Genomic DNA, 57671 nt, shown 5'->3' with positions numbered 1-57671 from the left:
CAAACTAAAAAAGTAATTAATGAAGACGCTGCTTTATTTTTAAACGTTGATGATAAAGGGATTAAATCGTATGGTTCTTCGGGGAGGTTTGGTGGTTTCCTAAATAAAGATCTCGGTATTCAACATGCTGATAGCAAAATGAAAGCCAATTCAAGTGGCATACTAATATCAAATGAGTATTTAGAAAAAGTGAATCCTGATAAATTATTTGTAATTAATCGCACAACAGATTCTAACAAGCAACAAAATCACATACCACAGGCTTTGAATAATCCTGTGATTAAAAATGTTAATGCTATAAAAAACAAGGATGTCACGCCTTTTGAAGCTAATGCATGGTTCTTCGGTGAAGGTGGTATTGATTTAACGATTAAGCAATTGGATCAAATTCAACACGCATATACTTCGGATAAATAAACACTAAAAAGAACTGCTGATTTTGTATCAGCAGTTCTTTTTAGTGTTTATAATGTTCTATTTCTTCTTTTGGGATCCCCCCACGTTTACGAATTTCTTTATTTAGCTTCTTCTCTCTTCTTTTGCGTCTCCAATTACGTGTGAAATACCAAATTAAGAAACTTATAATTAAGCTTAAAACGGCCATAAATGCTGCAAAACCTAATAAAGGTTCATAAGTTATATCTTCAAAGTTAGGTATTAAGAACGCAGCTATAGCAAGTACAATAAAAGTAATTATTGCTGGAGTAAACCATTTAGTTAAAATAAGATTATAAAACATAGTTAACAAAATTACAGCAACTATAGTAATCCATAAAAAATTAGGCATATCAAATATTGTCATTTATAGTGCTCCTTATTTTATATTATCGAAACTTTAATTGTATTACTTTCATATTACTATAAAAATATATTAAAAGCTTCCGTCTTCAGTAGTATGATTTCACATTAGAACAATAGCGAGTACACGTCAATATGATTTAACGCCTTCCCCCACTTACACTTATAAAACGTTCGATTGTATTTTATAAGTGATCTTCCTGTATAATCAGAGATGTATACACTACAAATGTACAGGAGTGAAGATATGACGAAATCATTACCGCTAAGAAATGACGTTCCTATAGACGTTCCTATAAATGAAACGTGGGATATTACCGCGTTATTTGATTCAGATGAATCCTTTTATAAGCATTTAGACGAAGTTTTAACTAAGGCAAAAGCATTTAATTTACAATATAATCATAAATTGAATGATATTACTATAATTGAAGAAATGTTAAGTACGTATTCCGAAATATTAATTCAATTAGATCGCATGGCCAATTATGCAGAATTACGCTTAAGCGTTGATACAGCAAATACCGATGCTCAAACTTTAAGTGCGAAATTATCTACGACTTATGGCAAAATCGCAAGTGAGTTATCATTTGTTGAATCAGGCATATTAGCACTTTCTGACGAGTTATTCGAGGCATTAATTGAACAGTCTAACTACCCTCATTATCTAACTAAGCTAAAGGAAAAAAAGAAATATCAACTATCACCAGAAGTTGAAAAAGTTTTAGCTAGTTTATCCCCTACCTTTGAAAGCCCATATGAGTTGTATGGTACTACAAAAATGTTAGATATTGACTTTGAGTCTTTCGAATACCATGGCCAAATGTTCCCGCTAGATTATGCTACATTTGAAAATGAATATGAAGATAATGCAAATGTAGCATTCCGAAGAAAAAGTTTTCGATATTTTAGTGATGCGTTAAGTAAATATCAGCATACCACTGCAGCTACCTATAATATGCAAGTACAACAAGAAAAAATTGAAGCAAATTTAAGAGGCTATGACTCTGTAATAGATTATCTCTTGCAGGAACAAGAAGTCACACGAGACATGTTTGATCGTCAAATTGATGTAATCATGAGTGATTTAGCCCCTATTATGCAAAAATACGCAAAGCTCATTCAACGTGTACACGGACTTGATGTCATGAATTTCGAAGATTTAAAAGTCTCAATTGATCCAGGTTATGAACCTGAAATTTCTATTGATGAATCCAAAGAATATATCTATGGTGCATTGAATGTATTAGGTAAAGATTATATCCAAATGGTTGAAAAAGCTTATACAGATAGATGGATTGATTTTGCTCAAAATAAAGGTAAAGAAACAGGTGCATACTGTGCTAGTCCTTATGCAACTCACTCTTATATATTTATTTCATGGACTGGAAAAATGGCTGAAACATTTGTCTTAGCACATGAATTAGGTCATGCAGGACATTTTACTTTAGCTCAAACGCATCAAAATTATTTAGAATCTGAGGCTTCCATGTATTTTGTAGAAGCACCTTCAACGATGAATGAAATGTTAATGGCGAATTACTTATTTGAACATAGTAAAGATACTCATTTTAAACGTTGGGTAATAGGATCGATTGTTTCTAGGACTTATTATCATAATATGGTAACCCACTTATTAGAAGCAGCATACCAGCGTGAAGTATATACAAAAGTAGATAATGGTGAGTCCCTTACAGCACCAGTACTTAATCAGATTATGCGTGATGTGTATGGTCAATTCTTTGGAGATAGCGTTAAACTTACAGATGGTGCTGAATTAACATGGATGCGCCAACCACACTACTATATGGGGCTGTATTCGTACACGTATTCAGCCGGATTAACGATAGGTACTGTTATGTCACAACGCATCAAAGATGAAGGCCAGCCAGCCGTAGACGCTTGGTTAGATGTCTTGAAAGCAGGTGGTAGTCAATCTCCGGTTGAACTAGCAGCTATTGCAGGCATAGATATTCGTACGGATCAGCCACTCAAAGCAACAATTGGTTATATTGGTAAGCTTGTGGAGGAATTAGAACAACTAACTGATGAAATTGAAGCTAAACATAATAAAGCACCCTGACTTATCGTTCTCTAAGTCAGGGTGCTTTATTATGTTTAGGCTTTGTTTTATTTATCATAGGATTCGTAACGATTACCCGTAATAAAGTAATAAATATTTTCAGCCACGTTAGTGATATGATCACCTATACGTTCCAATTGTCTAGCAGCCAAATGTGCTTGTCCTGCCACAAAAGGATCGTTATCAATGAGATAAGTAGTATTGACAATGTTTTTATATAAATCATCAATATCTCTATCTCGTGCAATGATTTCTTTTATTAATGTTATATCGTTATCATTTATGGCATCATTTAAATCTTTAAGCATTAAAAGTGCAAGTTTCCCCATTGTATTAAGTCTTGTAAGTACGTATTGATCGATGATTTTAGCGCGCAATCTAATCTCAGCTAGATTCGCTGCATTATCACCAATACGTTCTAGATCTGAAGCTATTTTCAATGCAGCCATCATTAAACGTAAGTCAGTAGCGATAGGCTGCTGTTTAGTAATAAGCATAATCACTTTTTCGTTGATTTGAGTTTCCATTTCATTGATTTCTTTATCTTTAGCAATTGTTTCACGTGCATAATTTCGATCTTCTTCACTTAACGAGGTTAAAGCATATTCAATATGATAATATACTTGAAGACCAAGTCGACGTAAATCTTTAATCAGTCCGTCTAGTTGGCCTTCGTATTTTTGTCTAATGATTGTCATTAGAAATTATCCAAATCTACCTGAAATATAATCTTCGGTTTGTTTGTCAGATGGATTAGAGAAAATTTTATCTGTATCATCATATTCATTTACATACCCGTTAAGGAAGAAAGCTGTTTTGTCAGAAACACGTGCAGCTTGTTGCATATTATGTGTAACGATTATAATTGAATATTTCTCTTTTAAGTCTTGGACAAGTTCTTCAACTTTTAAAGTAGAAATAGGATCTAAAGCAGATGTTGGTTCATCCATTAAAATAACGTCAGGTTCAATCGCTAAAGTACGCGCAATACATACACGCTGTTGTTGTCCGCCAGATAGACTGTAAGCATTTGTGTCTAGGCGATCTTTTAATTCATCCCAAATTGCTGCGCCACGAAGTGATTTCTCAACAATTTCATCTAAAACTTTTTTGTTTTTAATACCATGAATTTTGGGACCATACGTAATATTTTCATAAATTGATTTTGGAAATGGATTAGGTTGCTGGAACACCATGCCTACGTTTGTTCTTAACTTTTCGACTGAATTTTTATCATCAAAAATATTTTCATCACGGTATAAAATTTTCCCTGCAGTTTTAACAGAGGGTACAAGTTCTACCATACGGTTGAGTGCTTTGATATATGTGGACTTTCCGCAACCTGATGGTCCAATGATGGCCGTCACATTATTCTCTAAAATGTCTAAGTTGATATTCTTTAAAGCATGGTTATCACCATACCATAAGTCTAAGTTTTTTGTTGAATAAACAATTTTCTTATCGCTATCTTTATTTGTATTATGTTCTAAGTTCTCAGTATCAATTGTTGCAATGGGTGATGTTTCACGATCCGTATGTGTGTCTAATTCTGATTTATCGTCTACGTTTATTTTATCAGTCATAATTAAAACTCCTTTTTTTAAATGCTAGTTACAAAGTGTGAAGTAACTTTGTAATTTCCCAATAACTAGCTTTGATTTAATATAGATATATTTAGAATTTTTTGCTGTATTTATTTCTTAAGAAAATTGCTATGGCATTCATTAATAATAAAATGATCAATAATACAATGATTCCTGCTGAAGCAACGTTTTGGAACTCTTCTTGTGGTAATTTAGCCCAGTTATAAATTGCCATCGGTAAAGCTTGGAATTGATCAAATACACTTGATGGTAATTGTAATAAAACAGTCGGTATACCGATTAAAATTAATGGCGCTGTCTCACCTAATGCACGTGATAATGCTAATATAAATCCTGTTAAAATACCTGGAATAGCAGCAGGTAATACAACTCTACGTATTGTTTGCCATTTATTACCTCCTAAACCATAAGAAGCTTCTCTAACAGAATTAGGAACTGCTCTAATCGCTTCTTGGCTGGCTACGATGATAACCGGTAAAATAAGTAATGACATCGTTAAAGCAGCAGCTAGAACAGAATTACTGAGTGCCAACGATTCGATACCCATACCGCGTACAAATATTGTTAAACCAAGTAGCCCAAATACTACTGAAGGGACACCAGCTAAATTAGAAATACTGACTTTGATAAAGTGTGTTAAAGCATTGTCTCTAGCATATTCTTCTAAGTAGATTGCTGTTCCTACACCTAAAATAATAGATATTGGAATAATAGTAATCATCAACCAAATTGTACCTATTAAAGCCCCTTTGACTCCGGCCATAGATGGTGTTGATGAAGAAAAGCTCGTGAAAAATGCTGGTGTTAAATGCCCTGCGCCTTTGATGAGTGTATCTATGATGAGTGCCGCTAATACGAGCAAGCCAATCATTGTACAAGCAAAAAAGGCCCATTTATTTATCTTGTTCGTCGTTAACCTGCCCGAGAGTTTCTTTTCTACAGTTTTTTGGTCAACAAGTGCTTTATTATTTGCTTCAGCCATAATTAATACTCCTCTCTAAAGCGTTTCGTAATCCATTGAGAGATTAAATTCATCACTAATGTAAATAAGAATAATGTGAAACCTACGGCATAAATACTGTAGTAAATGTCTGATCCAAATGTCGCATCCCCTGTTGCAACTTGTACAATATAACCAGTCATTGTTTGTATAGAGCCTGTTAAGTCTAATGATGCAGTTGGCGTACTACCAGCAGCAAGTGAAACAATCATCGTTTCACCAATTGCACGAGAAATCGCTAATACAATTGAAGCCATAATTCCTGAAGTAGCAGCAGGTAATATCACTTTTGTAGCAACTTCAAACTTTGTTGCGCCCAAACCTAGTGCACCTTCACGCATTTTGTTTGGAACCGAAGACATGGCATCTTCACTCATACTTGAAATTAATGGAATGATCATTATGCCAACTACGATACCAGGACTAATAGAATTAAAACTACCTAAGTCAGGAAATATAGAACGTAAGATTGGCGTTACAAAAGTTAGTGCAAAGAAACCAAATACAATTGTTGGTATACCAGATAATATTTCTAAGATTGGTTTTATAATACTTTTTGCACGTTTAGATGCGTATTCACTTAAATATAATGCTGCGCCAAGACCCAATGGCACTGCAACGATAGTTGCAATAAACGTTATTTTTAAAGTTCCTAGTATCAATGCCCAAATGCCATATTTAGGTGTTGATGAAAATGGATTCCATTCTGTAGTAAATAGAAAATCTGCAATTGAAACACGTGTGAAGAACGTGATAGTTTCTGTTAGTAAAGTGACTATAATCCCAACTGTCGTTAATATAGAAAAGATTGCAATGATCCCTAAAATGATAGGAACAATTTTATCGCTCATCCCATTTTTCTTAGCGTTATTTTTTGCAATCATTTCGCTTACAGAGAGTTTCTTACTCGACATATAATTACCTTCTTTCTCATAGACTCCCAATTATTTAAAAAAAGGTTGGGAATGTTCGACATCTATGTTGTAGTCAAGTTTCGATAAAATACTTGAGTCTAATTAATTAGATGAATTGAACATGGAACAGAAAAGCAAAGTGATAGATAAACTGTCATTTTGTCTTTCCTATTCCAGAATCCCAACCTTTAAGATATAATGTTATGTTTATTTGTCTTCTTTTTTGTCGCTATCTTTATTGTCACTTTCTTTACCGATGATATCTTTTAACTTATCTTGTTGTTCAGAATAATCTTTCTTAGGTAATGCAACAAATCCTGCATCTTCTGCTGCTTTACCTTTATCATCTAGGATAAATTTCATGAATTCTTGGAATCCTTTATTCTCTTTTAATTTCTTCTCATTAGTATAAATGTATAATGGTCTGCTTAATGCGTATGAACCATCTTGGATTGTTTTCTTAGTTGGTTCTGTCAGTTTACCTTTATCATCTTTGATTTTAACTTCTTTTAATTTATCTTTGTTTTGTTCATAGAAGTTATAGCCGAAGTAACCAATACCTTGTTCATTTTTTTGTACTGATTGCACAATTACGTTTGTGTCAGCATTTTTCTCTGCTTTAATATCACCTTTATCCATAATTTCTTCAGTGAAGAAGTCATATGTTCCGTGTGATTGGTCTGGAGAATATGCTTTAATTTCCTTGTCAGGCCATTTTGAATTTACATCTTTCCATGATTTTGCTTCTCCAGAGTAAATGTCTTTCAATTGTTCTTTAGTTAATTCTTTAACAAAGTCATTTTCTTTATTAACGGTAATTGTTACACCATCTTGTGCAACTTTAAATTCATCATATTTAATACCTTTATCATCTAATTTTTTCTTTTCTTCATCTTTTATTGGTCGAGATGCATTTGAAAAATCAGTGCTCCCAGAAAGGAATTTTTCAAAACCGCCACCAGTACCAGAAGTACCATTTGAGACAGTTACATCTTGATTATCTTTTGCAAATTTTTCATTTAGTTTTTCAATGATTGGACCTACTGTTGATGAACCATCGCCTTTGACTTCCCCTTTTGCATCGTCTCCAGAACCTGATCCAGCGTTACCGCCACCACAAGCGCCTAGTAAAAGTGAAGCACCAACTACTGTAGTACCAAATAATTGCCATTTTTTCATTGAAACATCCTCCTAATAGATAAATAACCCATAAGTTATATGTATTTCTTACAGTTCCTATCTTACATTCCTTTTATTAATTGATAATGTAATTAATGTAAATGTTTTGTTAATTTACTATTGACAACGCTTGCACAGGAGAATTAATAATATTTTTATTGTAAATAAAAATATTAAAGAACTTAAAAAGAACTATTTTGCATAAATCAATATATAAATAAAAAACCTGAAAAATTGCTACTATATATAAGTAGAATTTTTCAGGTTTTTATGTTCAATTACCGTATTAAATTAATGAGCTTTCGTTTATTACTAAATCTAATATATTGCATTTATAATAGAAGGAATTAGCTGTTTAATCTGTCCCAACCTTTTTTAGTTAAGGAGATTTTACCAGTTTCTATATTAATAATTTTATTTTTATAAAGGTGTCCAATAGCTCTCTTGAATGAACCTTTACTCATGTTAAAGACCTCTTTAATCGCATCTGGACTAGATTTATCCCAAAACGGAAGTTCACCTTCATATTCTACGAGTAGATCAAAGATATGTTGTCCGTCTTCATCCAGTCTTTCATGAGCGAGTGGTAAAAATGAACCATTTAATTCACCTTTTTCATTATGACCAATGATACGTACTTTTACATTTTCGCCGAGGCGTGGTTCTTCTTTACGCTCAGATTCATGAACAAAAATTTTATATCCATCTTTAGATAGTAAAAATGTACCGATTCTTAATAATCGATATGGTCGTGCTTCGATAATTTTATTTTGTTTTTCTTCATCGTGTACCGGTGAGAACATCTGCTCAACGATGGTTTCTGTTGCTAGTCTTGCAAACATATTCTTATCTCTATCAATACGTAACGTTACGAATAACTCATCGCCTTGTATTGGCCATACATCTTTTACTTTTGGTAAATCTTCCCAAGGTATTAATACTTCTCTTGGTAAGCCTACATCGACGTGTGCACCGTCGCGATCAGTTTTTAAAACTTTTACAAAGGCGTATTTATCAGTAGTTATATCAGGCATATTTTGTGTTGCAAATAAATCGCCTGATCTATTTGGGTAAATAAAGAAACTATATTCTTCCCCTATTTCTAATTCATCTTCATCTTTTATTTCGGATTGATTGAGTTTAACGTCTTCTCCGTTAGGTCCTTTTAACTTGTATGTGGATCCTTCTAATCCAACAACTTCAAGAAATTCTATAGAACCTACAATATCTTTTTCTTCTTGGGCCATACTTTTCTCCTTCGTACATGTATTTATTCTTACTTATTATAACACGCATAGAAGAAACAAGCATCACTCCATCGAGAATGGTCGAAACTCATGCATATATGTGTTATAATTTGTCCGGTAGATTAACGAAAAGGAGTAAATTCATGTTACAAGTTACTGATGTAAGTTTACGATTTGGCGATCGTAAGCTATTTGAAGATGTAAATATTAAATTTACAGATGGCAACTGTTATGGCTTAATTGGAGCTAATGGCGCTGGGAAATCAACATTTTTGAAGATTTTGTCTGGTGAGTTAGATGCTCAAACTGGTCATGTTTCCATGGGTAAAAATGAAAGATTAGCGGTTTTAAAACAAGATCACTTTGCTTATGAAGATGAGAAAGTAATAGATGTTGTTATTAAAGGGCATGAGCGTTTATATGAAGTAATGAAAGAAAAAGATGAAATCTATATGAAAGCTGATTTCAGTGATGAAGATGGTATCAGAGCTGCAGAGTTAGAAGGCGAATTTGCTGAAATGGATGGTTGGAATGCTGAAGCAGATGCGGGTTCCCTACTATCAGGTTTAGGCATAAGTGCAGATTTACAAGATAAAAGTATGTCCGAATTAGAAAACAACCAAAAAATCAAAGTGTTATTAGCGCAAAGTCTATTTGGTGAACCAGACGTTTTACTACTAGATGAGCCTACCAATGGGTTGGATATTCCAGCAATGAGCTGGTTAGAAGATTTCTTAATTAACTTTGAAAATACAGTAATTGTTGTATCACATGATAGACACTTTTTAAATAATGTATGTACGCATATCGCTGACTTAGATTATGGAAAAATTAAAGTTTATGTTGGTAACTATGATTTCTGGTACCAATCTAGTGAATTAGCAATGAAAATGGCCCAAGACCAAAACAAGAAAAAAGAAGAAAAAATTAAAGAATTAGAAGAATTCGTTGCGCGTTTCTCAGCAAATGCATCGAAATCTAAACAAGCAACAAGTCGTAAAAAACAATTAGAAAAAATAGAACTTGATGATATTCAACCTTCTTCTCGCCGTTATCCATTTGTTAAATTTACACCTGAACGTGAAATTGGTAATGACCTATTATATGTTGAGAATGTATCAAAAACAATCGATGGTGTAAAAGTATTGGATAATATTTCATTTACTATGGATCCTAATGATAAAGCTGTGTTAATTGGAGATAGTGAATTCTCGAAATCAACACTATTAAAAATCTTAGCTGGTGAAATGGAGCCAGATGAAGGTTCTGTTAGATGGGGTGTTACGACGTCACGTAGTTATTTACCAAAAGATAATTCAGACTACTTTGAAGGTATGGATACAAATCTTGTAGATTGGTTACGTCAATATGCACCCGAAGATGAACAAACAGAAACTTTCTTACGTGGATTCTTAGGACGTATGTTGTTTAGTGGTGAAGAAGTTAAGAAAAAAGCTAGCGTATTATCCGGTGGAGAGAAAGTGCGTTGTATGTTAAGTAAAATGATGTTATCAAGTGCTAACGTATTATTATTAGACGAACCGACAAACCATTTAGATTTAGAAAGTATTACAGCTGTTAATGATGGCTTAAAATCATTTAAAGGTTCTATTATATTCACATCGTATGACTTTGAGTTTATAAACACAATTGCTAACCGTGTAATTGATTTAAATCCCGAAGGCAGTGTATCAAAAGAAATTTCATATGAAGCTTATTTAGAAGAATCTGGTCTTTTAAGTAAAAAATAATATGTAAGTCATATATTAATATAGGTCTAATACCTTTTAAAAAAGGTATTAGACCTTTTTTAGTTAGAAAAATGAGTTACCCCTGCCCTCCTTTACAAACTGTATCAATCATATACCTGTTCATATGAAACTATATTAATAAAATAGAGCTTGTAATATACTATATATGATTACCTAGGCTAATTATTTTGATATTATATTTTAGAATTATATAATTATTATTAATAAAGTAATAGGAGGAATGATGTAATGGAAAATTTAAATATGTTAGATGGTCAAGTTATACCTCAAATTGGGTTCGGTACATATAAACTCAATGGTACACATGGAGTTCATGCTATTATAAATGCATTGAAACAAGGTTACCATTTATTAGACACTGCTTATAACTATGAGAATGAAGGCACAGTTGGACGTGCAATAGCTAATAGTCATATTTCGAGAGATCAAATCATGGTTACCTCTAAACTACCAGGTCGTTATCAAGATTATGACGCAGCATTAACTGCAATTCAGGAATCTATTTATCGTCTGAATGTGGAATATATTGATTTATATTTAATCCATTGGCCAAATCCTAAACAAGAGAAGTACATTGAAGCATGGAAAGCATTAATTGCTGCTCAAAAAGCGGGATTAATAAAATCTATAGGTGTTTGTAATTTCTTAACAGAACACATTGAAAGGTTAGAAAAAGAAACAGGTATATTACCAGCAGTGAATCAAATTGAATTACATCCTTACTTCAACCAAAAAGCAATGATACAATATCATAATGACAAAGGTATCATTACGCAAGCGTGGAGTCCTTTAGGTCGTGCTTCAGAAGTAATCAATGATAAAGACATTGCAACAATTGCTGAAAAATACAATAAAACAATACCGCAAATTATTTTGAAATGGCATGTGCAAAATGGCGTAGTACCTATTCCCAAATCCACTTCTGTTTCAAGACAGATTCAAAATAAAGATATTTTTGATTTTTACTTAGAAAGTGAAGATTTAGAGAAAATAGACGCTTTAACACAACAAGACGGTCGCCTAAAAGGACAAGATCCTGCAACATACGAAGAGTATTAATGATTGAACAATGATGAAAGCCTTTTTCGTGTGAGATTATAGTGGTAATTTGCACTTTAATGGTGAAAAAGGTGGTTAACTTGTTATATTTTCAGTAAATTTAAAAAACTTTGTAAAAAGCAGTTTACAGTATATAACTACGTATGTATAATATGTAGCATAAACAAAAAATTAAATAAGTTTTTGATGAGGCGCATCAATCATTAGTAAATATTAGAAGAACCTGCCTGCTAGCAGCTAATTTTGAAAGGGTGAGATGCCGAAACAGTTATAATAGCAGCTTATAACAAGTTGGACTTTATGGTTAAGAGCTAAGAGTCTGTCATTATTTTAAAATAATGGAGTGCATCACTTGTATATATATTATAGAACAGGTTCGCATTCCGGACTTGTTCTTTTTTATATTACTGTGATTCTCCCCTATTCAATGAGGAGGATATAGAATTGGAAAGAAGTGTTTTGAAATTTGGAGGTTCTTCTGTAAGTGATTTTACTAAAATTAAAAATATAGCTGAAATGTTAAGTCGTAGAGTTGAGCAAGGTGAACAACTTATAGTTGTCGTAAGTGCGATGGGTAAAACAACTGACCAACTTATGGCTAACGTGTCGTCATTGACTTCAAAACCTAAAGATCAAGAACTAGCATTACTATTGACCACGGGTGAACAACAGACAGTATCATATTTGTCTATGGTACTTAATGATATTGGTGTTAATGCAAAAGCCATGACTGGTTACCAAGCAGGAATAAAAACAGTTGGACATCATTTGAAAAGTCGTATAGCAGAAATAAATCCTGAAACATTTGATCATGCTTTTATAGATAATGACATCTTAGTTATTGCAGGATTTCAAGGTATAAATGATGATTTTGAACTTACTACGTTAGGTCGTGGAGGTTCAGATACTACAGCGGTTGCATTAGCGGCTAGTAATGGTACTGCCTGCGAAATATACACAGATGTAGATGGTGTTTATGCTACGGATCCGAGGTTATATAAAGATGCCAAACGACTCGAATATGTTTCATATGAAGAAATGATGGAAATGAGTGCGTTAGGCGCAGGTGTATTAGAGACTAGAAGCGTCGAATTGGCTAATAATTACAATATTTCGCTTTATTTAGGAAGAACGCTATCAAATGTGAGAGGAACATGGATTATGTCACAAACAGAATTACTAGAAAAAAAAGCAGTCACTGGTGTCGCATTAGACACACATATGATGCATGTTACAATCAGTTATCCCCTGCCTGATAACAAATTACTAACTGCATTATTCAACAAATTGGACGAAGGTTCCGTGAATGTTGATATGATTTCTCAGATAATTAACTTGGAAGGATTGCAATTATCCTTTACTATTAAAGATACCGATGCTGTACAAATTACAACTATCTTAGAATCATTAACAGAAGACTTTAGCGCTTTAGATTTTAAAATTAATGAAGCATACGTTAAAATTTCATTAATTGGCTCAGGAATGCGCGATATGTCAGGTGTAGCATCAAAAGCATTTATTACATTAATTGAAAATGATATTTCGTTTTATCAGACAACCACCTCTGAAATTAGCATTTCATGTGTGATCGATGCAGAGAATGGTGAACGTGCAGTTCGTAGCCTTTATCAAGCTTTCGATATCTGAATTTTCGAAATATAATCAAATTTAATAAAAATAATAATTGGAGTGTAGTGGATATGACAAAATTAGCAGTAGCAGGCGCAACAGGATTAGTAGGAAGAAAAATGTTAGAAACTTTAGATCGTAAAGAAGTTCAATTTGACGAATTGGTATTATTTTCTTCAGCACGTTCAGCTGGTCAAGAAGTCGAATTTCAAGGTAAGACATACACAGTAAGAGAATTAACAGAAGATGCAGCAAACGAGGCTTTTGATTTTGTATTAATGAGTGCTGGTGGAAGTACAAGTGAGCACTTCTCCCCTATTTTTGAACAAGCTGGTGCAATAGTAATCGATAATTCTAGTCAATGGAGAATGACAGAAGGCGTTGATTTAATTGTTCCAGAGGTTAATGAACCTATATTAAATCGAAAAATTATTGCTAACCCAAACTGTTCTACAATTCAATCAGTAGTGCCGCTTAAATTATTACAAGAACAATATGGTTTGAAACGTGTGGCTTACACTACTTATCAAGCTGTTTCTGGTTCTGGTGTTAAAGGTAAACAAGACTTAGCAGATGGTCCAAGTGGTAAGGCGCCTGAAGCATATCCACACCCTATTTATAATAATGTATTACCTCATATTGATGTGTTTCTCGAAGATGGTTATACAAAAGAGGAACAAAAAATGATTGATGAAACACGAAAAATTTTAAAAGATGATGATTTAAAAGTAACAGCAACTTGCGTTCGTGTACCAGTACAAGATAGTCATAGTGTGCACATGAGTGTTACTTTAGAAAAAGATGCCACTGTCGAATCAATTCAAGAATTATTTAGTAAAGATGCGCGTGTGGTATTAATAGATGATCCTCAAAACAATGCATATCCTTTAGCTATTCATTCTACTGGTAAAGATGAAATATTTGTAGGACGTATTCGTCGTGATGAAACTTTAGATAATACTTTCCATGTATGGTGTACTTCAGACAACTTATTGAAAGGTGCAGCATTAAATGCAGTACAAATACTTGAACAAGTTATGAGTCTGAAAGGAGTAAAATAATATGAGTCACATTTTTGAAGGTGTAGGTGTCGCCTTAACAACACCATTTACCCACAATGAAGTAGATTATGATGCACTAAGAAGACATTTAAAATATTTAGTGGAAAATAATGCAAAATCTATTGTAGTTAATGGTACAACTGCAGAAAATCCAACTTTAACAGAAGATGAAAAAGAGCATATTTTAGAAGTAGTTGTGAATTATATTGATGGACGCATTCCAGTCATTGCAGGGACTGGTACAAATAATACCCAGAAATCTATTCAAGCTTCTGTTCGCGCACGAGAACTTGGAGCAGATGCAATCATGCTGATTACCCCATATTATAATAAAACCAATCAACGTGGATTAATTGAACATTTTACTACAATTGCCAATGCAGTTAAATTACCTGTAGTGTTATATAATGTGCCTTCGCGTACAAATATGACCATTGAAGCTGAAACAGTTGAGACTTTAAGTCACAATGAATATATTATCGCTATTAAAGATGCAACAAATGATTTCGACTATTTAAAAGAGTTGAAACAACGTCTTGATTTAGATAATTTTGCACTTTACAGTGGTAACGATGATAATGTGATTGACTATTTTGATAAAGGTGGACATGGTGTCATTTCAGTCGTTGCGAACGTTATGCCAAAGGCTTTTCAAGCCCTTTATGATCATAAACAAAGTGGAAAAGATGTCGAATCACAATTCAAATCGATTCAAACAGTGTTAGATGCTTTATCTGTAGACGTAAACCCTATTCCTATTAAAGCTTTAACGGCTGTTGAAGGTTTTGGTGGTTATGAAGTGCGTTTACCATTAGTACCGTTAGAAGACGATGATCGTAAAGTATTAGAAAGTGTATATGAGCAATTTAAAGCAGGTGACAAAGCATGAAGATAGTACTTATTGGTTATGGCGCGATGAACCAACGTGTGGCAAGATTAGCAGAAGCAAAGGGACATGACATTGTTGGCGTCATTGTAAGAGATGTAAATAAATCTTATCCCTACCCTACATTTGAACGTATCTCAGATATCCAATCAGCAGATGTAGCTATAGATTTTTCAAACCCAGAATTATTATTACCGTTATTAGATGACGATTTCAAATTGCCTTTAGTTATTGCTACTACAGGAGAAAAGGAAGAAATCATTCATAAACTTAAAGCATTAAGTACACAAATGCCAGTATTTTTCAGTGCGAATATGAGTTATGGAGTGCATGCGCTTACTAAAATATTAGAAGCAGCTGTTCCCCTATTACAAGATTTTGATATTGAACTTACGGAAGCGCATCATAATAAGAAAGTAGATGCTCCAAGTGGTACACTCGTCAAACTATATGATGTTATTCAATCATTACGTGAACAATCTGTACCAGTATATGATAGACATGAAAATAATGAGAAAAGAACACAAGAAGAAATTGGTATTCATTCAGTTAGAGGTGGTACAATCGTTGGACAACACGATGTACTATTTGCAGGAACGGATGAAACAATTGAAATTACACATCGTGCTCAGTCAAAAGATATCTTTGCTAGCGGTGCGATTGGTGCAGCAGAAAAGTTAATTCAAAAGACAAACAATTATTATACATTTGATAACCTATAAAATCTAAGGAGCGTATTTAATTATGGAACAACATTTAACGGCAGAAGAGATTATTCAATTTATAAGTGATGCAAAAAAATCAACACCACTTAAGGTATATGCAAACGGGAATTTTGAAAATGTAACCTTCCCTGAAACTTTCAAAGTATTTGGTTCAACAGATTCAAAAGTAATCTTTTGTGAAGCGGATGCGTGGAAGACATTTTATGAAGCAAATCAAACAAGTATTGAAGAATTAGAGATTGAGATGGATCGTCGTAATTCTGCGATTCCATTAAAAGATTTAACAAATACCAATGCACGCATTGAGCCAGGTGCTTTCATTCGTGAAGAAGCAGTTATCGAAGACGGCGCTGTTGTAATGATGGGTGCAACGATTAATATCGGCGCTGTTGTAGGCGAAGGAACTATGGTAGATATGAATGCTACACTTGGTGGACGTGCAACAACTGGTAAAAATGTACATGTTGGTGCTGGATCTGTGTTAGCAGGTGTTATTGAACCCCCAAGTGCATCTCCAGTGGTTATTGAAGATAATGTCTTGATTGGTGCTAATGCAGTCATCCTTGAAGGCGTTCGTGTTGGCGAAGGTGCAGTTGTTGCTGCAGGAGCTATTGTAACTCAAGATGTGCCTGCTGGTGCAGTTGTTGCAGGCACACCTGCCAAAGTAATCAAACAAACGAGTGAAGTAGAAGATTCAAAACGTGAAATCGTTTCTGCTTTAAGAAAATTAAACGACTAGACATCATTTGCAATGTTTTACATGCGCGGCATGATAGTATTGTAAATCAATTAATGATTAACACATATAAACATTAATTTGGGAGGTTAAAGACGCGACAAAGCCTTGTTATCAGGCAGTAATTGATAAATTAAGAGTTATTTATGATTATCAATTACTTATGTCTCTACTTAAGCAGGTATATGAAATTCATTTCATATACCTGCATAAGTTGTCTTTGCCTCCCAAATTTATAATAGTATAAATTATAGTTATATACATATGACTTTTATATCATAGACTAACAAAGATAAATGAATAAAATTAGAAGGATTTGATTTTAATGAATGAACTAGAATTCGTAACGAAACATAGACGTCATTTACACCAACATCCAGAATTAAGTTTACACGAATATGAAACAACAACATATATCGCTGCATTTTTAGATGAAATAGGAGTGAGTTATGAACGCCCTCTTGATACTGGTTTAATTGCTTACCTCCCTGGTAATAGTGAGCATACAATTGCGTATAGAGCAGATATTGATGCCCTACCTATCAATGAAGAAAATGAAGTTGAATATAAAAGTTTAATAGATAATGTGATGCATGCCTGTGGCCACGATGGTCATACAACGGCGCTCATGTTATTTGTACAACGTTGTAAAAATCTGGCGGATGCAGGCACATTACCACAAAATATTGTATTTATTTTCCAACCTGCTGAAGAAACAGGTGGAGGTGCAAATCGTTTAATTCGTGCTGGAGCATTTGAAGAATACCCTATCGAGGCTATATTTGGTATTCACGTCATGCCTTTTGAAAATGAAGGTCAAGTTGTCATAAGAGATGAAGAGATTACTGCGAGTGCTACAGAATATAGGTTCTTTTTGAATGGTCTTTCTAGTCATGTGGCGGATAAAGAACAAGGACATTCTTGCGGAGAAGCCTTACAACATGTATTGAGTCAAGTAGGACAAATTCAACAGTACCATTTAAATGGTTTGAAACGAAATATCGTACATATGGGACATTTTAAAGCGGGAGAAGCGATTAATACAGTGCCTAGTAACGGTTATTTAGAAGGAACCATCAGAACCTATGACATCAAAGATTTAGAAATTGTAAAAGCGCAAATGCTGAAAATCGCAGAAAGTGTAAAATTATTGTTCAATGTAGACTGTGAAGTGAAATTTGAAGAAGGATATCCTCCTACTTATAACGATGTAAAACTAAGAAAACATGTAGAACATGGTTTGAAAGATGCTGGGTTTGAAATTATTGATAAACCTACCCCTTACCTATTCGGAGAAGATTTTAGTTTTTATAGTCAGCTTGCACCTAGTTATTTTGTGTTTGTCGGTATACGAGATGAATCGAAAGGCTATGTTACAGGATTACATACATCTCATTTAAATTTTAACGAACATATGTTAATTAAAATTGCAGATTATTATGAACAGATTTTAACATCGTATAGTGAGGTGCGTGAACAATGACGGCCATTTGGTCTGTAGACACAGAAGAATTTTATAAAAATGCAGTAAATGTTGCGCAAGACAACTCAATTATGGCAGTGGTAAAAAATAATGCTTATCACTATGGATTAGAGTTTGCAGTCACTCAATTTCTACGTGCTGGTATACAAACGTTTAGCACAACTTCATTAAAAGAAGCTGTAAGAGTTCGAAAAATTGCTCCAAAAGCAACGATATTTTTGATGAATGCCGTATATGATTTCGATATAGTTAGGGACAATTACATTCATATGACTTTACCCTCGCTCGATTTTTATTATGAACATTATGAAGCATTATATGATATTCATATACATTTAGAATTCGAGAATTTATTACATCGTTCTGGATTGAAATCCGTTGATGAAATGAGACAAGTACTTTTACATCATAGACGTAATGAAAATCCTAATAAAATGATTATTGCAGGATTATGGACGCACTTTGGTTATGCTGATGAATTTGACGTACCTGATTATCAAATTGAACGCACAGCATGGTTAGAAATTGTAAATACATTACTAGATGAAGGCTATCAATTTCCAATGATACATGCACAAAACAGTGCAAGTTATTATCGTGAAGAGGGTGTGTTACCGAATCATACACACGCACGTATTGGTATAGCGTTATATGGGTCAAGACCTTATAGTACTATAGATCATTCTATGATTAAGCAAGCTTTAACAGTCAAAGGTAATATCATTCAAATACGAGAAGTAAATGAAGGAGATTATTGTGGTTACAGCTTTGCATTTGAAGCAAAACATAATCATACAAAATTAGCAGTAGTTGATGTCGGCTATGGTGATGGTATACTTAAATCAAGGGCACAATTTGAGGCGTTAATTCATGGTAAACGTTATCCTATTCGTGCATTAATGATGAGCCATATGTTTGTTGAAGTAGATGAACAAGTACATGCACAAGATGAAGTAATACTATATAATGATGATATACGCGTTGATGAGTTTACATTTAAAGGCGTGGGTGCAAATTCAGAACAATTAAGTGCGATGAACCACGACTCACTAATAAAGGAGTATAGATAAATTATGGTAATTGAATATAATAATAATGGCGAACTCACTATGGGAGGTACAAGCCTAAAAACTGTGGCACAAAGTTTTGGCACCCCTACTATTGTTTACGATGAAACTCAAATTCGTACGCAAATGAGACGTTTTCATGAGGCTTTTAAGAAGAGTGGTTTGAACTATAATATTTCGTATGCTTCTAAAGCATTTACTTGTTTGCAAATGGTCAAATTGGTCCAAGAAGAAGGCTTAGAATTAGATGTGGTCTCAGAGGGTGAGTTGTATACAGCGCTAGAAGCTGGATTTGACCCTCAACATATACATTTTCATGGTAATAATAAGACGAAACACGAAATTCAATATGCTTTGGAAAGCAAAGTGGGCTATATCGTCATTGATTCTCTTGAAGAAATAGACCTTATTGATCGTTATGCTAGTGACGTTGTGAATGTTGTTATTAGGTTAAACCCTGGGGTTGAAGCACATACACATGAATTCATACAAACTGGCCAAGAAGATAGCAAATTTGGATTATCAATTAAACATGGTTTAGCAATTGAAGGTGTTCGTAAAGTTAAACACTCTAAACGTTTAAACTTAAAAGGTGTTCATTTCCATGTAGGTTCTCAAATTGAAGGTACAGAAGCTATGATTGAAACGGCGAGATTAGTTATTCAATGGCTTAAAGAAAATGATATTGAAGTAGAGCTTATTAATTTAGGTGGTGGCTTTAGTATAAAATATGTTGAAGGTGATGTTAGCTTCCCTATCGAAGATGGTATTGCTGAAATTACAGAAGCTATAATAGCGATTGCTAAAGAAACAGGTTTCCCTATTCCTGAAATAGGTATTGAACCGGGACGTTCAATAGTTGGTGAAGCTGGTATTACTTTGTATGAGGTTGGAACGATTAAAACTATACCGAATGTGAACAAATATGTTTCAATTGATGGTGGTATGAGTGATCATATTCGTACTTCGCTTTATGGTGCGCAGTATGAAGCGCTACTCGTTAATAGAGATGATCAAGCGGATGAAACAGTCACAATTGCTGGTAAATTGTGTGAATCTGGAGATATTATTATTAAAGATGCGAAGTTACCAAGTACTGTTAAACGTGGAGATTATTTAGCGATATTATCTACCGGCGCTTATCATTATTCTATGGCTTCAAATTACAATCAAATGCAGAAACCTTCTGTATTTTTCTTGAAAGATGGTAAAGCACGTGAAGTTATTAAACGTCAATCTTTGCGACAGCTCATTATTAATGATACTAAATAAGTGAATATAAGTTAAAAACCCGATTAACTTTTTATAGTTAATCGGGTTTTATTATGTGTATGTATTTTAATTGGATTACTTTGTATAGTGCCTCTATGGCTATTATTAGAGCTTCTGCTACAGTATTGAAAGAATGATCCATAAGTAAAGCGACTTACTTAAAAAGTAAATCGCTTTACAAAAAAGAACCTTTAACAAGGTTCTTTAAATAGTCAATATTTCAATTTATAATTATAGTTTAGCAACGTTTGCAGCTTGAGGACCGCGGTCGCCTTCAACTACTTCAAATTCAACTGATTGACCTTCTTCTAATGATTTGTAACCTTCTTGGTTAATTGCTGAGAAGTGTACGAATACATCGTTTTCTCCTTCAACTTCGATAAAACCAAAACCTTTTTCAGCGTTAAACCATTTTACTGTACCTTGTTTCATAAGTGTGAAACCTCCAAGACTAAAATTCATTCAATATGCGTTATTCGCATATTACAAAAAATACAATTATTCATACGAATCTTGAATTACAATATTCTTTGCAATATGGAATAAAACAATTGCTTAATTAGAAGTATACTACATTTTAATGGGAATTGCAATATAAATCTGAAAAAACAATTTATTTAACATTTGGTAAATCATAATATACTTCATTATTATTTAAAACAATAAAACTATAGAATATTTGCAAATCTTCATCGCAGTCTTCACAAAAACCTAGTTCACAATTGTTATAAAAAGCATGAATATTGTGTTTACCTATTAAGAAATTATCATAGTGATGCTTGCTTTTTGAAATTAGTGATTGATATTGATTTAACATTTCATCATAAGTTTCAAAATCATACCGTTCGATAATATGGTCTGTCCAATCACTAAATAACCACCAGCCCTCGTAGTCAGCTCGAATTTTTGCAACTGTCCACATGTTTGTTTCACCCTTTCATAGTTAACTCAAAATGAATTTTAAGACATAGCGGTAGTGCCTTATATTTTAAGTAAATAGAACAAGTCGATCATACCTATGTATGGAATACATACAAAATCATCTAATTAATTCCCCCATGATTTAATTAGAGATAAATAAAAATGATTTATAGATTTCCTATAATTTTATTAGTGTCGCACAATTTGCCTATGTGTAATATTTTAACTAGATAATATACAAAATCAAGTTATCCGTCTCATACTTTTGGCCTATAGACAATTTATCTTCAAACTCAAATATTAGTTTTGTAGCGTGAAATTTCGTATAATGTTAATTAAGAGGTGATTATATGCAATGTAAACACATTAAAATATTTGGTATGGTACAGGGAGTTGGATTTAGATATTATACGGAAAAAATTGCTCGAAAGTATAATATAGTAGGTACTGTTGAAAATATTGATAATTATGTTGACATTTACGCTCAAGGTGATGAAGCGTCACTAGCACAATTTATTACAGCAGTTACTGATGGCGCATCTCCTGCATCACACGTTGAAGATTATGCAATAGAAGAAATTAGCGTTGATCATTCATGGAAAAAATTCAAAACAATATAAAGGAAGATGAAATTGAGATATAATATTTCTCGTATATTTGGGACAATCACTGCTTTTCCAGCAGCTGTTATTGCTTGGTTTGTAAGTGTATATGCTTTAGATATATATATGCTTTTTGACCTAGCTATTTCGGCAGGAACATTTTTAGTGTTTTACTTCCCTACCCAACGTCTAACTTCTAGAAAATACTTGAATGAAATTGGTTTATCACGCCGAGATTATCACTTTGTAAATAGTCAATTGAATAGTGCTCAAGATAAGAACAGAAGAATTATGAAGTCATTTGTTAATGTGAGATCGATTAAAGATTTTAGACAAGTAAATGATATATACCGTATTTCACGTGCAATATACTTTGCAGTAAAACAGCAACCTTCTTCATTTTTTAAAGTTGAAAGTTTCTTCTATTCCCATATTGATAATGCACTGAATTTAATTGAATCATATACGAGGTTATCTAAATCGCCTAAAAAGTCTAAAGAAGAGAAGCAAAAGCTTGAGCAAACACGCATTACTTTAGATGAGGTTAAGAGAACTTTAGTTGCTGATTTGAAAAGGATAAACGCTGAAGATTATAGCAAGTTAGACATTGAGATGGAATTAAATAAAATGGAGCAAAAAAGACGTAAGTAATTAAGTATTATGAATGGAGTGGAATTGAATGAGTAGAGAACAAGACATTATAAATTCTCACCCATTGGACAAATATATTGATGAAGCATCAGCAAACAAAACTGATATCATCAACAAGACAAAACAATTTTCACAAGAAGATCAAAAGAAAATTGATCAGATTAGTGGAGAGATAAAGCCAATGGATAATGATAGTTTATTGAATTATGGTACTCAAGCACAATCGAGTATGTCTCAATTCTCACATCGTATTTTAAACGAAGTGAAAACGACAGATGTGGGACCTGTCGGGGAATCACTTAATGGTTTAATGAGTAAATTAAAATCAGTAAACCCAGAAGAACTTAATCCGGAAAATCAATCAAAATTAAAACTCATATTTAGACGAACAAAGGCTTCTGTCAATGAGGTGTTCTCTAAAATGCAATCTGTAGGTTCACAAATCGATCGTATTTCGATTGAATTAGATAAGCACAAAAACAACTTAACAAAAGACGTTGAAATGCTTGATGAACTTTATGATAAGAATAAAGACTACTTTGATGAACTATCAATATATATTGAAGCGGCTAAAAAGAAACAATTTGAGTTACAACAAGAGGAAATTCCAAAGCTAAGAGAAAAAGCTAAAGCTTCTGGAAATCAAATGGATGTCCAAGCTGCTTCAGATATGGAACAATTCATAGATCGTTTAGATAAGCGGATATATGATTTACAACTTTCAAGACAAATTGCAATTCAAACAGCGCCTCAAATTCGTATGATACAAAATGTTAATCAAGCCTTAGCCGAAAAAATTCAAAGTTCTATACTAACGAGTATTCCTTTGTGGAAAAATCAAATGTCTATCGCATTAACATTAATGAGACAAAGAAGTGCTGTTTCAGCTCAAAAAGCAGTGACAGATACTACAAATGATTTATTGTTAAAAAACTCAGAGCTATTAAAACAAAATGCATTGGAAACAGCAACAGAAAACGAGCGTGGCGTCGTGGATATTGAGACATTAAAAACAACGCAAAATGATATTATTGAAACAATTGAGCAAACACTTAGAATACAAGAGCAAGGTAGAAATAAACGTAAACAAGCTGAATCAGAACTTAATAATTTAGAAACTGAATTACAACAACAATTACTAGAAATGAAAGAAAAATAACGAACACTGTTTTAGCAGTAAGATAAAAGGATGCGTCTACTTTTATTAGTAGACGCATCCTTTTATGTGTATTGATTGAACTGTTTTATAAAGTACTCATGGGTCAAGCTAGCTTATAATTAATAAACTACAAGTTTTCCTTCAAATCTACCATCAGACATGCACAAATTCATAATAATTCACATAAAAAAGTACATCCCCATTTTAAATGAAGATGTACTTAACCGAAGTAAATAACATAATAACCTACTTCTTTTTAATCTTTTTCATACACAATTGGAGATTGATGTTTCACAAATGTAGCAACTATATAACCTACTATAGTGAATACAACTGCAATTGGGAACCATTCAAGTGAATATTGTTTTAAAGGCAAGCTATCAATTAAGCTCATTTTAAGCCAACCTTGGGTATGAATGACACTTAAGATGGATACGATAGTTACTACGGCTACCGGTATTTGCTGTGCGATTGGTTTTGTAGGTACAAAACGTGCAATTAATATCAATAATACCGAAGTAATCGCTATAGGATAAACAATGCTTAGTACGGGTACTGACATCGTAATTACTGAATTTAATCCTTGGTTAGCTAGTATAAAGCTGATTAAAGTGAAAATGACTACATATACTTTATAAGAAATTTTCGGGAAAATTCTATGGAAGTATTCTGCGACAGAAACGACTAAGCCACATGCAGTTGTTAAACATGCAAGCGCAACAATAATACCTAGTAGATACTTACCAAAGGTACCAAAGCCTACACTTGCTACAGTCGTTAATAAGTAAGTGCCGATATTTTGATCATTTGCTGTTAAACTATCTATCTTGTCTTGAGATACTGCCATATGATTTCCAATATAGCCTAGTGAAACATATATAAATAGTAATGCAACAGCTGCAATAATACCTGCAATAAACGTTTGCTTAAAAATTTGATTCGCATGTGTAATTCCAGTAGCTTTTACTGCATTTACAACAATCATTGAGAATGCAATGGCTGCAATTGCATCCATTGTTAAGTAACCATTTGTAAAGCCTTGTGAAAAGCCTGTAAACCCAGAAGTAAATGCATCAGTAGCTTGGCTATGATCATTACCACCAAAATCAACAAACCCTTTAACAATCATCGCTAATATTGTTATAAGTAATAACGGTGTTAAAAGCGAACCAATGCGATCCACCATTTTATTAGGATTGATACATAAATATAATACAATCAAAAAGTAAATAACTGTAAATATAAATAATGCTAAATTACTATTAGTGTGTGCAATTGGTGTGACTGTCATTTCAAAAGATGTTGAAGCAGTACGTGGAATTGCAAACAATGGGCCAATTGTAAGATATATAATTACTAAAAATATTACTGAGAATTTCGGTGATATTTTATTTAATGACCCAATATAACCTTGTTTATCTAATGCGCCGACAACTACACCTAATAATGGTAGTCCTATACCAGTAAGTGCAAAAGCTAAGATAGATGGCCAGAAATATTGACCACTCTCTAAACCTAAATTTGGTGGGAATATAAGGTTTCCAGCGCCAAAGAACATCGCGAATAATGTAAAACCTATAATCCATGTATTTTTATTCATTTGTCTTTCTCCTTCTAACCTATAAAATAGTATCATCTATTCTATCACGCTTTATTAGATTTAGTCTATATAAATTTCAGAATATTTAAATATATGGTGATTTATTTATAAAAACAGCCTATTTAAAATGATTTTAATAAAAGTTTTTTTAATAAAGGAGATAACAGATTGGGGAGATTTTCTACACCTTCTACAAAAATAGAATATTGTCCATAAATATTATGAATAGTTTGCTCAATATCTTCAGTAATCGCTTCTTGGCTTAGAAATACATTAAATACTTCTATACCCATTTTTCTAGCTGTTTCTACAGCTTCATAAGTGTCTAATATACCATCTTGACTATAGTTGTAAGCAGAAGGTTCTCCATCTGAAAAGACGATTAAAAAGCGTTGATTATGTGAACGACGCATTAAACGATCGCTGCCAATTCTAATTGCTACACCATCCCTATTGTCATCTTGCGGCTCTAATGCCATAATACGCGGCCCATCTTTATCGAACGTTGAATGATCATAAGCAATGATTTCATCAATAACATTAGGTTGCTTGGTATCATCAGCATCAAAGGCATCTTCATTGAAAGCTAATATTTCATGTTTCACATTTAATGATTTTAAAGTTTCATGGAAAAGTACAACGCCTTTGATTGTTTCTTCCATCTTATCTTGCATACTTGCTGAAGCATCTACTAATAACGTAAATGTAGCGTCAAAGGTCTGACTCAAGTCTTGTTTCTTATAAAACAATTTATATTGATCATCAATAAACCAATTGAGTAAGTTTTTCTGTAATCTACCTTTAGTAAGATTACGACGTTCATCTTGGTATTCTCTATCTATTGTTTTTTTTATGATTTGTATTAAATCTTTAATTTCAAATTGTACTTCAGATTCTACCTTATGGTAGTCAATGATATAGTGTGGTTGAATATTTGGTATATTCCATTTAATTTCAACATTTTGATTAATCCCTTTAAGTGCGAAAGCTTGATTGAGACCGACAGACCCACCTTCATCATCCTCTACATTATCAGTAGACCCTTTACCCTTTTTAGTTTGCATATCAGTCATGTCATCACTCGCATCACCATCACGTGCCGTGTCATTATCACTCGTGACATCACTATTTTCACCTTCATGCAATTCCATTTCTAGGTAAGCGCCGCCTTCAGATGCGCTATCTTGATTATTAGACTCTATTTCTTCGCTTACCACTGCTTCATCTTTTTGTTCTTCAGATTGTCCATCTGAATTACTTGCATCTGTTCTCGTGATATCTTCAAAACTAAGTTCCTGCATTGCTTCATAAACTTTCTTCGGTAAATGATAATATTCATTCAACATATCTTCTTTTAAAATGTCATCAATTTGGAACATTATACGTTCAGCTAAATACATATTATCTTCAGAAGATTCATTGTAGAAAAAGTTTGGAAGATATTGATACATATGAATAAGCATATCATCTATTTGTGGATGTATTTGAGGAACATCATAGAAATCTTCTTTTAGAAAAGATTTTTCAAGATATAAAAATAATAAGTCTGTAAATGTGGCTTTTGTTTTATACACATTAATCTGAGTTTGAGTAAAGTTAAGCCTAGTTTTATTCCTCAATTTTAGAGCATTTGCTGTAGAAGGTCGAGATGTCATAATAGCATTCAAAACACGTTTGTCTTCTAGTAATTTAAATAATTGTTGGAAAAATTTAGGATGCTCAAATTCCCTATTATGGATGACCTTATTTACGATTTTTTCATCCATCATATGGTAGCCATAAGCAGCGAGCATCACATCGGATTTCAAACCTATAGTTTCTAATGCTTTGTTTCTATGAGACCAAAATGCACTTGTCACCAACGTATTATTGATAGGATCGTAATAAGGGAATTTTTGTATTTTCACCTGTGTTTGTTCATTTTTTAGTAATAGACGAGCAAGATCTTGTAGCATCATTACTTGTTTAGCGTCTAGCTGCTCATCATTAAATTTTATAAAACGATCACTCATAATTATCCCTCACTAAAAATTTAATTCAACCGCATTTAAAATGGCTTGTTGTTCGCGTTCATCTTCTAATTTATCAATAATTGTACGCTTAATCGCACGTTCAATTGGCATAATCGTTGCTAGATCACTTAAATCTATTAATGCACGAATACTGGCTGCTTCTTCTGAAATTTGTCCTTGCTTAGTCATCGTACGTAAATCTTCATTGAATTTTATAATCGCTTTGATGAGTGATTCATCTTGTAATTGACTTTGATTTTTGATAACTTCACTTAAAACATCACCATCGATATAATCAACTTGAATAACTACGAAACGGTTTTTTAAGGCTTCGTTCATAGGTAATGTACCAATGTAGCCTTCGTTAATTGCTGCGATAACATTAAATCCTGGTGCTGCATTTACAACTTCTCCAGTAAAAGGATTGGTTAATTTTCTACGGTAATCTAACACGCCGTTTAAAATGGGCAATGTTTCAGGTTTAGCCATATTAATTTCATCAATATATAAAATATGCCCTTCTTTCATTGCTTGTATAACAGGACCATCAATAAATACGATTTCTTGCGAACCGTTCGCATTTGTTTGTATTGTTTTAAAACCAAGTAAGCTTTCTGCATCTAAATCAACTGAACAATTGACTTGATGCATTGGACGTTTTAATGTTTCGCTTAATGTTTCAGCTAATTTTGTTTTTCCAGATCCAGTTGGCCCTTTGAGTAAAATGTTCTTATTTAACTGCATTAGTGATCGAGCATCATTAAAAACAGTTTCATCTTTATTAATATATTGTGCATGCGTCATTATAATTCGCTCCTTAGTCAATTTGAATAGTGTATATTATGTTTGATGTCATTAAAAATAGACTGGGACAACGATACAATATCATATTATGTCCTAGTCTTATTTATATAGAGATGTATTTAAATTATACTTCTTTAAAATATTCTTTGTAATAGCCACCAACAAGGCCAGAATTATCGATAATCTGATAATATTCTTCTGTCTCATTGATTACATCGTATTGTTTTCCAACCGTTAGCATATCAGATACCTTGAATTTTTTAGCATCTGTGTGTACTACTTCTACTTTCTTTACAGGTGTATTTGTCTTCCATGTTTCATGTAACATATATGAAAATCCTCTCTTTACTCATTGTTTTCTAAGGTTAATATAAATGTAAGGCCACTATGTTCAGTGATACGTAACGATTTTTCACCATCTTGATCTAAAGTTTGATAAGCAATCCCGATAACTTCAAGTTGTTGTATTGCGTTTTGGAATTGCGCTTTAGATTCAGTAGCAAACTCAATTTGTTCAACAATACCGTGTTCTGGCATTTTTATGGCTTCCTCAGTGGCATATATATGCAGTTCTCCACCAAGTCCACCCTCTCCTATACGGAATACTTGAACTTTATAGTTTGCATCTGCATTTGGTGAATACTCTGCAAAAAGTGTAAGGCCAAAAACTTTACTTAATATGGATTGAGTTAATAAAAGTTCATTTACTTTAAGTAAAACTGGACCTAATCCTTGAATTTGGTGCAGTGGGTTAACAGTACTTTCTAACGAAGGCATACCTAACGGCGCTCCAATATTATGCTCATTAGAATAAATGTTAAAATATTGGTCATTTTGATCGGTAAAATCAAAATATTTATGCCCATTTAAATCTGTTATAGACCCATGCTCAATTTGATGTTGATCTAAAATAGACTTGTACTCATTCAACCCCTCATCACTTGGTACGCGTAAGCCAATATTTTCAATGTGGTTATTAGTATTTGTATAGTTAGGAACTTCTACAAAATGTAAACGTGTACCAGAGCTTAGGTCAGCATCTCCAAAACGTAGCGCTTGTCCTTTGTTTGCTACATTGAGTCCTAATACATCTTTAAATAAAGTTTTAGTTTTTTCTAAATCATTTGTCCCTGTGGTAACACTTCTAAGACCATTCATTATATTAACCCCTCTATCTATGTCTTTTCAACCTATTATAACGTATTTGTCCTGTTATTTGTATGATGAAGTTTAGCATAGATAATAGTTTCACAAAATTATGCCTAATATACATTGGATATAGCAAACAAATGTATTAAAATAAAGATATATGAGAAGTTATTATTTTTAATACACATATAAAAATAGATTTATTTATATTTTTTGAAGGAGGTTTTGATGATGTCTAGTACGTGGGTCTTATTTGGAATAACTGTATTAATAACGGTATATTCAGGCATTACATTTTTTTCAAATCTGAATAGCAAAACTAAACAGAATGAAGCGAGTTCAGCGAGTAAAAAGAAAAATAATATATATGGTATTATTTTTCTCGTATTTTTAATCATCGCTATTATTGAGCTTTTTGTATTTATTGCTTAGTATGAAGGTTCATCAGTTTTAAATATATTAATTAAACAAGCGCTGTCTACGACCAATACCACTGTAGATAACGCTTGTTTTTATTATAAATAATATATCAAAGTCATTGCCAAACTTAAATTATTAACTACTTTTTTTAAATAAGTAGTTAATAATTATAAATGCGAAAACAATATAGATGATTGTATAGGAACAGGACAATATAAAGTTTACGTTGAACATGTATAATGTGTCTGAGTTCAAGAGCTTCATTATATGATTAACTGGTGGGAGTATCCATAATAGCCATTGAGCGATTGGCACTTTATCAATAATCATTTCTTTTGTCAAAATAATAATAATAATAAAAATTGTAAGTAACCAAGTATATTTTTTGTTAGCAATAGATGTGTTAGTAACAAAGGCACCTAATAGAATACCCAGTGCACTTAATAGAATATGTATGATGATACCGATGAACAATAAGTTAATTGTTACATGTTTATCAAAAACACCAATGATCATGGGATATAACAATGATAAACAGATTAAGATGAAACTAAATAAAAATTGGTAAATCATTTTAATCATTAAGTATCGTGTTTTAGTTTTCAGGTGAACGTACAGTATATGTCGCTCATTTACTGTATCTCTATTGAAATTGATAATAGAAATCCAAGTCATTGCTAAAAATAAAAGCATAGCAGTAGAACCAAAACTGGATAAAACAGTGATGTTTTTATATATATAAATACCTACAAGGCATAAAATATATATAAATACAGGAGCTATAAAAGCATACGATTTTAAGAACTTTGAATTTTCATATTTTAAGAAAGAATATAGCATATTATATGTCCTTTACTTCGATAATATCAAAATTATCGTTTATTAATTTTCGAATTACAGAGTTACTTTGAGATTGATAAACTTTAATCATTAATCTATTATTTTCATCACTATTAGCACTCTGTATTAAATTCTGTATGTCTGGATGCAATGATTTATGATAAGGAATAGTAATTAACTTTAAGGCTTCCGTCGTTGTAATCTTATTAAATGAATAATCATCTAAATTTAGTGTATGTGTGACAATTGAATTTTCAATATGATGATTGTGTGCTGTTAAAATAATTGTTTTAGTCTTCGACAACACTTTCAAATGAGCTATCAAACGTTTTTCAGAATTGTAATCTAACCCAGAAAATGGTTCATCTAAAATGATGATCTGAGCATCTGTTAACAAGCATTGTATAATATTCACTTTTTGTAATGACCCTTTTGACAACTGGTGTAATGGTTTATTTTGGAAATGGGCTAAATTTAATAAGTCTAAATAAAAATTCATTTTATCGCTATTATTATTAGCATTTAATTTATTCATATAACTGAGAAATGCTTGAACTGTTAACTTAATGTTTTTTGGAAACACATCAGGGGCATAGCTTAGTGAATGATAAACAGAAAGCTTACCATTATTCGGTGTCATTAAGTTTGCGATCATTTTCAACGTTAAACTTTTACCTACACCATTTTTTCCCTTGATTAAAGTAATTGAATGCTCAGGTATGTTAAACGAAAGTTTATTAATTATTAAGTTAGTACCTAGGCTTTTTGAAATATTTTCAGCTTCTACAGCAACATTCACAATGTATCATTCCTTTTATTCATTGATTTATTCTATCATTTTTCGATAAATGAGTTGAACTACACCACTTTTATAAGTATGCGTATGGTGTAAAGCGATATTCAAACGATGGTCTATATTTTCGAATAAAAGTTTTCCATCACCTAAGATTGTTGGGTGTATAGATAAGCGATATTCATCGATAAGGTTATGATTAATAAAAGAAGTAATAATACTTGATCCACCATATAACCAAATATCTTTATCGTGAGACTGTTTGATTTTATTTACTGACTTGATGATGTCTTCATTTAAAAATTGCGTGTTTTTGTGATTTGCTAAGGACTGATGTGTAAATACATATTTATCTTTACTATGAATGTGTTCCCACATTGCAACATCTCCATTTGAAATATCGTGAGTATCAGGTGTATATGTCCCCCACAAGTCATAGCTTTTTCTGCCATATATAATTGCATCAATTTGATTTAAAAACCCTATAAAGTCCATCTCTGGTTCCATGATACACCAATCTGTTTCACCATTCGGTCCTTCAATATAACCATCTAACGTTACAGCAAGATCCAAAATCACTTTATTAGTAGCGTTCATATAAATCCCCCTTATTTAAATCACTTTATATTTATTGTATTGAAGCTTAATTAAAAATACAATAAATATAAAATGTAACATTGTTTTTTATCAATTTAAAAATAGAAAAACACACTTCAATATCACTGACTGAAGTGTGTTGCAAAATTCAATTTAAACACAGTATTTTTATTAAATAACAAATGGAAGAGACCGTTCTAAATGGGATGATTGCGCAATAGTATCAACCATTGCTATAGAAGTTAATGCATCTTTTGCATGAATATAATGGTTAGAATCAGTAAGTATGCAATGGTAAAAATGATTTATGAGTTTGGCATGGCTTGGACCATAATAGGATTTAGTTCCAGGAGCTTTAATATCTTCTATGATAGGTATTTTATCTCCCTGGTCATTTAAGCGTGTAAGTATATTATCTTTAATAGTAAATTTTTCATTTTTAAATATAACTTGCAGTTCGACACTTGAATTACCAATACTAGCATTCGTTGCGAAATATAAACCATTGATCCCATTTTCAAACTTGATTTGTGCCGAAGCTGTGTCTTCAACTTCAATATTGTAATCTAATAGCTGAGTAATACTTCCTTTAATTGAAATGATATCGCCGCAAAGGTACTGCATCAAATCTAATGTGTGGATAGATTGGTTTATCATAACGCCTCCACCAGCTGTTTTCATATTGCTTCTCCATGGTTTATTAGTATAGTAAGATTCAGGTCTATACCAAGTTACAATGCCCTTTATACCTATGGGGTGTCCATATACGCCACTTTCAACTATTTTCTTTAATTCAAGCAGCGTATCATTATAACGATTTTGAAAACAAATACCAATTTTTACATTAGGATATCGTTGCTCCAATGCTACTAATTCCCGTGATTCTAGGGTATTTAGTGCAAGTGGTTTTTCCTGAAGTACATGTACCCCTTTTTCTACGCACTTCTTAGTAGCATAAGCGTGTAGGTAATGTGGTAAGCAAACATGTACGCAATCTAGTGATTCAGCTTCAAGCATATCGTCAATATTTGTGTAAAAATGAGCATGGTTAACTGAATGATTTAATAGCGGATTGTTATCGCATATTGCAACCAATTGTGCTTTAGGATTGTGGTTAATCGCTTGAATATGAACCGATGATATATCCCCTAATCCAATGATACCAATTTTCAACATTTCATCATCTCCATTTGTTAAATAGTTACCAAGCAAATTATTCTTCTAAATTCATTTTATCTTGTAAAGATTTATGGAATACGTTTGAATCGACAGGTAACGATACTTCTTTCCCTAGCCAACTGGATAAATAGATTGCATTTACAAGGCTAACCCCATTAATACCATCGCTACCAGAGGCGATTAGAGGAGTGTCATCTATGATATTAGCAGCAAAATTTTCTAATACATTTATATGTTGTTCACCCCAAACACTTTCAAATTCGATGACTTCTTGATCATAAATATCTTGAAGTCCATTGCCTTTAAAAATTTCAGAAGCTTCAGCCCATGTCATTGTATGATTTATAGAAGGCTCAGATTGCTTTAAGCGTGTAATTGTCATTTTTTTACTATCTTCAACTAAAATTTTTCCTTTATCTCCAGTTATTTCTAAGCGATCGGTACCGATAATATCGTGTGTGCAAGTAATGAACACACCAGTAGCGCCATTACCATAATCTAAAACTGTTGTAACGTCATCGTCAACTGTTATATCTCTTTGATAACCGTATTTAATATTAGCAAATACTTTTTTAGGTAATCCACATATCCATTGTAAAAGATCGATTTGGTGAGGTGCTTGATTTACTAATACGCCACCTGCCTCTTCTGTCCAAGTTGCACGCCAAGAACTTTGATCATAATAAGCCTGAGGACGCCACCAAGTAGTTATAATCCAGTTTGTACGTCTTATCTCACCTATTTCACCTGAGTCAATGAGTGATTTAAGCTTTTGATATAACGGATTTGTTCTTTGATTAAAGAAAATTGCAAATGTTACATCTGGTTTAGTATCAGCGATTGTGTTAATTTCTCTTACTTTACTTGCGTAGATATCTGCCGGTTTTTCCAATAAAGTATGAATGTTTTTTGATAACGCCACTTTACCTATTTCTGTATGCAACAGATGTGGGACAGTTGTTACAATAGCATCGACATCGCCACTCTCCAACATCTCCAGATAATCAGCATAAAATGGTATATCAGGATATGATGCCTTACAAATTAATTTCTTCTCTGGATCAGTATCACAGATAGCACCAATAGTTAAATTTTTCACTTTACCTTCACTAATAAACCTAGCATAAGTACTACCTTGTGCACCAAAGCCTATAATTCCAATCCTTACATTATTCATTCCGCATTCTCCTTTGTTTCAATATCGGCTGTTTCAATATCGGCTAAAATTTCCAATAGTGCATCATATTGCATCTTGTATCCTTCAGCACCATCGGTAACAACATTTTGTATTGTGTCAGTGGAATGCTTAATTTCTAAATCTTTAATGGAATCAAATACAACAAGATGTGGTTCAAGTGTTAAGAAACCGGTATACCCTTTGGCTATTGCTTGTTGTAATATTGATTTAATTTGACCATTGCCTGTCCCACAAACAACATTGGTATTATTCTCGTATACAGCGTCTTTAATATGAATATATTTAATATGGTCAGCCAACAAATCGTAACAAGCTTGAGTATCTTCACCACATTGTACGAAGTTCGCAAAATCAAAAATAGCTTTGAAGTGTGGCGATCCGACTTCGGTCAGTATCGTATTACAACGCCTTGCGATATCACCATATATTTCCTTTTCATTTTCATGAAGTAGCGTTATATCATACATTTTTGCAATGTCTGAAAATTGTTTGAGTTTGGTAATTACCTCGGATTGATAATCATCAAAATTAGCAGTCTCTGGAATATAGAAACTAAAGATGCGTATATAATTACATTCTAATACTTTGGCTATTTCGCATAAGTTTTTTAAGCTGTGTAATTGAGATTTAAACGCTTCTTCATCATCAATATAAATTTTACCAATTGGCGATCCAATGGAGGATACCCCAATATTGAATTTTTTTAATTTGGGTAATACATTGCTTTTAATTTTAGCTATCGAAAGTTGACTGATATTATAACCATCTATACCTCTAAGTGAGATATAGTGCATCCCTAATTTATGTACGGTTTCTAGTTGTACGTCAAAATCAGATGAAATTTCATCCGAAAATCCAGATATTTCGATATTTTTTAACATAAATCATTCCTCCTTCTTCTACGTTGATTGGTAAGTTTATTACAAAGTTATAGTAAGCGCTGATATTTATATAACCATCAACTATACATAGATATGATATTGCTGTTAAATGCCTTGTATAAGATATATTACTAAAACCATGATTTATAGCCCGATGCTATTAGATAATCGCGACTAACTGTTAAACAATCATAAGGATCAGATCCGTATAGCTCATCTTGCTCTACAAAGAAATATTCGCTTCCGTTATTTAACGCTGATGTAATGATATCTTTTAAAGGTAAAGTACCTTGGCCCAATTCTGCAAATTGTGTAATCATATGTAGCATATAATATATTTTTTCTTGCCCTTCACCCGGATATTGTGTCATGTCAACTTCACCGATGCGGTAATCTTTTAAGTGAATCGCACGTATACGATTCGTATAATGAGGAATAATGTCTATTGGATTTAACCCAGCTCTCCATAGCCAATGAATATCTAATTCAAAACCAAGTTGTTCTGTATGATCACGCATGATATCGAGCATAAATTTATCATCGTATCGTACAAATTCTAAGTTATGTGCATGATAATATAAATCAATGCCTTCTCTTTTTAATTTTTTAGCATAATTTTCGCAAATGCTAGCAAATTGTAAGGTTTTTTCTCTTGATCCCATATAATTAATGGGTAACATGCCGATTCTTAATATTGTACAATCAACAGCATGACAATCTGCAACGATCTTATTGAAGTTATGCTGTAAGGTATCGCCTGGGTATTTTTGTGTTGTTGAAATATCTTCGATACCACAAGACATCGCCGCAATATTCATATTAAAATCGTTAATTGCTCTTTGCATTTCAGATATATTGTGTTCTGTCATTTCTATCTGTGAAACTTCTACGGCATGATAACCTAATGTATCAATACTTTTCAAAACATTATAAATGCCTTTTTCTGCTACTTTTTGTTTGAGCATCATCATTTGTACTCCAATTTGAGGTTGTATCATATAACTCACCTTTCTCTAAATAAATGATATAATATACATTATAAATTGTTAGAAAATTATGAACATTGTAATTAAGGGGAAAAAGATTGTTTTTTGAGTAGGAGGAGCTAAATTGTCATTCACAGGGGATTTTAATGTTAAATTAGATTCTATTTCACTACCTAATGAAAATGAATATATTGCGTGGCATAAGATTAGTGATGGTCATTTTGGTAATGAATTACATTATCATGATCATTATGAAATATTCTTTTCATTATCTGGAAATATGCTTTACACAATAGAAGGAAGACAGTACCAATTAGATGTCGGTTCAATGTTGATCATTGCACCCTATGAGTTTCATCAATTAAATGAACAAATGGATGGACACGCTGAACGTATTGGTTTAAGATTCGATAGGAAATTATTAGCGGCTTTATCTAATTCGAATTGTCAGCTTGCTGCATGTTTTAATACACAAGACAATGATTTTAAAAGTAAATTGCAATTTAAAGAATCAGAGAAACGAGAATTATATTATTTATTACAAGGGTTAATTGATGAACAAGATCATCAACGTTTTGGGAAAAAACTAGCCGAGCAATCCTTACTCACCCAGTTCTTTATTATATTAAACCGAGTGTTTCTTGAAAATACTACTATAACCCTCTTAGATGATCCAGAGTCACAGCTCGTGCGCCAAGTGTTAGATTATATAGAGTTACATTACGCTGAACCAATATCACTAGAAGAACTGGAAAAGAAATTTTATGTGAGCAGACATAAAATCACGCAGCATTTTTCAAAATTAGTGGGATATCCACCTTATCGTTATTTAATACAGAAGAGGTTACAAAGTGCACAGTGTATGCTGAAAAATGGAGAAAGTCCTCAACAAGTTGCAGTTTTATGTGGTTTTAGTGATTATTCTAATTTTTATAGACGCTTTAAAACAACATATGGGTGTAGCCCTCGGGACTATTACAAACAACATTTAATCTAATGTTGTTGCGCGTTATAAATTTAAAGGCAGTATATATAGGAAAAGCTTGCTTTTACTAACTCAGATTTTTGAGTGTGCGCTAAAGTTTTATTTGAATTTTTAAGTATGTTGTTGTAATTGATAGTATTTCACGACATATATTTAGCAGTCTTAGGGCTACGTTAGTGTTATGTGCAAATATGCCTTTAATTGTTAAATGTATACAGTCTACTATTTACTCAAGCAGTCATGTTATAAATTAGCGTCAATAGACAATGGAAGTCGAAGATGACCAATATCTAAAAAACCTTCACTACTAGTATAGTGAAGGTTTTTTAGATATTAGCTATTACGGATTTTGTTGTTAAAAATAATATAATATCAAGTTGATTGAAAGTATACACGTAAGTGATAAAGCATTATGTATATCACTTCATTAAATTAATAAGGCTTTTTATTAAGTCACGTCTTATTATGTGTATGCAAGTGAATTGAAAAATACAACGACGCTGAACGCCGTTGTATTAGGATTAATAAACTATTTTGTGTTGTGGATTAAGATTCTAATAATAAATCTTCAGGGTTTTCAATTAATTCTTTAATTGTTTTCAAGAATCCAACTGCTTCTTTTCCATCAATGATTCTGTGATCATAGCTTAATGCAATATACATCATTGGACGGTTTTCAATTGTATCAGCATCGACTGCAATTGGACGTGTAATAATTGAATGCATTCCAAGTATAGCAGCTTGGCTACCGTTGATAATTGGGGTAGACATCATTGAGCCAAAAATACCACCATTAGTAATAGTAAATGAGCCATTGACCATGTCATCTAAACCAAGTTTTTTATCACGTGCTTTCTTAGCTAAATTAGCAATTTCATTTTCAATTTCAGCAAAGTTTTTCTTATCACAATCTCTAACGAAAGGTACGAGGAGACCATCATCTGTAGAAACAGCGACACCAATATCATAATATTGTTTTGTAATCATGTCATCGCCGTCAATTTCAGCATTTACTTCAGGATATTTTTTCAATGCTGCTACTGCTGCTTTTGTAAAGAATGACATGAAACCAAGTTTAGTACCATCATGATCTTTGATGAACTGCTCTTTTTTACGTTTACGTAAATTCATTACGTTAGTCATGTCTATTTCATTAAATGTCGTTAACATCGCTGTGTTATTTGATACTTCTAATAACTTTTTGGCAGCTGTTTTTTTACGACGAGACATTTTCTCACGTATTACAGGTTTAGTTGGATTTTGTTGTGTTGGTTTTTTAGCTTCCTCTTTAGCAGGTGCTTGTTGTGAAGCAGGTTGTTGGCTTTGGGCAACATGTTCTTTTCTAACAACATCATTTGATTGTGATGCAATTTCTGATAAATCAATGCCTTTCTCACGTGCATATTTACGTGCAGATGGCGTAGCATTAATGCGCTGATTATTGTCTTGCTTAGCATCATCGGTGCTTTGATTTTGCGCTTCTACCTGTTGTGATTGGGTATTATTTGAAGATGAATCATTTTTTTGTGCATCTTCTTTAGATGATGATTCTGAACTGTTACTTCCATTACCTTCGCCAACTACTGCGATTGCTTGCCCTACTTCAACAGTATCGCCTTCATTAGCTAGTAATTCTTGTAGAACACCTGCTTCTTCAGAAACTACTTCAACATTGACTTTGTCAGTTTCTAACTCTAAAATAGCTTCCCCTTTTTCTACACTGTCACCTTTTTGTTTTAACCATTCTGCAATGGTACCTTCTGTTATAGATTCTGCTAATTCTGGAACTTTTACCTCTGGCATGCTTGACTTCCCCCTATTTAATATTTGTACTTTGCTCTAGTATCATATTTTGAACGAGTTTGTGAATTTCACCATCTCCTTCGGCTGGAGCGGAACGTTGAATACGACCATGATAACTTAAGTCATATTTGTCAGTAGTTAATTCTTTTAGATACGGATAAACGAATGACCATGCGCCCTGATTTTTAGGCTCTTCTTGAACCCAAGCTACATTTTCGACATTAGGCAGTTCGTTTAATAATGCTCCGACTTCAGTAACAGGGAATGGATACAATCTTTCAACTGCTACTATGAGAATAGAATTATTTGGATGTTTAGCCAAATATTCTTTTAAATCGATAAACATTTTTCCTGAAGCTAAAATAACTTTTTTCACAGTGCTTTTTTCATGATCTTCTGGTAAAATCGCTTCGAATTTACCAGTAGTAAATTTACTAATTGGATCTGCAACTGTTTTATTACGTAATAAACTCTTTGGTGACATTACAACTAAAGGTCTCATTGACTCAGTACCTAAATTCGCTGCTTGTGCACGTAATAAATGATAATAGTTACTAGAACTAGATAAATTGACAATTGTCGCATTATTTTCGCCTGCAAGTTGTAAAAATCTTTCTAAACGTGCAGATGAATGTTCTGGACCTTGTCCTTCAAATGAATGTGGTAGGAATAAAGTAAGACCTGAGCGTTCGCCCCATTTAGCTCTAGAACTAAATAAGAAGTTATCAAAAATCATTTGAGCCATATTTGAAAAGTCCCCATACTGGGCTTCCCATATAGTCATACAAGATTTATTTTGAACGTTATAACCATACTCAAAACCAACTACTGCAGCTTCTGATAGTGGTGAATTACGTACTTCAAAAGTCGCCTTTTGGTTTGGTACATGGTGGAGTGGAACATATTTATCACCTGTATCAGGGTCATGTAATACTGCATGACGATGACTGAAAGTACCACGTTCACTATCTTGACCAGTTAAACGAATAGGTGTGCCATTCTGTGTGATAGTAGCAAATGCTAATTGTTCTGCTTGTGCCCAATCAACTAATCCTTCTTCGCTTTCAAATGGTTCATTACGCTTTTCTAATACTTTGTTAAGTTTTTTCAACACCTTAAAATCTGATGGATATGAAAGCATCGCATCATTTATTTTCTTAAGATTCTCAAAACTCAAGTTTGTATCTTTAGTTTGTATAGGTTCCACCAGACTTTCTGGTTTTTGCATGTCTGGGTTATCCATCTTATCGTTTTTATCTATTTTATCATGGGCAGCACGTAATGTTTTTTGAACGTCATCAAAAATAGTATTCATTTGATCTTCAGATATAATATTTTCACTGACAAGTTGTTTGCCGTATAAAATATCTACAGATTCATGTTCACGTATTTCATGATATTGTAATGGATTTGTAATGGATGGTTCATCCATTTCATTATGTCCATAGCGACGATAACCAACTAAGTCAATGACAACATCCTTATGGAATTCTTTTCTAAATGCCATTGCAATTTCTATAGCCTCTATCGTTGCTTCAACATTATCTGCATTTACATGCATGATAGGCACATCATATCCTTTAGCAACATCTGATGAGTATGTTGTAGAACGACCATCATTGGGTTCAGTCGTAAAACCAATTCGGTTATTTGTAATAATATGCAATGATCCACCGGTAGAATAACCATCTAAATTACCTAAATTCATTGCTTCAAAGTTAATGCCTTGTCCAGGGTAAGCGGCATCACCATGAATTAATATAGGCATAGATTTCTTGAATTCCGTAGAAACCTCACCAGCTTGATCCGTATTATCTTGTGTTGCACGTGTTTTACCAAGTACTACAGGTGCGACAATTTCTAAATGACTCGGATTATTAGCTAGAGAAATACGTTGTTCAATGCCATAAGACTGAGTCGTTTTCACGCCGCCAAGATGATATTTAACATCGCCAGACCAACCAGAAGTTAATTTTAAACTTCCATCTTGTGGTAAGAATTTCATTGGATCAGTATGCATAAATTCAGAAATCATCATTTCATATGGCTTCTCTAATACATGTGTTAAGACATTTAATCTACCACGGTGAGCCATACCGATTTGAATGTTTTGTATACCTTCATCGCTTGCTAGCTTTAATGTTTGTTGTAGCATAGGTACTAATGTATCTACACCCTCGATAGAGAAACGTTTTGCTCCTACGAAATTTTTGTGTAAATATTTTTCAAATCCTTCAACATGCGCTAAATTTTTAAATAGTTCAATTTTTTGGTTGTCATTTAATATTGCTTTGTATGGCGTTTCAATTCGACGTTTTAACCATACACGTTCTTTGTTGTTATTGATATGTGTATACTCAAAAGCAATTGGCCCTTTATAACGTTTTTCCATACGAACAATGGCTTCATAAGCGTTGTCATAGATATCTTTAAAATGCTCAGATACTATGCCAGCTGAGATAGACTCAAGCGTCTTTTGGTCTAAATTGAAGTCTTCAATATTTAATTTTGGAACGTGTTCTCTTGATGGTCTATTGACTGGATAAATATCTGCCAATAAATGCCCGTATTGACGAATATTATCTATCAATCTCATAACACGTTTGATTGTGCTATCACCTTTAGTCACAGTAGTTTGACCATCAGCTTTTGGTGCGATGTTAGCTTCACCGTTTTTAATTGTACTAAATAGGACTTGTAAATCTTCAGGGACTGAAGCTGGATCATTTAGATATATATCATATAAATCTAAAACATATCCAAGATTTGCCCCGAAATTTACAGGTGCCTCGGAAACCTGTTTTTCGTTGCTCATATTACACCCTCCACAAAATAGTTGAAACGCTTACAAATCAATAATATCATTAAATATCTTCAAATTAAAGTGCCAATAGCCTAGATATAAGAAAAAAGCAGACCCTAATTTAAAATAGGACTGCTTTTTTAATCTTTTATATAATAGTGTAGGATATAATTTTTGAAAATAAGCATTAAAATGTAATTTTAAACGTTGTGTACTTTCCTAGTTCACTTTCTACGTGAATTGTGCCGTTATTGAGTTCAATGATTTTTTTCGCTATAGATAAACCTAGTCCGTTACCACCTAGTTTACGAGAACGTGATTTATCTACCCTATAAAAGCGATCAAAGATAAATTCAATATCTTCTTTGGGGATACCTACGCCGTGATCAGTGATTTCAATGGATATTTGTTTATTTCGAAGGTTGGTTTGAATTTCTATGTGTTTATTGATTTGGTCATATTTCATTGCATTGTCGATAAAAATAATCAGTACTTGTTCTAATTGGTAACGATCAATATTTATATTAAGTGCTTTAGGATATGCATTAAATTCAAATGTGTAATCATAGTGAAGTTGTTCTAACGATTTTATACGTGAAGCAATTTCTTGATTAATTTCAACATTTTCTTGCTCACTTGCTGTACTATTTGTATTGTCTTTAGTTAGCAAGAGCAATTCCTCAACCAATTTAGTTATTCTTTCCATTTCCTCTAAAGAAATATCTAAAGATTCTTCTAATATAGCAGCATCTTTTTTTCCCCATCTTTGAATCAAATTCAAATGCCCTTGAATGATCTGAAGAGGTGTACGTAATTCATGTGAAGCATCTTCTACAAATTGACGTTGTTGGTTAAATGATTCTTCTAATTGGAACATCATTGCATTAAAAGTAACAATTAAATTATCCGTTTCTTCATAATTCGTAGTGAGTTCTACTTTTTCTTGGAAACCATCTCTACGAATTTGTTGCATTTTATTCGACATCAATAATAACGGCTTTGTAATTTGTGATGAAAAAAAGTAACTAATAATAGCAGTAATAAATGTTGCAATGATTCCAAAAATGAGTGCGATAAAGTATAAAGAGTTTACCAACATGTTGTAATCTTCTAAAGAATGAATGATTACACTATACCCTTTGAACTTTGGTGTGTCTATATGTCTAGTTAATACCAAATAATTAGTATTATGATTCTTTCTGACAGAAATATGATCTGTATCTCTTGTGGATAAATTTGGTGAAAAATTAATAGAATGATCATTAGATGTTTCAGTTATTTTGCTGCCTTGATCATTATATATAATAACTTTCTGAAAAGTACCAAGTGAAGCATTTAAATCTAGTGGTGTGATTTCTTCAAAACGCTTTGTTTCTATAAGCTTAGCAATATCTTGAGAAGTTCGTTCTGCTTCGTTTAATTCATTATGACGTAAAGAATTACTTAGAAAAAATATGATAATTAAACTAAAGAAAAAAATGGTTAAAAATGTAATTGTTGTAGTAATCAGCATCCATTTAGTTCTTAATTTTCTTTTTTTCATTCTCTAATCACATACCCGACGCCACGAACTGTTTCAATATATTTTTCTTTGCCATAGGGTCTTAGTTTATTTCTTAAATAACGAATATATACATCAACAACATTTGTCTCTACCTCACTATCATAGCCCCAGACATCTGCAATAATTTGTTCTCTTTGCAAAACATGGTTTTTGTTCTCAGCTAGTAGATATAGTAAGTCATATTCGGTTTTAGTTAGGTCTAGTGATTCACCATCTACAGTAACCTTAAATGCGTCTTTATCTATGATGATACCTCTAATATCAATGACATTTTTTTTCGGTTGTCGACGTAACATTGCTCTGATTCTTGCCAATAGTTCTTCAATATCAAATGGTTTAACAATATAATCATCAGCTCCATAATCTAAGCCCGCTACTTTATCATAAGTGTCGCTTTTGGCAGTGATAATAATAATGGGTGTGGTTTGTTTTTGCCTGATTTGTCTACATATTTCTAAGCCATTTATGTTGGGAAGCATTAAATCTAAAAGTATAAGGTCGTAAGTATTTGATAATGCTCTTTCTAAACCCGGCCGTCCATCATATTCAATATCTACAGAGTAATTTTCGTGTTCTAATTCAAGTTCTATGAAACGAGCAAGATTTTGCTCATCTTCTACTATTAATATTTTAGTCATTCGCTGCACCTCAACTTATATATTAAAGGAAAATGTACAATGTAGAAAGTCATCTGACAAAAATGTAAATATTTTGTTAATTTATAATTTTGTAATCACTTGAAATGAGAATGAATATCATTTATGATTAGGACATATCATTTGAGCCCAGTGTTTATATGGTTAGAAACACGAAATAAATAAATTTCCCTTTTCTAATTGACAATGATTCTCAATGATGTATAATGTAATTGAAAGTGATTCTCAATTCCAAACTAAGACATTCCCCCCCACACATATTTTGTTCTTAATTGGAATGATCATTTTCATAAATATCCCCTTTTATATGCCCGTAAAAGACTAACGTTGCGAGACAACGTGAAATATAAAAGCCGGTTTTACATTGTAAAATCGGCTTTTATAATAAATTTTGACACGAAAAAGCAGTTAGATGATTCATTCATCCAACTGCTTTTTTAATTTAGATATTATCAACGATTCAAAGCGCGTTTAACTTTGTAACTTATGTCTTAATATTAAAGAAGACAAAATGACGCAAAAAGCGCCCCCAACGATGCCAGCAATAATATCAGTTGGGTAATGTACACCTAAATAGACACGAGATGAAGAAATCATGACTATAAACAGTGCTGAAATACCGATCATAAAGGCCTTTGATTTACCATGTAATACTCGGTTTGCAATAAACATTGTACTTCCGAAGAAAGCAGCCGATCCCATTGCATGGCCACTTGGAAAACTGAAACCAGAGATATCAATTAACCTTAACAGCGTTGGCCTTTCTCTATCAAAAATATTTTTTAATAGAGGGTTTAAAGTACTCGATAAACTCATTGCAATTGCAAAAAATAAAGCTTCTATATTTAACCTTTTTAACATTAAATAAGCGATTAGCAATAAAGATAAGCATATCATAGCCCATACCTCGCCAATCTTTGTGACACCAAGGAAAAAGGAAGTAGTGATAAAGCTTTCTGAAGAATATATAAACTCGTATACTTCATTGTCTATCCACTTACCTAGTCGAGATTCATGGAAGAATGCAATGATGCCAAATATTAAAGTGAAAATAATCAGTAAAGATATTCTTTTCCAACGACTCATTGCACACACCTCCAACTATTGTTGCGAATCTTTAATGATTTTATGAAATAAGTCTTGTCGCGTATAACTTTCTTTATATGTTTGCATTTGGTCAACAATTGCATCACGATTCATCTCAATATCATTTAATTGTTCCATTAATTGTTGTTCAGTTAATGTATCTTCAGGGATTGTTCTGCCAAATCCTTTGCTCTCAAAATTCTTAGCGTTGTCAATTTGATCTCCACGTGATTGGTCAAGACCTAAAGGGATTAATAGCATCGGAATTCTAAGTGCTAAAAATTCATATATAGCGTTAGAACCTGCACGGCTAATGACAGTATCGGTAATCGCTAATAAATCTGTTAAATCATCTTTAACAAATTCAAATTGCGTATACCCTTCTTTATCAATCAATTTTTCATCTAATAAACCTTTACCAGTAAGATGAATCACTTGGTAAGATTTTAATAATGCATCTAAATTTTGACGAATCATATCATTTAATTTTTTACTACCTAGACTTCCACCCATAACTAATAATATTTTTTTATTATCATTAAATTTGGTTAATTGGTAGCCTCTATTTTTATTACCTGTTTTTAAGTCTTCTCGTACAGTAGCACCTACAAAATCTGCTTTATCACTAGGTAAGTATTGTAAGGTATCTTCAAAAGTTGTATATATTTTTTTAGCAAATTTTAGAGATATTTTATTGGCTAATCCAGGGGTAAGATCGGATTCATGTATGATAGTGGGTATTTTTAAAGTTTTCGCAGCAATTACAACTGGAACTGATACAAACCCACCTTTTGAAAATAATAAATCAGGCTTTTCTTTTTTAAGTGCCTTTCGAGCATCAAAAATACCTTTTAGAACTTTAAAGATATCTTTGATATTCTCCCATGAGATATACCGTCTTAATTTCCCACTAGAAATTGCATGGTAATGGATATTTGGCAATTGTGATTCAATCATTTCACGTTCTATGCCCTTTTTCGAACCAATATAGAAGGCTTCGTGACCTTCTTCTAAAGCTGTTGGTATTAAGCTTAAATTGACTGAGACATGTCCAACTGTCCCTCCACCGGTAAATGCGGTTTTCGTCATATTAAAACCTCTATTCTTCTAATTTTTTATAATAGGCATAAAAAGGTTCACCTTTATTATATGGGTGATAATCTATTTCTGCTTCGCCTACTTTATTAAAACCAAATTTTTCAAACAGGCCTTGAGCACGTTTGTTGATTGCAAATGTATCTGTCAACATGACATGAATTTGATGATCTAATGCTAGATTTACTGCAAAATCAAACAACTCAGAGGCAGCACCCTTATATCCTGATGCAACTGCTAGCCTATGTATAACATAGGCGTCAGTTCTATCTATTGGCCATTCTAATTTATCATACCACTCTGATTGCTGTTGGTCGACAACTATAAAAGCAATTATACGAGAATTTTTTTCTAGTATAAATAAAGTTTCAGCTGCTATATCTTCTTCAAAATGTTCCTCTAAAGGATAATGATCATCCCATTGATTATTATTATCTTGTTTCATAATCGCTTTAGCTTCTTCCACAATTTTCATAATACTAGGTAAATCATTAATTGTTCCAATTCTTATCATTAAGGGTAGCACCTCTTGGTAATTATTGTAGTTTTTTTAAAAGATCTTGTAGAACTGTATCTTCTTTATTTGCCTTATTAATGAGTTGTTTCGTAAATTGTTCATTTGTTTTTTTATCAAATGTACCATTAATATCTAAGTTGTTTTTCTCTTGAAAAGCTTCAATTATAGATTCTAAATTGCTATCAAATGTACTAGTATGATTATCTGTATTATATCCTAGGGCAGATAATCCTACTTTCATCGTTTTAACATTTTTGTTGTTATCACCTAATTTATAAGTTTTATTATTGGGAATAACATTTAAAGATTGATAAGCAGGCTCGCTTATCTTAGTATCTGGTTCGATACCTTTACCATGAATATAGTGCGCTTTCGGTGTGAGCCATTTCATATTTGTGAATTTTAATAATGAACCATCATCGAATTCTTGAGTAGTTTGTACGATACCTTTACCAAATGTCTTAGTGCCATACACTTTCGCTTTATCATAGTCCATCATGGCTCCAGTAAATACTTCAGAGGCACTTGCAGATCCTTTATTTACAAGTATAGATACTTTCATATCTTTAGCTTCTTTTAAAGCATCATTTGATGCTTGAACTTTTTCTTTACTGTTTCCTTTTTCGAGCTGGACAACGGTATCGCCTTTATCTATGAATATATTAGCCATTTTAACGGCTTCATCTAACAATCCACCTGGATTATTTCGTAAATCTAGAACAATATTACGCACGCCATCTTTATGGGCTTTAATTATTGAAGATTTTAATTCTCCAGAGGTGCTATTTTGAAATTTATTTATTGTAAATACACCGATGTTATTTTGTTTTTTGTACTCTACGCTTTTTACATGGATTTTATCTCTTTTGATAGTAATATCATGAGATTGGTTGGAACGTTCTATTGTTAAAGTTACTTTTGAACCTTGTTTGCCACGTACTTTTTTAACAATAGCTTCTAATGGTTGGCCTTTGACGGATTTCCCATTCACTTTGGTAACGATATCTTTAGGTTGAAGTCCTGCTTTTTCAGCTGGAGAATGCTTCATTGGACTAGTGATTTCAATTTTATTATTTTTCTTTTGCATTTCTGCACCTATACCAACAAAATCCCCAGACACATCTTCATTAAATGATGTCGTTTCTTTTTTAGTCATAAACTCAGAGTAAGGATCATCTAAATCTTTAACCATACCTTTGATTGCGGCTTCAGATAACTTTTCAGAATCTGTTTTTTTATAATATTCGTTATTAAGGGTTTTATATACTTTTTCTATTTTCTTAACTTCGGCGCGTTGCTGACTATTTAAACCACTACTCCAATTACTAAATGCAATGGTGGCGAAAATAGTTATTAACACAGTAATCATAATCGTTGCCAATAATAAGAATATAAAATGACTACGCTTAAATTTCACTTTTTTTGTAACTGGTGGTTCTTCATTTATGTCATTTTTTTCCGACATTTCATCACTTCCTAATACTTATGTAAAAATAGTTGTTGGCGAATTAAAATTAAAATAAAAGAGCAGGGATTGATCCTTATTCGATTAATCCCTGCTCCATATATGACACTTTAATATTGTAATATACTTAAAGATGTATCTACAAACATGAAATGATTAAAATTTTAGCCATTCTGTATATTCTTCGTATAAATCGTCAAATACGGACATAGAAATTGTGTAGTTACTTTGCGTTTCGATATAATCAGATAAAATATGAAATTCTTTTGCATGTCTTGGAAAAGATAAATCATCAAAGATTTCTTCTGCAAGCGTGCCTTTTTCATCCTTACGGCCTCTGACCGTTAACACAAATTGATAGAATGAATGATCTTTCATTAGTTCATTGTCACATCAACAATTTTTGTTTCGCCTTTAACTACAGAACTTACTTCAGAGACCGAAATAGATGCAGTATTATCAGAGTTTGTAATAATAATTGGTGAAATCACTGATTTAGCATTTTCTTTAATATACTCTAAATCAAAACGTAAAATTGGGTCGCCTACATTGACTGTGTCGCCACTCTCAACTAATATTTCAAAGCCTTCACCATCTAATTGTACAGTGTCTAAGCCAATATGAACCAGTAATTCTAAACCGTTTTCAGCTTTCAAACCAATTGCATGCTTCGTTGGAAATACGTTATCTACTTTACCATCAATTGGAGAAACAACTTCTCCTTCTGTTGGATTAACTCCGAAGCCTTCGCCCATCATTTTCTGTGCGAAAACTGGATCAGGAATATCTTCGATTTTTACATATTCACCTGTAATTGGTGCATAAATTGAGCTATCTTTATTAATTTCTTTACCTTTACCAAATAATTTTTTAAACATAATGTGTTCGCTCCTTATTTTTCAAAGTGTTTTTTTAATTCGCCATAACCTAATTCATCAAGCTTTTCAAACGGTATAAATTGCACTGCTGCTGAATTTATACAATATCTTAACCCGCCACTTTCTTTTGGGCCATCATTAAAGACATGTCCTAAGTGACTATCAGCATCTTCTGAACGTACCTCAGTACGTACCATGCCCATTGTTTTATCTACAAGTTCAACGATTTCATCGTCATCTAATGCTTTCGAAAAACTTGGCCAACCACAATCAGATTCAAATTTTTCTTCTGAAGTAAATAAAGGCTTACCTGAAAGTTTATCTACATAAATACCTTTATCAAAGTGATTCCAATATTCATTTCTAAATGGTGGTTCAGTACCATTTTCTTGTGTTACTAAGTATTCCATTTCATTTAAATCATTTTTGCTTTTTTTAATCATTTTGTTTCCCCCAATGTTTTTCGATAAATCCTTTTCTACCTGATCCACGTTGATATTGTTCATAATGGAGTGGATTCTTTTTATAGTAGTCTTGATGATAAGACTCGGCAGGGTAAAAGTTTTTATATGGTTTTATGGGTGTTATTACAGGACTATTAAATATATCTTGCTCATTTAATTGCTGTATTTTGGCTTCGGCAGCCTTTTTTTGATCCATATCATGATAAAAAATTGCAGGTTCATAATGTTCACCACGGTCAAAAAACTGACCTCCATTATCAGTTGGATCAAAAGTTTTAAAGTATACATCTAATATATTTTCAAATGAAGTTATTTCAGAGTCGTAAGTGATTTGGACTGCTTCTACATGTCCAGTTTGGTTCGTACTTACAGTTTCATAAGTGGGATTATCAACATGTCCACCACTATAGCCTGAAACAACACTTTCGATACCTGGATAAGAAGTAAATGGTTTAACTAAACACCAGAAACATCCTCCGGCTAATGTTGCATATGCCATATTAATCCTCCTATATCTATTTTGTCATAAAGTTACCATTATTTTAAGAGATATGCTATAAAATTGATTGTATATATAATATTTAAGACTAAAGTATTAAAAAGAATGTAACTTATATAGCAAAATTGTATATTAAGATCTTAAAACAACTAAACCAATAGCGCCTTGACCAGTATGGGTTGTGATGACCGGTGTTGTAACATTTGTATCAAATTGCGTGAAATTGAATTCCTCAGAAAAGTGCTTTTTAACTTTATCTACAAATTCGATAATATTAGCGTGCGCAATTCCGATAGATTTAATATTCTTATTGCCAATAAACGTACTAATTTCTTTTTTAAGAAATTGTATACTAGCGTTCTGTGTACGTGAATTATGAACTAATTCAATCTTACCATCAACTAATGTACCGACAGGTTTAATTTTCATCATGTTACCTATGAGCCCTTTGGTTTTACTGATACGGCCACCTTTGATTAACTGATTTAATTGGCCAATAACAACATAAAGTTTAATATTCTTCTGTAGTTCGACTAACTCAGAAATGATAGTCTCTGTTGACAACCCTTCATTATTCCACTCAACGATATGCTGTATTTGATATCCTAGGCCATATGAAATAGATTTAGAATCTATAACGGTAACATTGCTTTCTGTCATTTGGCTCGCTTGTAAGGCTGTTTGATAAGTTCCGCTCAGACCTGAAGTCATGTGAATACTAATAATTTCAGAGCCATCTTTCCCTAATTCATCATAGAGTTCAATAAATTTTCCTATTGCAGGTTGGCTCGTCTTTACATCAGCATTTTCTTCGATTTTTTGAATATATTCTTCAGAAGAGATATCAATTTGATCAATGAAAGCTTCTCCATCAATAGTTAAATTAAGTGGTATTACGTGAATATCATTTTCTCTTAAATACGCGTGAGATAAATCTGAAGTAGAATCGGTTACAATTTTCTTTTTATTCATATTTTTCCTCCTATGAAGTTTCCTTACGTATTAAATGTAAAAAAGTGTGAGGAATCGTATTCTTATCATCTAATTCACCTTTAACTGATGATTCAATTTCCCAATTTTTAAATGTATAGGGCGGGAAAAAAGTATCTCCATTATATTTATCTTCAATGACTGTAATGTACATATCATCCACTTTATCAATCATTTCTTCAAATAACGATTGTCCTCCAAATATGAATACATGTCCGGGCAAAGACATAATTTCATCCATCGAATGAATAACATCTACACCTTCATGTTTAAAAGATTTATTTCTTGTTAACACGACATTCTTTCTATTCGGAAGTGGTTTTCCGATGGAATCAAATGTAGCTCGCCCCATAACAAGCGTGTTGCCTGTAGTTAAAGATTTAACATGTTTAAGATCATTAGGTAAATGCCAAGGTAATTGGTTGTTCACCCCTATGACACGTTGTTGATCATGTGCTACAAGTATTGAAAGTGTCATAATTTTCCTCCTTGTTGTTTGAATTTAATATTTTAATAAGGTTATACTGCGATGGGTGCTTTAATTGATGGATGCGATTTGTAATCAATGATTTCTAAATCTTCATAATTAATATCAAATATGGATGCGTCAGTATTAATTTTCAATTGAGGTGCATCAAAGCTATCACGAGATAGTTGCGTTTCAATCGCATTGATATGATTTGAATAAATGTGGGCATCACCAAAAGTATGAATAAACTCGCCAACTTCTAAACCACATTCCTTCGCTATTAAATGTGTTAATAAACTATAACTCGCAATATTAAACGGAACCCCTAAAAATATATCAGCGCTTCTTTGATATAATTGACAACTCAATTTCCCGTCTTGTACATAAAATTGAAACATCGTATGACAAGGTGGTAAGGCCATTGTATCAATTTCTGTTGGATTCCATGCTGATACTATATGACGACGAGAATTGGGATTATGCTTGATTTGTTCGATGACAGTTTTAAGTTGGTCAAAATGGTTCCCATCTTTATCTACCCAATCTCTCCACTGTTTACCATATACGTTGCCTAAATCTCCATATTTTTTTGCAAAATCATCATCGTTTAAGATGTTATATTTAAATTTTTGCATTTCTTCTTTATATAGTACATTAAACGCTTCATCTGATTGAGCTCTGTGACCAAAATCAGTCATGTCAGGTCCATTATAATCAGAAGAATGAATATATTTTTCAAAAGCCCATTCATTCCAAATATTATTATTATAGTGAAGAAGATATTTAATATTAGTATCCCCTTTAATAAACCATAATAATTCAGTTGCGATTAATTTAAAGGACACTTTTTTTGTAGTCAACAAAGGAAATCCTTTTGTTAAATCAAATCGTAATTGATGACCAAATTTAGAAATAGTGCCTGTATTAGTACGATCATTTTTCTGCTTCCCTATTTCTAAAATTTCTTCGCATAATTCATGATACGATTGATCAAACGTATTTAGCATAACAGCCACGCGCCTTTCCATTCTGTAGTTATTTATATTTATCTTATTTGAATTTGGTGGTAATTAAAAGAAATACCTATTAATTGTGTAAAAATAACTTAAGTTAAATTGAGTATACAACATTTTTAGTGAAAACGTTTAAAAATTAAAGAATAACATAAAAAAACAACCCCCTAAAGCCTTAGCACTAGTTTCAGGATTTGGGAGCTGATTCAAATATTTAGATATTTGAGCTTGAAAAACAATGATTAACTCAGTGTATGATTAGCAATGTTCATCAAAAGCATCTTTGATGTCCATGCAAATATCTTGTATATCTCTACCTTCAATATGTTCACGTGGGATAAAGTGTTGCAATTCTTTTCCTTTGAATAATGCGTATGATGGACTTGAAGGGATTTGTTGGATATATGATCTCATCTCTTCAGTTGCAGCTTTATCCTGTCCTGCAAATACAGTAACTTTATGTGTTGGTTTTTTATCGTTTTGTTCAACAACTGTAACTGCAGCAGGTCTAGCTAAACCAGCTGCACAACCACACGTAGAGTTTATTACAACAAATGTAGTATCATCTGTTGCCACGTTATTCATATGGTTACTAACGTCATCTGGTGTTTCTAGACTTTTAAAATCTCGTTCTGTCAGTTCACTACGCATTTGTGTAGCTAATTCGTTCATATAAGCTTCATATGCATTCATTTATAACACTCCTATGTTTCTAAGATTATTTCATTATTTATTTCTGTTAGCAATTTGTTTCCAAACAGAGCCTAATGCTTCATCGCCGTTTTCAATTCGAGAAATAGCCATTTCAATTTGAAGTTTTACATCGTAAGCTGGATCATCTATATGTTTTTTTAAAGACGCCAATTGTTCAGGGCCACCTTCATCGAATATAAACATAGCAGCTCTCCAACGTACAATTTTCTGAGGATCCTCTAAAGCTTTCTCCATTTCTGGTAAGGCTTGTTTGAAACCTAAATCGCTTAAACAATCTCCCGCTGTACGTCTTACTGCAGGACTTTTGTCTTGCAGTCCTTTGTATAGATAAGGCAACACAGATTCATTTTCAATCATACCAAGTAGTACAACTGCTTCACGTCTTAACGGTACTTTTTGTTCCTCGCTTAACGCTTCACCTAGTAAAGGGAAATCCTGTTCTGTAGGTGTCGGAAATGATTTTAACATTCTAAGACGTTCTTTCCAGTTATCTGCTGCTTGATATTCTTCTAACGTTACATGCTGATATTGTTTTTGAGGTACTACAATGTCTGTTTTTAGTGCTTCATCGACAAGGGAATTTAATTTTTCATCAGGATAGAGTGCTATGATTTCGTCAAAAACTTCACTTAAGATATCATCTAGCTCCCCGTAACGTATGCCTAGGTCCTCCCATTTACGTAGAAAAACAATATTGTCAGAATCTTTTTGCGCTGCTAACATACTATCGATAAAAATCTCTGGTAATTGTTTACGTTTTTCTTCTGTATTTGTAGTAAGTTTAATTTGATACGGAATACCTTTAAATGTTAAGACTTCTGCTTTAACTTCTCCAAAATGTTCATCTGGCATTGGTTGGCTAGCAGTGTCTTCTTCGGCATTAAGCGTTGCTGTCACACTAGGCAAAACATCTTCCCAATCAAATTTAGGTTGCTTATCTACAGCTAAAAAATCCATAACATAAAATATAGATTTGACGCCTTCGATTGCTAATATGTCATTAATAAATTTAGGTTGTTCATCTTTAACTGACGTATACGTATTTGATTTATTGTCTTCCCTTTTCTCACTCAATACAATTTTCATTGTGTTTGGGCTCGGTGTTGGTTCAACACGAACTATTTCCATTAAAGGAACCTCCTTATTATATTTCGCTTAAAGTAGCTGTAACTTTAGGTAATACTTCGTCCCAATCCAATTCAGGAGATTTATCAACAGCTAAAAAATCCATGACATGAAATATAGATTTAACACCTTCTACTTCTAAAAGATCGTTAATAAATTTAGGTTGTCCTTCTTTCACCACTGTATAGGTATTTGATTTATTATCTTCTCTTTGTTCACTTAATACAATTTTCATTGTATTTGGACTTGGTGTTGGTTCAACATTTATGATTTCCATCTAAAGGGCCTCCTTATTGTAATTCATTTCCTAATTGTTTAATTTGTTTACCAATAGAACATTCATTTATACAAAAATGATGTGCTTGGGCTTTGCCTTCGTTCTTTCGAATGTGGTGTTTAAGTAGACATTGATTGCAGTAGGTGTTCATTAAATGATCTATTGCACTAATAGCTTCTTTCTCAGAGTAAGTAAGAATAATAGTCACTCTCCTGTATTACTAAAAATGAAGTGAAAGTACATCGTAAATGTACAATATATGATTTGACACTTGGTGGTATTATATCATTTGTGGCTACGATTGTTTAATATAAAATTTGTATTTATAACATTTATACAAACCAAATATTATAGAATTGAATGCTTTCTTGCAATTTTATAGTTTTCTGGTAAAATGATGCAGTTGTTAATTTTGCGGTTTCTAAACACCCGCACTATCAAAATTTAGGAGGAACTTAAATTGTTTAATGAAATATTCGGTGTTTTAACTTTCTTTGTAACATTTTTATTATTAATAGCTATGTATCGTCTCTTTGGTAAACATGGCTTAATTGCTTGGATAGCAATTGGAACAATTATTGCAAATATTCAAGTGATTAAAACAGTAGATCTTTTTACGATTTCAGCTACATTAGGAAATGTCATGTTCGCTTCTATTTATTTAGCGACAGATATATTAAATGATATTTATGGACGTAAAATTGCTAAGCGTGCTGTGTGGATTGGTTTTAGTTCAACATTAGTTATGATTATTGTCATGCAAATGTCTCTACATTTCACACCTGCAGCAGTGGATACTTCGCAAGGCGCTTTAGATGCAATATTTAACCTTGTCCCAAGAATTGCGCTTGGCTCAGTGATAGCATATATTATTGGACAACATTTGGATGTCTTAATCTTTTCGCTTATAAAGAACGTATTTAGTTCAGATAAGACTTTTATTATTAGGGCTTATGGTAGTACGATTTTTAGTAACATTATTGATACGGCACTATTTGTGGCGATTGCTTTTTATGGTACTATGCCAAATGCAGCTGTATTTGAAATATTTATTACTACGTATCTCTTAAAAATAATTTCAACAATTTTCAATGTGCCATTCGGTTATTGGGCAAAATCAATGCACCGTAAAGGCAAAATCCAAAAATTAGATGAAGGTTATTAACAAACACAGAGATTGGTTACATACCAATCTCTGTGTTTGTTTTATTTAGTATAGCAATAATTTGATCTTTTAAAAATTCGAAGGTGTGATAGCCCTCTTTGCCAAGGAAATGGCCGTTATGAGTGATAATTTGAGTCGATACGCCTAATTCATTAGACAAACGCTTAGTAGCTTCTACATCCACTATAGGATCTTCACTAGCAGCAATAGTTACAACATGTTGAGAATTAACTTTATCACATTGTACATTGGTTTGTTTAATATAGGTATCTAACTCTGGTAAGTTATCAAGTGTTTCATTAAAACCAGATATTAAAAACAATCCTTTAATTTGGGGAATGAGTTGTTGATGAGATAAGTAATTGAGTATGGTAACCACCCCAAGACTATGTGCAACAATAAGCGTGTTTTCATTTAATTTGCCTTTTAAACGATCATCTAATGCAGCATACCAATTTGAGGTCTGTGGATGATGCGTATTAGGCAAATAAATAATTTCTACATGATAATGATAATACGCCATTTCTTTGGCTAACCAAGCGAACCAATGACTATTTATATTTGCTTGATAGCCGTGTACGATAAACATATTATTCATTATATCACCTTCCATTTTCTAAATCCGACTATTATAGTATGTGTTTGTTATATATATCATAAGCGATTCAGTTAGAAATGCCAAATGATTTGATTATCAAATATATAGTATATCAATGCAGTATTTGATAAGATGAGCATATCTTTAATGATGTAGGTGAGAATATGGCGAAAATATATTTCGATGCTGCCACAGCTGGCAATCCAGGTGAAAGTGCTTGTGCAGTTGTGATAATAACGGATGAACAGCGGATACAATACGATACAAATTTAGGGATAATGGATAATCATAGTGCTGAATGGGCTTCATTAGTTTTTGCATTAGAATGTGCATTAGAACATGATATTACCACAGCATTAGTTTACACAGATTCTAAGTTAATTGAAGATAGTTTGACTAAAAGACAAGTTAAGAATGAAAAGTTCAAGTATTATTTTAATATGGTGCTCAACTTAGAACCCCACTTTGATTTGTTTTTTGTTAGATGGATTCCTAGAAATCAAAATAAAGAAGCGAATCATCATGCTAAAAACGCATTATATAAAATTACTAAATCTAAAAAATAAATATAGCGCGTTGATTACATAATAATCAACGCGCTATATTTTTATTTATCTTAACTGAAATGTGTCGATAAGTACTTACCAGATACATACAACTCATGTTCATTACATACATTTAAAATCTTAGAAATATCTGTTCCAAATTTCATATCTTGTAATAACTCATGCGTGTTCAAAGGAACTTCAGTATGAATTTTAGCAAGTGATTTAGATAATTTGAGGTTTTGCATATCTGCTTCAATTTTCTTTTGTTGGCCTGGCGTAAGTTCATTTAAAGCATCAAGGACGGACTCTACGGAACCGTGACTTTGTATTAATTTTATAGCGGTTTTTTCACCTATTCCCTTAACACCTGGATATCCATCGGCGCTATCTCCCATAAAAGCTTTTACATCAATAAGTTGTAAAGGGTTTAATCCATATTCACTTTGGAATCTATCGAGTGTATAGCGATTATAAATATTAAAGCCTTTTTTAGTTAACCAAATTTCTACATTAGGGTTAATACATTGGAGAATATCTTTATCTCCAGTGATGACATAAACTTGATTGTTGTCTGAGTATTGATGTGCTAGTGTCCCAATCACGTCATCGGCTTCATAATTTTGTACACCTATATTCACAAATCCAAATTG

The 57671-nt window shown here is 32.7% G+C and carries 59 protein-coding genes, 1 pseudogene and 1 riboswitch (2 of these 61 cut by a window edge); of the genes and pseudogenes, 19 read left to right on the top strand and 41 right to left on the bottom strand.

What is annotated here, in order from left to right; all coding sequences use genetic code 11:
* On the top strand, positions 1-417 hold the end of the coding sequence (locus QMO72_RS07615; RefSeq protein ID WP_103267204.1) for a siderophore ABC transporter substrate-binding protein. Its footprint begins 594 nt before the window's first position; only the last 417 of its 1011 coding nucleotides appear in the window; its start codon lies off the left edge, out of view; it ends in the stop codon at positions 415-417.
* Positions 418-457: 40 nt separating this feature from the next.
* Here QMO72_RS07615 and QMO72_RS07610 read toward each other — a convergent pair whose 3' ends face one another.
* Complete coding sequence (locus QMO72_RS07610; RefSeq protein WP_069824095.1) at positions 458-802, bottom strand: hypothetical protein; 345 nt, start codon at positions 800-802, stop codon at positions 458-460.
* Positions 803-1045: 243 nt separating this feature from the next.
* Between QMO72_RS07610 and pepF the strand changes: the two genes are divergently transcribed.
* Positions 1046-2881, top strand: a complete 1836-nt coding sequence (gene pepF, locus QMO72_RS07605) for an oligoendopeptidase F (RefSeq protein WP_103267205.1) — start codon at positions 1046-1048, stop codon at positions 2879-2881.
* 47 nt (positions 2882-2928) lie between these two features.
* Here pepF and phoU read toward each other — a convergent pair whose 3' ends face one another.
* The 6 genes from phoU to cvfB all read right to left on the bottom strand — a co-directional run bounded on the left by phoU (position 2929) and on the right by cvfB (position 8825).
* Complete coding sequence (phoU, locus tag QMO72_RS07600; RefSeq protein WP_046837461.1) at positions 2929-3579, bottom strand: phosphate signaling complex protein PhoU; 651 nt, start codon at positions 3577-3579, stop codon at positions 2929-2931.
* Positions 3580-3585: 6 nt separating this feature from the next.
* Complete coding sequence (gene pstB / locus QMO72_RS07595) at positions 3586-4464, bottom strand: phosphate ABC transporter ATP-binding protein PstB (protein ID WP_103267206.1); 879 nt, start codon at positions 4462-4464, stop codon at positions 3586-3588.
* A gap of 91 nt (positions 4465-4555) precedes the next feature.
* The gene (gene pstA / locus QMO72_RS07590; protein WP_103267207.1) at positions 4556-5467 is read right to left on the bottom strand and encodes a phosphate ABC transporter permease PstA; all 912 of its coding nucleotides are present in this window, start codon (positions 5465-5467) and stop codon (positions 4556-4558) included.
* Positions 5468-5469: 2 nt separating this feature from the next.
* Positions 5470-6399 (bottom strand): phosphate ABC transporter permease subunit PstC, encoded by a 930-nt coding sequence (gene pstC, locus QMO72_RS07585; protein WP_103267208.1) that lies wholly within the window; start codon positions 6397-6399, stop codon positions 5470-5472.
* A gap of 207 nt (positions 6400-6606) precedes the next feature.
* On the bottom strand, positions 6607-7578 hold the full coding sequence (locus QMO72_RS07580) for a PstS family phosphate ABC transporter substrate-binding protein (RefSeq protein ID WP_103267209.1): 972 nt from the start codon (positions 7576-7578) through the stop codon (positions 6607-6609).
* Between the two features lie 347 nt (positions 7579-7925).
* Positions 7926-8825, bottom strand: a complete 900-nt coding sequence (gene cvfB, locus QMO72_RS07575; protein ID WP_103267210.1) for an RNA-binding virulence regulatory protein CvfB — start codon at positions 8823-8825, stop codon at positions 7926-7928.
* A gap of 143 nt (positions 8826-8968) precedes the next feature.
* Between cvfB and QMO72_RS07570 the strand changes: the two genes are divergently transcribed.
* From QMO72_RS07570 to lysA, 10 genes are all read left to right on the top strand, one after another.
* A complete protein-coding gene (locus QMO72_RS07570; RefSeq protein ID WP_069824088.1) occupies positions 8969-10576 on the top strand; it encodes an ABC-F family ATP-binding cassette domain-containing protein in 1608 nt (535 codons plus the stop codon).
* A gap of 249 nt (positions 10577-10825) precedes the next feature.
* Positions 10826-11656, top strand: a complete 831-nt coding sequence (locus QMO72_RS07565; RefSeq protein WP_103267211.1) for an aldo/keto reductase — start codon at positions 10826-10828, stop codon at positions 11654-11656.
* A 178-nt stretch (positions 11657-11834) separates the two neighbouring features.
* Positions 11835-12013, top strand: a riboswitch (Lysine riboswitch).
* An 87-nt stretch (positions 12014-12100) separates the two neighbouring features.
* Positions 12101-13303 (top strand): aspartate kinase, encoded by a 1203-nt coding sequence (locus QMO72_RS07560; RefSeq protein WP_103267212.1) that lies wholly within the window; start codon positions 12101-12103, stop codon positions 13301-13303.
* 53 nt (positions 13304-13356) lie between these two features.
* A complete protein-coding gene (locus tag QMO72_RS07555) occupies positions 13357-14346 on the top strand; it encodes an aspartate-semialdehyde dehydrogenase (RefSeq protein ID WP_103267213.1) in 990 nt (329 codons plus the stop codon).
* 1 nt (position 14347) lies between these two features.
* Positions 14348-15235 carry a 4-hydroxy-tetrahydrodipicolinate synthase gene (gene dapA, locus QMO72_RS07550; RefSeq protein ID WP_103267214.1) on the top strand — a complete coding sequence of 296 codons (888 nt, stop codon included), beginning with the start codon at positions 14348-14350 and terminating at the stop codon, positions 15233-15235.
* Positions 15232-15954: a 4-hydroxy-tetrahydrodipicolinate reductase gene (gene dapB / locus QMO72_RS07545; RefSeq protein WP_103267215.1), complete on the top strand. Its 723-nt coding sequence runs from the start codon at positions 15232-15234 to the stop codon at positions 15952-15954. The genes dapA and dapB overlap by 4 nt, the downstream gene beginning before the upstream one ends.
* 22 nt (positions 15955-15976) lie before the next feature.
* Positions 15977-16696: a 2,3,4,5-tetrahydropyridine-2,6-dicarboxylate N-acetyltransferase gene (gene dapD, locus QMO72_RS07540; RefSeq protein ID WP_103267216.1), complete on the top strand. Its 720-nt coding sequence runs from the start codon at positions 15977-15979 to the stop codon at positions 16694-16696.
* A 322-nt stretch (positions 16697-17018) separates the two neighbouring features.
* Positions 17019-18176 carry an amidohydrolase gene (locus QMO72_RS07535; RefSeq protein WP_286093166.1) on the top strand — a complete coding sequence of 386 codons (1158 nt, stop codon included), beginning with the start codon at positions 17019-17021 and terminating at the stop codon, positions 18174-18176.
* Positions 18173-19246: an alanine racemase gene (locus QMO72_RS07530; protein ID WP_103267217.1), complete on the top strand. Its 1074-nt coding sequence runs from the start codon at positions 18173-18175 to the stop codon at positions 19244-19246. The genes QMO72_RS07535 and QMO72_RS07530 overlap by 4 nt, the downstream gene beginning before the upstream one ends.
* Before the next feature lie 3 nt (positions 19247-19249).
* Positions 19250-20515, top strand: a complete 1266-nt coding sequence (gene lysA / locus QMO72_RS07525) for a diaminopimelate decarboxylase (RefSeq protein ID WP_103267218.1) — start codon at positions 19250-19252, stop codon at positions 20513-20515.
* A 231-nt stretch (positions 20516-20746) separates the two neighbouring features.
* Here lysA and cspA read toward each other — a convergent pair whose 3' ends face one another.
* Positions 20747-20947, bottom strand: a complete 201-nt coding sequence (cspA, locus tag QMO72_RS07520) for a cold shock protein CspA (protein WP_002507639.1) — start codon at positions 20945-20947, stop codon at positions 20747-20749.
* A gap of 181 nt (positions 20948-21128) precedes the next feature.
* The gene (gene msaA, locus QMO72_RS07515; RefSeq protein WP_103267219.1) at positions 21129-21437 is read right to left on the bottom strand and encodes a regulatory protein MsaA; all 309 of its coding nucleotides are present in this window, start codon (positions 21435-21437) and stop codon (positions 21129-21131) included.
* A gap of 349 nt (positions 21438-21786) precedes the next feature.
* On the opposite strand from msaA, the gene QMO72_RS07510 reads away from it, so the two are divergent.
* From QMO72_RS07510 to QMO72_RS07500, 3 genes are read left to right on the top strand one after another with little or no spacing between them, the layout of a single operon-like run.
* A complete protein-coding gene (locus QMO72_RS07510) occupies positions 21787-22056 on the top strand; it encodes an acylphosphatase (RefSeq protein ID WP_069824077.1) in 270 nt (89 codons plus the stop codon).
* Between the two features lie 12 nt (positions 22057-22068).
* Positions 22069-22689 carry a 5-bromo-4-chloroindolyl phosphate hydrolysis family protein gene (locus QMO72_RS07505; protein WP_103267220.1) on the top strand — a complete coding sequence of 207 codons (621 nt, stop codon included), beginning with the start codon at positions 22069-22071 and terminating at the stop codon, positions 22687-22689.
* A gap of 28 nt (positions 22690-22717) precedes the next feature.
* The gene (locus QMO72_RS07500) at positions 22718-23848 is read left to right on the top strand and encodes a toxic anion resistance protein (RefSeq protein WP_103267221.1); all 1131 of its coding nucleotides are present in this window, start codon (positions 22718-22720) and stop codon (positions 23846-23848) included.
* A gap of 256 nt (positions 23849-24104) precedes the next feature.
* On the opposite strand, the gene brnQ3 is transcribed toward QMO72_RS07500, so the two are convergent.
* The 5 genes from brnQ3 to QMO72_RS07475 form a co-directional block, all read right to left on the bottom strand.
* A complete protein-coding gene (gene brnQ3 / locus QMO72_RS07495) occupies positions 24105-25448 on the bottom strand; it encodes a branched-chain amino acid-like transporter carrier protein BrnQ3 (RefSeq protein WP_103267222.1) in 1344 nt (447 codons plus the stop codon).
* Positions 25449-25570: 122 nt separating this feature from the next.
* Positions 25571-27460 carry a vWA domain-containing protein gene (locus QMO72_RS07490; protein ID WP_103267223.1) on the bottom strand — a complete coding sequence of 630 codons (1890 nt, stop codon included), beginning with the start codon at positions 27458-27460 and terminating at the stop codon, positions 25571-25573.
* A 12-nt stretch (positions 27461-27472) separates the two neighbouring features.
* On the bottom strand, positions 27473-28264 hold the full coding sequence (locus QMO72_RS07485) for an ATP-binding protein (protein ID WP_103267224.1): 792 nt from the start codon (positions 28262-28264) through the stop codon (positions 27473-27475).
* Positions 28265-28388: 124 nt separating this feature from the next.
* Positions 28389-28592 carry a DUF6501 family protein gene (locus tag QMO72_RS07480; RefSeq protein WP_046837438.1) on the bottom strand — a complete coding sequence of 68 codons (204 nt, stop codon included), beginning with the start codon at positions 28590-28592 and terminating at the stop codon, positions 28389-28391.
* A gap of 17 nt (positions 28593-28609) precedes the next feature.
* A complete protein-coding gene (locus QMO72_RS07475) occupies positions 28610-29422 on the bottom strand; it encodes a VOC family protein (protein ID WP_103267225.1) in 813 nt (270 codons plus the stop codon).
* A 222-nt stretch (positions 29423-29644) separates the two neighbouring features.
* Between QMO72_RS07475 and QMO72_RS07470 the strand changes: the two genes are divergently transcribed.
* Complete coding sequence (locus tag QMO72_RS07470) at positions 29645-29845, top strand: Mid2-like cell wall stress sensor domain protein (RefSeq protein ID WP_103267226.1); 201 nt, start codon at positions 29645-29647, stop codon at positions 29843-29845.
* Between the two features lie 829 nt (positions 29846-30674).
* Here the strand turns inward: QMO72_RS07470 and QMO72_RS07465 are convergent.
* From QMO72_RS07465 to QMO72_RS07440, 6 genes are all read right to left on the bottom strand, one after another.
* Complete coding sequence (locus QMO72_RS07465) at positions 30675-31472, bottom strand: ATP-binding cassette domain-containing protein (protein WP_103267228.1); 798 nt, start codon at positions 31470-31472, stop codon at positions 30675-30677.
* 27 nt (positions 31473-31499) lie between these two features.
* The gene (locus QMO72_RS07460; RefSeq protein WP_103267229.1) at positions 31500-32063 is read right to left on the bottom strand and encodes a dihydrofolate reductase family protein; all 564 of its coding nucleotides are present in this window, start codon (positions 32061-32063) and stop codon (positions 31500-31502) included.
* 171 nt (positions 32064-32234) lie between these two features.
* Entirely contained in the window at positions 32235-33239 is a 1005-nt protein-coding gene (locus tag QMO72_RS07455; protein ID WP_103267230.1) for a Gfo/Idh/MocA family protein, read from the bottom strand.
* A gap of 37 nt (positions 33240-33276) precedes the next feature.
* Positions 33277-34419, bottom strand: coding sequence for a Gfo/Idh/MocA family protein (locus tag QMO72_RS07450; RefSeq protein WP_103267231.1), 1143 nt, complete (start codon positions 34417-34419; stop codon positions 33277-33279).
* Positions 34416-35321: a sugar phosphate isomerase/epimerase family protein gene (locus QMO72_RS07445; RefSeq protein WP_103267232.1), complete on the bottom strand. Its 906-nt coding sequence runs from the start codon at positions 35319-35321 to the stop codon at positions 34416-34418. Before QMO72_RS07445 ends, QMO72_RS07450 begins: the two co-directional genes overlap by 4 nt.
* Before the next feature lie 131 nt (positions 35322-35452).
* Positions 35453-36319 (bottom strand): sugar phosphate isomerase/epimerase family protein, encoded by an 867-nt coding sequence (locus tag QMO72_RS07440; protein ID WP_103267233.1) that lies wholly within the window; start codon positions 36317-36319, stop codon positions 35453-35455.
* A gap of 112 nt (positions 36320-36431) precedes the next feature.
* Between QMO72_RS07440 and QMO72_RS07435 the strand changes: the two genes are divergently transcribed.
* On the top strand, positions 36432-37304 hold the full coding sequence (locus tag QMO72_RS07435; protein ID WP_103267234.1) for an AraC family transcriptional regulator: 873 nt from the start codon (positions 36432-36434) through the stop codon (positions 37302-37304).
* A 534-nt stretch (positions 37305-37838) separates the two neighbouring features.
* Here the strand turns inward: QMO72_RS07435 and sucB are convergent.
* The 19 genes and pseudogenes from sucB to QMO72_RS07340 all read right to left on the bottom strand — a co-directional run bounded on the left by sucB (position 37839) and on the right by QMO72_RS07340 (position 54918).
* Positions 37839-39095, bottom strand: coding sequence for a dihydrolipoyllysine-residue succinyltransferase (gene sucB, locus QMO72_RS07430; RefSeq protein ID WP_103267235.1), 1257 nt, complete (start codon positions 39093-39095; stop codon positions 37839-37841).
* Between the two features lie 13 nt (positions 39096-39108).
* Complete coding sequence (locus QMO72_RS07425) at positions 39109-41910, bottom strand: 2-oxoglutarate dehydrogenase E1 component (protein ID WP_103267236.1); 2802 nt, start codon at positions 41908-41910, stop codon at positions 39109-39111.
* Positions 41911-42085: 175 nt separating this feature from the next.
* On the bottom strand, positions 42086-43441 hold the full coding sequence (locus QMO72_RS07420) for a HAMP domain-containing sensor histidine kinase (protein ID WP_103267237.1): 1356 nt from the start codon (positions 43439-43441) through the stop codon (positions 42086-42088).
* Positions 43438-44100, bottom strand: coding sequence for a response regulator transcription factor (locus QMO72_RS07415; protein ID WP_103267238.1), 663 nt, complete (start codon positions 44098-44100; stop codon positions 43438-43440). Before QMO72_RS07415 ends, QMO72_RS07420 begins: the two co-directional genes overlap by 4 nt.
* A 489-nt stretch (positions 44101-44589) precedes the next feature.
* Positions 44590-45204 (bottom strand): phosphatase PAP2 family protein, encoded by a 615-nt coding sequence (locus QMO72_RS07410; RefSeq protein ID WP_069824056.1) that lies wholly within the window; start codon positions 45202-45204, stop codon positions 44590-44592.
* A 15-nt stretch (positions 45205-45219) separates the two neighbouring features.
* Complete coding sequence (gene murG, locus QMO72_RS07405) at positions 45220-46293, bottom strand: undecaprenyldiphospho-muramoylpentapeptide beta-N-acetylglucosaminyltransferase (protein WP_103267239.1); 1074 nt, start codon at positions 46291-46293, stop codon at positions 45220-45222.
* A gap of 10 nt (positions 46294-46303) precedes the next feature.
* Positions 46304-46813, bottom strand: coding sequence for a GNAT family N-acetyltransferase (locus QMO72_RS07400; protein ID WP_103267240.1), 510 nt, complete (start codon positions 46811-46813; stop codon positions 46304-46306).
* Between the two features lie 22 nt (positions 46814-46835).
* A complete protein-coding gene (locus QMO72_RS07395; protein WP_103267241.1) occupies positions 46836-48281 on the bottom strand; it encodes a S41 family peptidase in 1446 nt (481 codons plus the stop codon).
* A gap of 156 nt (positions 48282-48437) precedes the next feature.
* Entirely contained in the window at positions 48438-48659 is a 222-nt protein-coding gene (locus tag QMO72_RS07390) for a YozE family protein (RefSeq protein WP_103267242.1), read from the bottom strand.
* On the bottom strand, positions 48659-49159 hold the full coding sequence (locus QMO72_RS07385; RefSeq protein WP_069824052.1) for a PTS sugar transporter subunit IIA: 501 nt from the start codon (positions 49157-49159) through the stop codon (positions 48659-48661). Before QMO72_RS07385 ends, QMO72_RS07390 begins: the two co-directional genes overlap by 1 nt.
* A gap of 14 nt (positions 49160-49173) precedes the next feature.
* Positions 49174-49602, bottom strand: coding sequence for a peptide-methionine (R)-S-oxide reductase MsrB (msrB, locus tag QMO72_RS07380; protein WP_069824051.1), 429 nt, complete (start codon positions 49600-49602; stop codon positions 49174-49176).
* Complete coding sequence (msrA, locus tag QMO72_RS07375; protein ID WP_199196661.1) at positions 49595-50128, bottom strand: peptide-methionine (S)-S-oxide reductase MsrA; 534 nt, start codon at positions 50126-50128, stop codon at positions 49595-49597. The genes msrB and msrA overlap by 8 nt, the downstream gene beginning before the upstream one ends.
* 126 nt (positions 50129-50254) lie before the next feature.
* Complete coding sequence (locus QMO72_RS07370; protein ID WP_069824049.1) at positions 50255-51094, bottom strand: DegV family protein; 840 nt, start codon at positions 51092-51094, stop codon at positions 50255-50257.
* A 10-nt stretch (positions 51095-51104) separates the two neighbouring features.
* A complete protein-coding gene (locus tag QMO72_RS07365) occupies positions 51105-51590 on the bottom strand; it encodes a dihydrofolate reductase (protein WP_046837414.1) in 486 nt (161 codons plus the stop codon).
* A gap of 41 nt (positions 51591-51631) precedes the next feature.
* Entirely contained in the window at positions 51632-52588 is a 957-nt protein-coding gene (locus QMO72_RS07360) for a thymidylate synthase (protein WP_103267244.1), read from the bottom strand.
* Between the two features lie 264 nt (positions 52589-52852).
* Positions 52853-53287: a bacilliredoxin BrxA gene (brxA, locus tag QMO72_RS07355; RefSeq protein ID WP_103267245.1), complete on the bottom strand. Its 435-nt coding sequence runs from the start codon at positions 53285-53287 to the stop codon at positions 52853-52855.
* Positions 53288-53320: 33 nt separating this feature from the next.
* Positions 53321-54436 (bottom strand): conserved virulence factor C family protein, encoded by a 1116-nt coding sequence (locus QMO72_RS07350; protein ID WP_103267246.1) that lies wholly within the window; start codon positions 54434-54436, stop codon positions 53321-53323.
* 25 nt (positions 54437-54461) lie between these two features.
* Positions 54462-54710: pseudogene (locus QMO72_RS07345) on the bottom strand (NifU N-terminal domain-containing protein); the annotation flags it as partial.
* A gap of 13 nt (positions 54711-54723) precedes the next feature.
* On the bottom strand, positions 54724-54918 hold the full coding sequence (locus QMO72_RS07340) for a zinc-finger domain-containing protein (protein ID WP_103267247.1): 195 nt from the start codon (positions 54916-54918) through the stop codon (positions 54724-54726).
* Positions 54919-55170: 252 nt separating this feature from the next.
* On the opposite strand from QMO72_RS07340, the gene QMO72_RS07335 reads away from it, so the two are divergent.
* Positions 55171-55875 carry a queuosine precursor transporter gene (locus tag QMO72_RS07335; protein ID WP_069824042.1) on the top strand — a complete coding sequence of 235 codons (705 nt, stop codon included), beginning with the start codon at positions 55171-55173 and terminating at the stop codon, positions 55873-55875.
* 16 nt (positions 55876-55891) lie between these two features.
* Here the strand turns inward: QMO72_RS07335 and QMO72_RS07330 are convergent, their stop codons facing one another.
* On the bottom strand, positions 55892-56473 hold the full coding sequence (locus tag QMO72_RS07330; protein WP_103267248.1) for an RBBP9/YdeN family alpha/beta hydrolase: 582 nt from the start codon (positions 56471-56473) through the stop codon (positions 55892-55894).
* Between the two features lie 164 nt (positions 56474-56637).
* Here QMO72_RS07330 and QMO72_RS07325 point away from each other — a divergent pair, with 164 nt between their 5' ends.
* Positions 56638-57039, top strand: a complete 402-nt coding sequence (locus tag QMO72_RS07325; protein WP_103267249.1) for a ribonuclease HI family protein — start codon at positions 56638-56640, stop codon at positions 57037-57039.
* 50 nt (positions 57040-57089) lie between these two features.
* On the opposite strand, the gene QMO72_RS07320 is transcribed toward QMO72_RS07325, so the two are convergent.
* Positions 57090-57671, bottom strand: partial view of a 5'-3' exonuclease gene (locus QMO72_RS07320; protein ID WP_103267250.1) — the 3' portion only. It continues 300 nt past the right edge of the window; only the last 582 of its 882 coding nucleotides appear in the window; its start codon lies beyond the right edge, outside the window — the gene reads right to left on this strand; it ends in the stop codon at positions 57090-57092.

Source organism: Staphylococcus casei (assembly GCF_030294405.1).
In the GTDB taxonomy this organism is placed as follows: domain Bacteria; phylum Bacillota; class Bacilli; order Staphylococcales; family Staphylococcaceae; genus Staphylococcus; species Staphylococcus succinus.
Note: the sequence above shows the minus strand (reverse complement) of the source record. Positions and strands in the feature narration are given on the sequence as shown.

Excerpts from the sequence above, each read along its gene's own strand:
- QMO72_RS07580 (WP_103267209.1), bottom strand. The coding sequence starts at position 7,578 with ATGAAAAAATGGCAATTATTTGGTACTACAGTAGTTGGTGCTTCACTT.
- dapA (WP_103267214.1), top strand. The coding sequence starts at position 14,348 with ATGAGTCACATTTTTGAAGGTGTAGGTGTCGCCTTAACAACACCATTT.
- QMO72_RS07470 (WP_103267226.1), top strand. The coding sequence starts at position 29,645 with ATGTCTAGTACGTGGGTCTTATTTGGAATAACTGTATTAATAACGGTA.
- brnQ3 (WP_103267222.1), bottom strand. The coding sequence starts at position 25,448 with ATGAATAAAAATACATGGATTATAGGTTTTACATTATTCGCGATGTTC.
- QMO72_RS07360 (WP_103267244.1), bottom strand. The coding sequence starts at position 52,588 with ATGCTAAATACGTTTGATCAATCGTATCATGAATTATGCGAAGAAATT.
- pepF (WP_103267205.1), top strand. The coding sequence starts at position 1,046 with ATGACGAAATCATTACCGCTAAGAAATGACGTTCCTATAGACGTTCCT.
- QMO72_RS07610 (WP_069824095.1), bottom strand. The coding sequence starts at position 802 with ATGACAATATTTGATATGCCTAATTTTTTATGGATTACTATAGTTGCT.
- QMO72_RS07385 (WP_069824052.1), bottom strand. The coding sequence starts at position 49,159 with ATGTTTAAAAAATTATTTGGTAAAGGTAAAGAAATTAATAAAGATAGC.
- QMO72_RS07460 (WP_103267229.1), bottom strand. The coding sequence starts at position 32,063 with ATGAACGCTACTAATAAAGTGATTTTGGATCTTGCTGTAACGTTAGAT.
- QMO72_RS07390 (WP_103267242.1), bottom strand. The coding sequence starts at position 48,659 with ATGAAAGATCATTCATTCTATCAATTTGTGTTAACGGTCAGAGGCCGT.
- cspA (WP_002507639.1), bottom strand. The coding sequence starts at position 20,947 with ATGAAACAAGGTACAGTAAAATGGTTTAACGCTGAAAAAGGTTTTGGT.
- QMO72_RS07555 (WP_103267213.1), top strand. The coding sequence starts at position 13,357 with ATGACAAAATTAGCAGTAGCAGGCGCAACAGGATTAGTAGGAAGAAAA.
- QMO72_RS07415 (WP_103267238.1), bottom strand. The coding sequence starts at position 44,100 with ATGACTAAAATATTAATAGTAGAAGATGAGCAAAATCTTGCTCGTTTC.
- QMO72_RS07395 (WP_103267241.1), bottom strand. The coding sequence starts at position 48,281 with ATGTCGGAAAAAAATGACATAAATGAAGAACCACCAGTTACAAAAAAA.
- QMO72_RS07350 (WP_103267246.1), bottom strand. The coding sequence starts at position 54,436 with ATGGAAATAGTTCGTGTTGAACCAACACCGAGCCCAAACACAATGAAA.
- QMO72_RS07500 (WP_103267221.1), top strand. The coding sequence starts at position 22,718 with ATGAGTAGAGAACAAGACATTATAAATTCTCACCCATTGGACAAATAT.
- QMO72_RS07480 (WP_046837438.1), bottom strand. The coding sequence starts at position 28,592 with ATGTTACATGAAACATGGAAGACAAATACACCTGTAAAGAAAGTAGAA.
- QMO72_RS07450 (WP_103267231.1), bottom strand. The coding sequence starts at position 34,419 with ATGAATAATGTAAGGATTGGAATTATAGGCTTTGGTGCACAAGGTAGT.
- QMO72_RS07530 (WP_103267217.1), top strand. The coding sequence starts at position 18,173 with ATGACGGCCATTTGGTCTGTAGACACAGAAGAATTTTATAAAAATGCA.
- QMO72_RS07330 (WP_103267248.1), bottom strand. The coding sequence starts at position 56,473 with ATGAATAATATGTTTATCGTACACGGCTATCAAGCAAATATAAATAGT.
- pstA (WP_103267207.1), bottom strand. The coding sequence starts at position 5,467 with ATGGCTGAAGCAAATAATAAAGCACTTGTTGACCAAAAAACTGTAGAA.
- QMO72_RS07455 (WP_103267230.1), bottom strand. The coding sequence starts at position 33,239 with ATGTTGAAAATTGGTATCATTGGATTAGGGGATATATCATCGGTTCAT.
- QMO72_RS07420 (WP_103267237.1), bottom strand. The coding sequence starts at position 43,441 with ATGAAAAAAAGAAAATTAAGAACTAAATGGATGCTGATTACTACAACA.
- QMO72_RS07565 (WP_103267211.1), top strand. The coding sequence starts at position 10,826 with ATGGAAAATTTAAATATGTTAGATGGTCAAGTTATACCTCAAATTGGG.
- QMO72_RS07365 (WP_046837414.1), bottom strand. The coding sequence starts at position 51,590 with ATGACACTTTCAATACTTGTAGCACATGATCAACAACGTGTCATAGGG.
- QMO72_RS07425 (WP_103267236.1), bottom strand. The coding sequence starts at position 41,910 with ATGAGCAACGAAAAACAGGTTTCCGAGGCACCTGTAAATTTCGGGGCA.
- QMO72_RS07535 (WP_286093166.1), top strand. The coding sequence starts at position 17,019 with ATGAATGAACTAGAATTCGTAACGAAACATAGACGTCATTTACACCAA.
- msaA (WP_103267219.1), bottom strand. The coding sequence starts at position 21,437 with ATGTGGACAGTTGCAAAAATTCGAGCTGACTACGAGGGCTGGTGGTTA.
- dapB (WP_103267215.1), top strand. The coding sequence starts at position 15,232 with ATGAAGATAGTACTTATTGGTTATGGCGCGATGAACCAACGTGTGGCA.
- QMO72_RS07400 (WP_103267240.1), bottom strand. The coding sequence starts at position 46,813 with ATGATAAGAATTGGAACAATTAATGATTTACCTAGTATTATGAAAATT.
- QMO72_RS07485 (WP_103267224.1), bottom strand. The coding sequence starts at position 28,264 with ATGACGCATGCACAATATATTAATAAAGATGAAACTGTTTTTAATGAT.
- QMO72_RS07325 (WP_103267249.1), top strand. The coding sequence starts at position 56,638 with ATGGCGAAAATATATTTCGATGCTGCCACAGCTGGCAATCCAGGTGAA.
- QMO72_RS07475 (WP_103267225.1), bottom strand. The coding sequence starts at position 29,422 with ATGAATGGTCTTAGAAGTGTTACCACAGGGACAAATGATTTAGAAAAA.
- cvfB (WP_103267210.1), bottom strand. The coding sequence starts at position 8,825 with ATGGCCCAAGAAGAAAAAGATATTGTAGGTTCTATAGAATTTCTTGAA.
- msrB (WP_069824051.1), bottom strand. The coding sequence starts at position 49,602 with ATGATTAAAAAAAGCAAAAATGATTTAAATGAAATGGAATACTTAGTA.
- pstC (WP_103267208.1), bottom strand. The coding sequence starts at position 6,399 with ATGTCGAGTAAGAAACTCTCTGTAAGCGAAATGATTGCAAAAAATAAC.
- murG (WP_103267239.1), bottom strand. The coding sequence starts at position 46,293 with ATGACGAAAACCGCATTTACCGGTGGAGGGACAGTTGGACATGTCTCA.
- sucB (WP_103267235.1), bottom strand. The coding sequence starts at position 39,095 with ATGCCAGAGGTAAAAGTTCCAGAATTAGCAGAATCTATAACAGAAGGT.
- brxA (WP_103267245.1), bottom strand. The coding sequence starts at position 53,287 with ATGAATGCATATGAAGCTTATATGAACGAATTAGCTACACAAATGCGT.
- QMO72_RS07445 (WP_103267232.1), bottom strand. The coding sequence starts at position 35,321 with ATGTTAAAAAATATCGAAATATCTGGATTTTCGGATGAAATTTCATCT.
- QMO72_RS07410 (WP_069824056.1), bottom strand. The coding sequence starts at position 45,204 with ATGAGTCGTTGGAAAAGAATATCTTTACTGATTATTTTCACTTTAATA.
- pstB (WP_103267206.1), bottom strand. The coding sequence starts at position 4,464 with ATGACTGATAAAATAAACGTAGACGATAAATCAGAATTAGACACACAT.
- QMO72_RS07440 (WP_103267233.1), bottom strand. The coding sequence starts at position 36,319 with ATGATACAACCTCAAATTGGAGTACAAATGATGATGCTCAAACAAAAA.
- phoU (WP_046837461.1), bottom strand. The coding sequence starts at position 3,579 with ATGACAATCATTAGACAAAAATACGAAGGCCAACTAGACGGACTGATT.
- QMO72_RS07490 (WP_103267223.1), bottom strand. The coding sequence starts at position 27,460 with ATGAGTGATCGTTTTATAAAATTTAATGATGAGCAGCTAGACGCTAAA.
- QMO72_RS07510 (WP_069824077.1), top strand. The coding sequence starts at position 21,787 with ATGCAATGTAAACACATTAAAATATTTGGTATGGTACAGGGAGTTGGA.
- QMO72_RS07370 (WP_069824049.1), bottom strand. The coding sequence starts at position 51,094 with ATGAATAAAAAGAAAATTGTAACCGATTCTACTTCAGATTTATCTCAC.
- dapD (WP_103267216.1), top strand. The coding sequence starts at position 15,977 with ATGGAACAACATTTAACGGCAGAAGAGATTATTCAATTTATAAGTGAT.
- lysA (WP_103267218.1), top strand. The coding sequence starts at position 19,250 with ATGGTAATTGAATATAATAATAATGGCGAACTCACTATGGGAGGTACA.
- QMO72_RS07570 (WP_069824088.1), top strand. The coding sequence starts at position 8,969 with ATGTTACAAGTTACTGATGTAAGTTTACGATTTGGCGATCGTAAGCTA.